Origin of the sequence: Robertmurraya korlensis (assembly GCF_023715225.1) — a bacterium.
Classification (GTDB): Bacteria; Bacillota; Bacilli; order Bacillales; family Cytobacillaceae; genus Robertmurraya_A.
On sequence record NZ_JAMBNS010000011.1, the window covers coordinates 1 to 57,671 of the forward strand.

Consider the following 57,671-nt stretch of genomic DNA (forward strand, 5'->3'; position numbering starts at 1 on the left):
CTAGTTGTAAATGTTATTTTACTCATGACGTCCCCTAATTCCCCATATGTTGAAATTCTAGTATATAAAAAAATACCTGTAGATAAAACACTCTTTTTCAAGTGTCCTTACTACAGGTACCATATTATTAAGGAGGTTAATTTGACTCTGTTTTTACTTTGTCTTTAAATTTGGACGGCACTTCACCATAATACTTTTTAAATAACTTACTAAAATACTTCGTATCTGCGTACCCGACTTTTTCGGCGATATCATAGATTTTAAGATCCGTTGTTAGTAGGAGCTCTTTCGCCTTTTCGATCCTTGTTTTGGTGACATAATCAAGAATGGTTTCTCCGGTCTGACTTTTAAAATACTCGCAAAAATACGTAGGATTCATCGGGATCTCACGAGCGATTTTTTCGATGGTGAGATTCACACCTACATTCAATTGAATCCACTTCTTTGCGATATGAATCGGATCAATCTCATTTTGCTGAATCCTATTTTTTCTTAGTTGAAAAATTTTTGTCAGCCATCTCGACAGTTCATCTCGTAAACTTGAAAAGCTTGTGGCCTTCCTAGTGAATTGGATCGCTTCCTGGATAAGGCTAACATCTCCCTTATTACTCGAATCCTTTAAGAGAACGTTGACCAATTGAACGGAAAGAGATTGTATATATTTCTCTATATCCTGAGGAGACGAGAGACTTTTTAGTTCAAGTAAGTACTGCTGTAAATAGTCAAAGGCCTCCTCTTCCCTTTCTCTTTCCAAGGAATGAACCATTTTACTGATAACGGAATCCAAGCCCTTGATTTCTTTGCCCTTCACAGCTGTTAATTGCTGAAGTTGAGAAAACGTAAAGACTTTATTTCCACCATATAATAACCGTAGTTGCATCAGCGTTTGTAAATCGTTTTTCATGGAAGCGATAAGGGATACATCCTGACATTCATCACTTACGGCCAAGGTGTGCGTGGAGGATACAGAGTGCTTCAACTGAATTTGTAGTTCTCTTGCGACATCCTGTTCACCTTCCGTAAGAACCCAATACGTTGACTCTTCTCCCTTCCAAAACCAATACCTGCACTTCTTTTTGAATACGCGGTGAATCGTATACTCAACTCTATTCTTCCATTCCTCTATGGATCGATTTTCAAGCGATTGGTCTAAGGCTAGATAATAGAGTTTGTATGCTCCGTACGTAAATGTCTTGGTCCACTCAAGCTCCGATAAATCGATCTCCCTTTCTTTGGTCAGCTCACTGAGTTGCTGGCTTTGCTTTAGAAAGAGTAGTTCAGCATCAATTTCTTCATTTTTCTCTTCATCAAGCCATTTTTGTTTAATTTTGGCTTTTACCTTCCCTAATTGCTCTTTGAAATCTTCCCTAACAATCGGTTTAACCAAATAGTCAATGGCTCCGGCGCGGATTGCCGTTTGTAAGTATTTAAAATCATTGAATCCACTGATCACAACCGCTTCAAAGGAAGCCCGTTTTCTTAACGTCTCAATTAAATCCAGTCCATCCATTCCTGGCATCTTAATGTCTGTAATTAATAAATCAAAGGCAAACGCGTCTTTTTCGTAGGCATTTAATACATCTAGCGCACTTGAAAAGCTTCCAATCACTTGAAACTCATCTTCATTATTTTGAACTAATCGTTCGATTCCCCTGCGAATTCGATTTTCATCATCCACAACAAGTGTACGTATCTTTCTAATTTGCCCTCTCCCCCTCATGAAGCAAATCTATTGGAAGCAGAGGAATCCGGATCGTTACCTCCGTCCCAATCCCTCCCTTACTCTCTATACGAAGTCCATATTGTTCTCCAAACATCATCGTGATTCGACCATGAACATTGATCAGTCCAAACTTTGAATCTCTTCGACCCATTGGATCCATTTGTAAATATTTATTTAGTTCAGACATGACGTCTTCATTGATTCCAGGACCATTATCTTTAACGGTAAAATGAACCTCTTGGTCTTGTATTTCAATTAAGATTTTCACTTTAAAATGATGAGAATGATCGAGTCCATGCTTCATACAATTTTCAACGATTGGCTGAAGAATGAATTTCGGAGTTAAAAACCTCTTTGTATCCATAGGATCTGAAATAGTAAACTCAATTCTATCCTCAAAACGAATTTTCTGTATCGTCAAATAATCCTTCATATGCTGCACTTCTTGATCAATGGAAACCATTTTCTCTTTATTGCTTATGGAAAAACGAAGCATACGACCAAGAATCGATACCATGTCGACAACCGTGTCATTTTCCCCATCCTCTACCGCCATACCAATTGTCTCTAATGTGTTGTACATAAAGTGTGGATTGATTTGCGATTGTAGCGCATATAGCTCCGCTTCTTTCTGTTGAAGCTTGATTTGGTAATTCAACCGGATCAGGTCTTTAATTTTTGCTACCATGGAATGAAAGCTTTTTGCTAGCATCCCTACTTCATCGGAACTATTACTCGTGACGTCTACCTCGAAGTTTCCTTTTTCGACTTCCTTCATTTGGTGAGTTAATCGATGAATGGGACGTGAGACGGTCCATGCTAAAATAACAGAAATGAGTGTCCCAAGAAGGATAATGACTAGAAAGACAATGATGGTCGCATTTCGGACCAGGTCTGTTCGTTCGGTTAAGTTTTTCAATTTAACACTATGTAGTAGCACCCAACCATCTGGCCCCGCTCGGCTAATGCTGATCAGACGGTTTTCTTCTTCTCCGGTCGTTCGAAAGCTTCCATTAATCTCAGGATATTTTTGAAACTGTTCATCCATTGAACCAATCTTTTCCGAATCGGTATGATAGATCATTTGACCTTCTTCACTTAAAAGAGACAAATCAGCATTATTGACCGTCTCCAGATTTTCAACCACATTGCTCATAAAGCTTAAATCGACGGCAATAAACATCGTTCCAAGATTCATCCGATTCTCTGTATCTGTTATTTGCCTCATTAATAGAATATAAGGGGGATTTCCTTTAAATGATAATGGCACCTGACTTGGTAACAGAAAAGATTGCTTCCCTTTTAACTCCAGATCCTGACCAAACGGAAGCATATCCTCTCCAAAGCCTGAATAAGGAATCTTCGAACTTTCAAACAGGCGATTTTTTGATAAGATAAACGCACCTAACACATCCGCTTCTCCATTAATATAGGTGCGAGTTAAATAACTATTTACGATAAAGCGATCTTGCAGCAGTGATGATTTATTTTGATAGGAATCTTTTCTTAGCACTTCGATAACTTGATTGGAGTTGTAAAGAAGATCTGGAAGTTGTTTGACGTCAGCTAAATAGTAATCGATGCTCTCATTTGCTTGATCAAGGACCTTTGGGATATATTCTCCCACCTGCTCCTCAATGGACTTCGTATATTGAGAATAGGCAACATACCCAATGAGGCTCATGGGAAGAACCGTTAGCAGCATGTAAGTAAAAATGAGTTTGGTCATTAAACGATAGTTCTTAAAGCTTCTCCACTTAAAAGTCATATTGATCCACATTTTCCTTTGTAAAATCCATTGGTTCACCCATAATGACCGTATCTTCGATGACATGGATCCTCCCTACCTGAGGGACATCTTGTTGATTAGAGGGGTGGACCCCATCGACTAGATTCGTAGCGAGGGCGACGGTTAGATACCCTAATTTTTTCGGACTCCAAAGAGTCACCACTTGGGCGGCACCCACCTTTAAGTATTCGTTCATTGGGTTTGGTGATGATAAGCCTACAACAGCCACTTCTCCCATCTTTCCTTCTTCCTTCACTGCCTGAGCGGCTGCCGGTGGGCCAACGGAAGAATTCCCGATTATGCCCTTAAGATTCGGATATTTTGCTAGCAGATCTTTGGCTAGCATATACGCTTTATGTGGATCATCATCAGAGGCAACCACTTCAACCAGCTTCATGTTTGGGTAATACTCTCTTTGTTGAACCTTGATCCAGTTGAGCCAAACATTTAAATTGGCAGCCGATTTTGAACCCGTAATAATGGCAAATTCCCCTGTTTCATCCACATTCCACGCGAGCGTGTCCATCAGATGTCTGCCCAACGTTTCCGGGTTCACCATATTGATAAAAAATTCCCTAGAGTCAGAATGTGTATCCGAGTCCCATGTGATCACCTTTATGTCCTTCCTTTGGGCTCTTTTTAATACGGGGACTAGTTTGTCTGGATCATTGGCAGAAACGGCGATCACATCCACTTTTTGATCGATAAGCTCTTCAATTACTTTAATTTGCTGGGTAGAATCAGCTACTGTCGGACCTTTATAAATAACTTTTACACCCAGTTCTTCCCCTGCCTCTAACGCCCCTTCTTCCACCGCATTAAAATAAGGAATATTCACGAGCTTAGGTACAATCGCAATCGTATACTGCCGCTCCTCTATTTTCTCAGTCTCACCTTTTACATTCCCTTTGGAATAAACCACTTCAAATTCACCTTTGTTGCTGGTGGTGGTGTTGCAACCGCTTACAAAGACAAGAATAAACAAACCAACTAGTGTCACCGTCCTTCTTGCCATACTCCCTTCCCCCTTAGAGATTTATGTATTCATAATTTTCTATCTAATTTACTTCATTTTAGCACAGCCTATCCGTGTTTACACTACTAAGAAAAAGGTGTTCGCTATGTTGAACACCTTTTTCTTTGGTTTTTAAATCAAGCTGAGCATTTGGACTCTGAATTGATTATTGAGGTGTTTGCTACGTGAATCGGACCTTGTTTAGGACTCAGAACTTTATTGCAATTACTTTCCTGTCCGAATCGAACCCTCTTTCGGACTCAGATATTTCTCGCATCTACTCCAAATAAAACACCTCTCGCAATGGTTGTATCGGTTCCGCTTCATTAAAATCGAAAGATCCTTTTACCATTTTTGAAGTGATGGCATTCCAACGATTACACGCTTCACTCTTTGCGATATAAGCAAAGGCAGTTTCTACATCATCACATTCGAAGCAATAGAAAAATTGTGCTCCGTTTTGAAAAATGGAGTAATTCCTAATTCCTGCTTTGCTATGCTCCTCGAGAACCTCCTGCCATGGTTCTAAGTGCATGTTTACATACTCTTCTAAGCATTCTTCTTTGATTTCCCAGGTCCATGCAAATTTTTTACTAGCTTCCATGTTTCATATCCTCCTTTATAGTACGACTGTATGACAAGCCATTAACTCTCCGACTTTTTTAAATAAGGATGCATTATTACCAATCGACATCGCACAATGGTGTGTTGGCGCTTCTTGAAACCATCTCTCCAGGTAGACGTCTGGATGCTCTTTAAATTTGACTGGTGTTTGTGTGTTCCCAATTCGCATGATGGGACCATTTGTAGACATCCCTTCGCTAACAATCAGTTTTAACTTTCCGTCGCCGGTTTGCGTGACATTTAGTGTGGTAATCGCTCCCGTTTTGACCTTTGCTTCCACACTTACTCCCGATCCCTGCTTTCCATGGTACAGTCCCATTCCGCGGAGGATCGGTTTTCCCTCTGAAATAGCTAAATGGAATGGACCATCATGTCCGAGTAGAATCGTTTCATCCACATAATCCACTACAACAATTTCAGAAAAACTCCCCCCTGTTCCAAGAATGTCACATATTTTCATCGCTATCGCCGTCTTAAAGTCACCCTCCCCCGAACAAGGGATTCCTTTTGCGGTTAATAAGGAGTGACCGACGATGAAACCTGATTGAAGTTTCTCGTATTCACTGTTCGGTGCTCCATGATAATAGTACGTGAGCGCATCTAGGTCGAATTCTTTCACTAGCTTTTCTTGCGCCACCGCTACCTTACATGACCATTCCAGCTGTTCTTGAGTTGGTTTTTTCGCAATGGGATCGGACGGTGAATCGCCACTGATTTCAAAGAAAGTAGTTACCTCATGAACCTTCTGTTTAATTTCCTTCGCTGTTACCTCTTGAAGAATACGGTTCAAATCGCACATTTCTAACACTTCTACATGAAGACCGGTTTGAGCTTGAATCATCGTGAAATCACTATACATATCGAGCATCCCGCTATAGGTGTTTCCTAAAAAACCGAAACGACTATGCTTTAGCGTGCGAGGGACCGCTGCCGCTCGAACCCATTCACTAATATGCTTCCAAGCAGCCACCGCTTCTTTCCGTTCACTCGTGTTCTCATTCGTCATAGAAATTGCTGGTGTGTAATCAAGTCCAAGTAAACCATTCACGACTCGAAAAGGAATCCCACTACGGTTGAACGCATTGGCGATTTCAGGAGTCGGGCAGGCACCACAATGAGCCAGCCATTCTCCTGTCGTGGTTGATTCATAATTGATCCGCTCGGTTGGTTGTAAATTCAAAATTACGGCTGGCGCTTTACAAATTTGATGAACGGGAAGTATTGCCGAGCTTGTTGAGTATGTGCCAGAATGACAGAATACAATATCTACATTTTTCTCGTTGAACCACTCTCCGGCACGTCTTGCTGCTCCCTCTGAATCTACCAATCCAAAATTAAAAACTTCGCCGTACTCACTCATCTTTTTCTCAATAAAGCGGCCGTATTCAATCAATCGTTCTTTCAATCCTTCAAACTGTCCCCAATATGCTTTTAGACCAATTGTATATAGCCCGACTCTTGCTTTTTTTGTCGCTTTAATAGGTGATAAAAACTCCATACGAACTCCTCCTCTAACCTCTAAAATACTACTTATTCAAATGTATTCGCTTACAAACAATAAAAAACAAAAATCATAGATAGAATTTTGTCTTTGTTTGGGAACGTTTGTCGATTCTATTTAAAAATAAGTAAAGTCTAGTATAATTAAATTACAGAATTACTAAATTTCTTGACTAGGGGTTTACTTACCATGGACAAAATATCTCTTGAATTATTACTATTAAATCAAATAGATAAAAAGAAAAAGAAAATGGTTGAAGTAGCTTCTAACACAGGTATTGATAGCTACCAAACGCTTAAATGTAGCCAGGAGTTAGACGAGCTATTAAACCTGCATATGAAACACTTTTCTCAAAAGCGAAGTAATGCGTTCATCAGTGCTTCTTGACTCCCAGAACTTGATCAGGAGTATTCCTGACTTTAATCTGATTAAAATCGACAAATTTTTAGTAAAATTCCTTAATTAAAAAGATAGTAAGGAGATTCATTCCTTACTATCTTTTTCATATCCTTCGATTATCTTGTAAATGCAGCTGGTACACCACCATCTACAGTAATCATACATCCTGTTGTCTTGTCTGATTTTGAAGAAGCGAAGAAGCAAATAGATTCAGCAATATCTTTTGGATAAATATTAACTAATAACGTCGTACGCTTGCGGTAGTGTTCCTCTAATTGATCTGGCTCAATACCGTATGCAGCTGCACGCTCTTCACGCCATCTTGATCCCCAAATAGCAGATCCTTGTAACACCGCATCTGGAAGAACAGAGTTCACACGAATACCGTACTCTCCACCTTCCGCAGCGATACAACGAGCAAGATGTGTCTCAAGCGCTTTTACTGAGCTATAAGCTGCTGCGTTTTTCCCTGCGTACACTGAGTTTTTCGAACCAACGAACACCATGCTTCCACCTATTGCTTGCTCTTTCATTTGCTTGAACGCTTCACGAGCCACAAGGAAATAACCCGTTCCAAGGACATTCATATTTAAATTCCACTCTTGTAGAGTTGTTTCATCGATTGGGCTAGAAGTAGCCAATCCTGCATTGTTCACAATAATATCCACGCCACCAAATGCTAACGCTGTTTGATTGAAAGCCGCTTGAACCGCCTCTTCATTAGTTACATCCATTTTCACAGCAAGTGCGCGGTTTGCCCCATATGTCTCATTGATTTCGGCCGCTACCTTTTCTGCTCCTTCTAGGTTTAAGTCAGCAACCACCACATGAGCTCCTTCAGAAACAAAACGACGGCATGTTTCACTTCCGATTCCACCTGCTCCACCTGTTACAAATGCTACCTTTCTAGAAAACTCGGCTTCTGCTGGTGCAAGAGAAAGTTTGTATAATTCTAATGGCCAGTACTCAACATTGTACGATTCGTTCTCGCTTAATGAAACGAACTGCCCAAGTGTAGTTGCCCCTTTCATAACAGAAATCGCACGGTGGTATAATGCTCCGCTGACACGAGAGTTCGCCACATCTTTCCCTGTATTCACCATACCTACCCCAGGAATTAGAATTACACGTGGAGCTGGCTCAAACATTTTGTCGCCTTCATGCTTGTTACGCTCAAAATACTCTTTGTATTCAGCCTTAAAGCTTTCTACCCCTTCTTTAATGGCTGAAATTAGTGCTTCCACATTCCCAAATTGTGGATTCCAATCAATATAAAGAGGAACACGCTTCGTATGAACAAGGTGGTCAGGACAAGCTGCCCCAACTTGAGAAAGCTCCTTCGCATCACGGCTATTAACAAACTGTAATACATCCTGGCCACGATCATACGTTAAAAGCATCTTCTTTTCTTCACTTACTGCTCCGCGAATCACAGGCATCACTTTTGCTAGTAAACTAGTAGCTTCTTCTTCGCTAAGAGATTCATATTGTTGCCCGCCAAAAATCGTTTCTTCATTTAAACGTTCATTGATAAATTGCTCGGCTTCGTTAATGATTTGAATGGTCTTTGCATAAGCTTCTTCAGACGTTTCACCCCAAGTAACAAGACCGTGCTTTTCCATTAACACTAGCTCTGCATTTGGATTATTTCTTACGCCTTCTGCGATCATTTTTGAAAGTGTGAATCCTGGGCGGATATAAGGCACCCAAACAAAACGATTCCCAAAAATCTCTTCCGCTAACTCTTTCCCATTGTCCGCACAGCAAAGGCTGATGATCGAATCTGGATGCGTATGATCGACGTGATTATATGGTAAAAATGCGTGCAATAATGTTTCAATTGAAGCTCTTGGATGCTTGCTATCAATCATGCAATGTGAAAGATACGCAACCATCTCTTCATCTGGCATTTCCTCACGTTCGAATAATGGACGAATATCCTCAAGATTAAGCCCTGTAAAGTTATGCGCTTTCATCGTTGCTAAGTCTGAACCGCTTCCTTTTACCCACATCACTTCGATGTCACGTCCACGGAAATCCTTCTCCACTGTCTTCATAGATGTGTTGCCGCCACCCCAGTTACATACGGCACGATCTGACCCGATTAAATTTGAACGATATACTAACTCTTCTACCCCTTTTTGTACCTGACTAGCTGCTTCAACATCCCAATTGCTCTTAACCATCCGATTACCTCCGATTACTTTTTGTTATTTTCTGATTTAATTATAATACATGTTTGTTTGTTTTTGAATATAAAAATAGTAAATTTGTTTATTTTTGTTTTTTGCGAGGTTTTTCAACATCAAACAAAGGGGTAGCCATGTCGGTTAGAACGCATTCTCTTCGCTGTTATTCCTAGCGTAATAAAGGCTTGTTCATGCATTCCAACCGACAATTTAGTTTTTCCACAGAAAAAACACGCACCATTTGGGTACGTGTGGGTCAGCCTAAGCCTTCGGTTACTAATTTTACTAATAGTGGTCCTAGTATGACGATGAATAGGGATGGGAAGATGAACATTACCATTGGAATAAGCATTTTCACTGGTGCCTTCATGGCTTGCTCGCGAGCTGCTTCTCGTCTTTGCTCTCTTATTCTAGTGGTTAAATTTTTGATGACTCTTGCCATACCAACCCCTAGGTGATCTGCCTGAATGATGGACATGATTACACTTTGAAAACTGTCTGATGGCACTCTCAGCTTTAGCTCATGGAATGCTTCTCTTCTTGATTTTCCGCGTTTCATGTCTTCAAGAGTGTACTTGAACTCTTCTGTTAAAGGGCCTTTTGTTTTTGTGCATACATTGGATATTGCTCCTTCTAAACCAACACCTGCTTCTAACAGCAAATTCACCATATCAAAAAAGTCGGCCATGTCTTTGTTGATTTGTTTGACTCTCAGCGTTTTCTTCTTTGCTAGTTGGAAGAGGAGGATGCGGTAGCCTAGATAAGCAACCGTTAAAGACATCATCCACGAAAATAAAGGTTTATCAGACATTGGTGCAAAAAGAATGAATGTAGCAAACCCTAATCCCGTACTTAACAGCAATTGAAATAAACGAAATTCAGCTGGGGTAATCTTTGAATATCCTGCATCTCTTAGCATCATAGCTAATTTTCTTTGACTTTTACTGTTCGCCTTTTTATTCACTTGATTGATACCTAGGTTCCAATATCTTTTCATTGTTGGCGACTCAAGTTTCCACTGTTTCTTTATCCTCTTTTCAGGAACAGCCTGTCCACCTAGATACATATCAACTCTTTGGTCGATTGCAATTTGCCGGTGGAAAACCGTATGAAAAACCGCGGCAAATATAAGCATAAAAAAAGTAAAGGAACTAATGAGAAAAACAAATGAGATCAATGTCTACACCTCGATTTTTACGATCTTTTGGATTAAAAACCACCCGATAAACAGGGAAATGGCTCCGATACTCAGCAGGACAATACCTAATGGCTGGTGAAGCATGGGTCCAAAGTATTCTGGATTAACCATATACAGGTATACCCCCATCAAAACAGGAAGCACCGTGATAATAATGGAGGATAGCTTTCCTTGTGCGGTTAATGTTTTTACTTCATCATAAATTCTTAGTCTTCCCCGAACGGTATCTTCCATCGTATCAAGTAGATCCGCTAAGTTCCCCCCGCTTTTTCTTTGTGCCAGAATGGCTTGGACCACTACCTCAAGTTCCTTATTCGGTAGACGGGAGAGTAAATCTTCAAAGGCATCCTCCATAGAAATTCCCATCCCGATCTCTTTTACCACGCGATCAAATTCAGGGCCAATCGGATCCGGCATTTCCTTCCCAATTAGCTGCATCGTTTGTAAAAAACTAAACCCAGCACGTAAAGAGTTAGACATCGTTCCTAGAGCTTCAACCAACTGATTGGTTAATGATTTCAAGCGCTTTTTCGCTTTGTTTTTCATGTACATCTTAGGAATCATAAACCCTGGGTAGCCTAATAAAACACAGTAGATAATTGGAATGTCTGACACCACAAGAGCGAGTCCCATTCCACTTCCTACTAGTAATCGAATAAAGAAAAATTCTTCTAATTTCAACTCACTACCAGCCTGCTGCAGGATGGTAGCTGTTTTTTTACTAAAACGTATCCCATTAAATACCTTTGAAAAAGTGGAGAGAAAGGTTTTCGCTTGGTTTTCCTTTTCTTTTTCTATGTTTACTTCTCTTTTAGGAACGAACCTGCTTAAACGATTGTTTCTTCTTTTTTTCTTAGCAATCGATAAAGCAATGACAAAAAAGCTAAGGGTAAATAACACAAACAAGCTAAGGAGAATGAGTTGGTCATTCATATGACCACACTCCATCAAACCAACTCTGAGGAATCGTAAAACCATTTAGCTCTAGTTGTTCCGAGATTTTCGGTCGAACACCTGTTGAAACAAAGTGACCTGCAAGTTCTCCAGTTTCTTTACGCCCTGTTTCTTTAAAGACGAATAGATCCTGCATGACAATGGTGTCTCCCTCCATGCCTAAGATCTCCGTAATCTTGATAATTTTCCTAGAACCGTCCTTTAATCTAGACTGCTGAACAATGATATCAATGGCATTCGCAATTTGTTCACGAATGGCTCGTAAAGGCAAATCAAATCCAGCCATTAGCACCATCGTTTCAAGTCGAGATAACATATCTCTTGGCGAGTTGGCATGGCCCGTACTTAAGCTTCCATCATGACCGGTATTCATTGCTTGAAGCATGTCGAGAGCCTCTGCTCCACGAACCTCCCCAACCACAATTCGATCGGGACGCATACGAAGGGCATTCCGCACTAAATCACGAATCGTAATCTCCCCTTTTCCTTCAATATTAGAGGGACGTGACTCTAAAGAAATAACATGCTCTTGCGAAAGCTTTAATTCCGCCGCATCTTCAATTGTTACAATCCGCTCATCATTCGGAATAAAGGAAGAAAGGACGTTCAACGAAGAGGTTTTCCCTGATCCTGTACCACCACTAATGAAAATATTCAAACGAGACTTCACACACATTTCAATAAAATCAGCCATTTCTGGACTTAATGTACCAAAGGAAATTAAGTCATGAATTTGAAATGGTGTTTCCGAAAATTTACGAATCGTTAAAGTAGGTCCCTTCAATGATAGAGGGGGGATGATCGCATTCACACGAGATCCATCTGGCAATCTAGCATCTACCATTGGAGAGCTTTCATCTATTCTACGTCCAAGTGGAGAAACAATTCTTTCGATAACTCTACTCACATGTGCATCATCGTGGAATGCAGAATCACTTTTTTGAATCTTACCGTTTTGTTCATAATAAATTTGGTAAGGACCATTTACCATGACCTCGGAGACCGTTGGATCCTCAAGTAAAGGAGTGATCGGTCCATACCCTTGCAGTTCGTGTTGTACTCTCTCAAGGAGTTCGTTTTTATCCTCGAAGGTTAATCGTTCTCCCTCTTTTTCAAGAAAGTCTTTTCCTAACTCTTTTATTTTATGGTCTTCTTCCTCCCTACTAGTAAATTGTTGTTTTTTCAACTCTTCTAACAAGTAAGTATGAAGTCTTCCTTCTAGTTTAGTTGTTTCAATATTACGAACAACCTTAAAAGGTTTTCTTTCCTCTTTTTTCACAGGGGCAGGTTTTCCATCCATGTATCTTTCGAATAGCGACAATGTTTTTCCCTCCCTATTTGCTAAAAGCTAACCAGCTTTTTTGCTTCTTATATCCTTCTAAACGGTTGCCCGTTTCAGAGAATAACTTTTGTGCCATTTGAAAAATGACTTTTGATAGAACCACTCTTGAATTTTTTAACAAGAAAGGAATTCCTTCATTAATCGAAGCAGCTACTTGTTGACCTTGATCTGGTAGAGAAGCATACAACGGAATTTGTAGGATCTCTTCCACTTTTTTATCACTTATGGCTTTCTTTCTAGAATCACGATTAAGGACAAGCTTTACCTTCCCACTCAACTGCAATGACTGTAAGGTATCAAGGAATAGCCGATTACTTCTTAATACTGGAATGTCATTCGTTGTAATCAATAGGATTTCATCTGAAAGAACGAGACTCTTTAAATGAATCTCCGAAAGCGTTGAGGTATGGTCAATAAGAATGACATCATAATATTTTTTCAATTCATTGACTGCCGTTTCAATATGCTGCTCGGTGATAGCCTCAAAAAACTCTGGGCGCTGAGGAGCGGCTAGGATGGAAACTCCTGTACTATGTTTACTCATGTATTTTTCAGTAGAAAATAGACCCCGGTCATATCCTTCCTTCACCCAATCGTAAATCGTTAGCTTTGGCTTAATATCAAACAATAAGGCGACCTCTCCGAACTGTAGGTTTGCATCAATGATAGCAACCTTTTTCCCCTGCTTTGCTAAAGCCGTAGCTAGGTTAACGGTTAACATCGTACGCCCAATTCCACCCTTGGAGCTACTAATCGAAATGACCTTAGTATTTTTTTTCGTTAACTGAAGAACAGGAGTATTCTCTTGCTTTGCTCGTAAGCTCATAAATTTCTGCGCTTGAATGATCACTTCTGTAATTTCCTCTTCATGAGATGAAAAGGTTAATAGATTTGAAGCTCCTACATGCATCGCCTTTTTTACATTTTCATTATTATCTGGAGCGATCAGAATAATATAAGCATGAGGGTACAGAGCTGAAACTTCTTGGCAAAGATCATACACATTGTAGACCGTATTCGCTTTTAGAAAAAGAATGGCATGTGGTGTCTGTTCAAGCTTTACATAAATATCATCTAGTTTTTGAATAGAGGTAAGCGATTGCGATCTTTTTTGTAAAATCAACTCAATCTCATCAACACGAGAGTTTGTATCTGAATAAAAATACCATTTTATACTCATTCTGCTTTACCCTCCTTTATGACTTCTCTTATTTCTTGAATTGGTTCAGGTAACACTTCATGATCCTCTGTATTTCTCAGAGTAAAATAGAGACCACCTTGATCCTGTGTTGCTAGGGCGAGCTTTACCGCTTCCTGTGGCGTAACCTCTAGTGTGATTGTCTCGTAGTGCATCGCTTCTTCTTCTGTGTCAGGGGCTTTACCAGACGTTAAAACTTTTTTGTTTTGAAACATGACAAACGCGGATCGATACTCTTTTTTTGTTGCATCATCCTTTGATGATCCAAACGCTATAACATCAACATATGAACCCGGTTCCACATAGCCTGAAACCCCTTCCTCTAATGAAACCTTTAACGAGATGGCACGATTTCCCTCACTAATCTCTAACATCGGATTATTTTTTTCTCTTGGTTTTATCGTTTCTTCCTTCTCTTCTTCTGTAGCCGTTTCTTTTGTTTCCTCTTTTGTTTCTTCCTTTTTCTCTACTTTCTCCGTTTCAGAAGTACTTGCCTTCGTAATATCTGAGAAGACACCCACATACACAATCAAGGTTGTAAAAATACCAAAAATAAAAGACCACATCCAAATACGCTTCGTCTTCATCCTTCTCTCCCCCTACTCTACAAGAGCTACTCCGTATAGGTTTCCTTCACCACTTCCACCGATTTCACCAAAGGTAACCATATCCAAAAACTGACCAACAATTTGTTTATTCGCATCAATATGACTGATCCAATAAGCTGCTAACCCTTCTACTGTTACCTTCCCTTTCCCATCAATGTCATCCCATGTGTCAATGACAACCACATAAATAACACGATCACAGGAATTATCAGCTGTGTCAGGGCTTTGGCATTGCGTTTTACTGGCATCATTAGTAATTAATGTCTCAAAGGCATCTTTCACTGGCCCCCACTTTTGTCCTGGCTCCGTTTCTGCGTATTGTGTTCCTTCTTGAATGTCGCTTCCATTTAATATTCCATTTACTAATCCATCTGCTCCATTTCCATTTATATCGAGGTAACCGCAGTTTCCATGGTTATTTCCTGTGTTTGAGCATTTTAATTGAGTACCGGTTGGAATAGAATCCTTCTCAACTGCAATCGGAGTGACCCCTTTTGCCGACTTAAGTAGAGAAATTTTCGCTTTAGCAGTAGCCGAGATGGTTGCTGTATTATTCCCTAGTGCTTTCGCAAAGAACATGGGAACCGTAATCTCCTTTGTGACCCTAATGGAGTCACTTGTAAACGTAATATCACTATCTTCTAGTGAAATGGAATTTTTACTAGCTATTTCCTTTGCTATACTCGTAGCTTGGGATTCACTTGTAATTAATCCTTGTGCCCCTCCGAGCGCTGCTGCATCAACAGCATTTTGAAGAGTGCTTTTTTCATGATAGGCATATCCTATATCAACAACGAGTGCCGTTGCCCCTATAAGGGCGGTAATTGCAAAGGCAAAAATAACTAGCACATTTCCTTTTTCATTATTTAAGAGAGATTTTAACTTTTTCATTATTCCACCCTCATTACCGTTGAATTAGTAAGCGTAATAGGCCCAGTAATATTAGAGATGACTGGGGTTAGAAATGAGATTGGATAAGTAATCGTAATGGTCACCTGGCTGCCAGATGATTTTACTCCTCCAGGTGAAATAGCCACCTGACTCTCAGCTAAACTTATACTTGAAGCTTTTGAAACAGCAGTAGAACGAATCGTAGAATCATCCTTCCCTATACTTGCTGCTCTAGCTGCTTCCCTACCCGCATGATCAATGGCAAGATACGCATGAAAAACCCGACCAAAGTCTAAAATAGCGAACAATAGGAGTATAAGTATAGGAATGACCAAAGCAAATTCGACCATCGACTGACCTTTTTGTGACTTCAACGCTCTCCCCTCCTATACGATAAACGCACAGAGTGTTCCAAGAACGATTGGAACTCCGTATGGAAATGTAATTGGTTCTCTATTTTTAGGAGATCCAGCCTTCCGCCAAATCCCTCTATTTTTCAAAATTAAAATTGCTGATATAATGCCTCCGATAATTGCTGTGTAAAAAAATGACTGGAGTGTGAATGCTGCTCCGGTTAATGCGCCGATTGCTGCCATAAGTTTTACATCTCCTGCTCCCATGCCTCCCAATAAATAAGGGATAAGCAACATAAGAAAGCCAACAACAAATCCTGTTAAACTATACAATAACCCTTGTAGACCTAAATCAAATGAATAGAAGATAAAACCAGCTATTGTTGCGGGTAATGTAACTTTGTTTAGAATTCGTCTTTCACGTATGTCAGTATAGAGTGATATTGCTAATGTAATTAGTAGGACAGTATAAATCATTTAAAATACCTCTATTTATATAGATTATTACCCCACTTCAAGAAGTGGGGTAATTATTTAGATCGATTGATATTAATAGATTAAACTGTTAGGTCCCCAATAATAGATTCTAGTAAATCTACAATTTCATCACCTAGAAGCACGAAAGTTCCCGCGGCAACAACCGCTACACCAACTAGAATCAGCCCATACTCAGCCATCCCTTGCCCCTTCTCATCCTTCTTCAATCCCATCATCTTTACTGCTACTTTCGCTGCTAATTTGTTCATCATTTTAAATTCCTCCAATTTGGTTTTAAGTATTTTTTCACTAGATTGCTTGTACAATTTAGTGAACTTGTAGTTCTTTATAAAGAACTATTTCGTACTTTTATAATAGTTCGTTATAACGAATTTGTAAATACTTATATTCCAATTTTTTTATTTTTTATTACATCATTTTTCGACAATGTTCGGTATTGAGAAATTTTATAATAAAATCAGCTACCAAATTAACGTCGGTTCTTAGGGGGTTATGTAGGTGTATGTAGTGAAAAAGAGTAATATATATAGAACGATTCCTTATTCTATAAGGAAAGCTCAGTCATTTGGTACTAGGTTAAAAGGCTTGATGTTTCGAAAGCAGCCTTTGCATGAGGAAGGTTTGTGGATTGCACCTTGTAACTCCATTCATATGTGCTTTATGCATTTTTCGATCGACGCCGTTTTCCTCGATCAACATCATCGAGTGGTTCACTTAATAGAACATTTGAAACCATGGAAATTCGTGCTTCCGATTAAACAAGCATATTCTGTTCTCGAGCTCCCTCCTGGGACGATCTCAAAGTTTCATATAGAAGTAGGCCAATATGTGAATTGGACGTAAATATAAAAGGCTCACTCCTCATTCATAGGGAGTAAGCCTTTCTTGTATATCGAACAATCTTCCGGTAGGTTTCATCATCACATATAATAAACAGCTTGGAGCCCTCAGGTATATTCTCCTTATGACGCCTCGCCACATCAAGCGAGCTGCCGTCCGATAATAGAGTGGCTCCCTTATCGAACAGCTCCATGGCCGCATCCTTATACGTTTTCCATTCAGGTTTTGCCGAGATTTCATAAATATTTTCCCCGTCTGTATTGCTTAGCATCTGCTTGAACAGTCGGCTCGAGCCGTGATTGATGGCCGCCTGGGCGATTAGTCTAGAAACCGAATCATTTGAAAGAATAAATTCATCGACCTTGGCATGCTCGAACAAGGCAATATGATTATCCTTTTTTACTTCCACAATTGTATATATATTTCTATCGTATTTCTTTGACAAATGCTCCACACGAGAAGCCGTTAACAAGGTTTTTCCATCGGAGTATTCGGCATGATCATTTCGGTCATCTGAAAAAATTGCCACTGATTTCGCCTCTAAAATATTGGCCTTCATCAAGACCTCTTCTTCTGCAGGATTTCCACTTACAAAATGAAGCCGATCATCTTCCAACGGGAGCTTGTCGGCATGATCCACGACAACGATATCTCTTGAGCGTTCACTTGTGTAAATCTCACCCATCACCTTCTCCAGCTTTTCCTTGGAAGGACTAATTAATATGTAATGACCTTTCCCTGTGTAAGACATTTTCCCTTCCTCCTTCAGTTTCCGGTATTTGCTGAGGCTTTCAAAAATCTTTCCAATAATAATCCCCATGGCTCCAATTCCAAAGGTATAAATTAAGAGCATGGTAAAGATTCGTCCTGCATCGGTTACCGGAAAGAAATCACCATAGCCAACCGTGACAAGCGTGGTCATTGTCCACCAAAGAGCGTCAATAAGTCGGGGGAAGGTCTCCGGCTCAAGAATTCTCATCGTAACGCTACTTACAATAACAAGGAGAATGGCCAGTATTCCAGCATGTGTTAAGCTTAACTTAGACATTTTCGAATAAATTTGATGTAAAATCCACAATGGCTAGTGTCCTCCTTTCACCCCAACTGGCAGATAATACGAAAGATTATTTGTAATTTCCCCTCCTACACGGCAACCTAGTGCAGCAGACTTTCCATTCAGAAGAAAACTGCCAATCAATAACTTTCCTTTTTGTATGCCTTTTTCACTGTGGAAGCGAACCGTTTGGGACTCCACGTACTTCTGATAAACAGCCACATAATTCGTATAATTTCGTTCATTGTTCGCGTGAGCTAATTCGCCGCCACTTCGAAAAATCTCCACCGTATCCCCTTCTCTTCCGAATGAAGGCTTTTTTACATACGATTGCTTTGTTTGTAAAAATGGGACTTCTTCTAAATAAGTAGGAAGGAAATAGGCTTCAATCCATGCGTGTTCTTCCATTGTAAAAAAGGGATGCTCTTCCTCATGCAGCCCCCAAATAACGGCCTGTACCGCTTTATTTTGAAGTAAAAAGGCAGAGGGAGGGTTAATGAACACGAGTTTTCCCTGCTCCACAAGCTCCAACAGCCAGACACCAATCGGATTGTTCTCCTCATCATGATCAAATAGTAAATTTTCAATTGGAAAGGTTTGACGATACAGCACATCGATTCGTCTGCCTTCTTCGTCGAAAAGACCTGTTCCCTTTTGAATTTGAAGTTGATGAAGGGGGGTGAACTTGGAGGGAAGTCCTGATAATTGCATAAGATATTTGACCGTTTCACGATCTTCAATATTATCCTCGTGTGCGGTAAAAACAATATGAGGCGTAATGAGTCCTTTTCCTTCTAGCCCTTCCATAATACTGCTTCTAACAGCTTGCCGTAATCGCTCTTCCATTCCTTCATTTGGATTATCTAGCGGAAATTTGCTACAAACCACCCCATTCACCGCAAAAAGCTCTTTAATAAAAGTGGGAGTATCTGCATTGATTTCAATACATTTGTATCCATCACCCGTTGGAATGAGGTCAAGCCGAGCGATTACACTCTCGGCTTGATGAGTTTTTAATCGAAGAAAGGAAAGAGTTTCAATCGGAAAGCCCATTTCAATTAGGGTTTCATCAGGAACTTCACGCAACAGTTGGCACACCTTAAAGAACACATGCCCTACCCGGTTACTCACCTGTCGAATGGTACGAACTTCTTCCTCTTCTAGCATATGAACATCAAAAAGGGCATACTCTTCCCCATATAAATCCGCCCAAAAGTCGGCAATTCCTTCATAAAACTCTCTTCTTTTTTCACGATAACTCTTCATCACTCTAAATCCTCTCCAACCTCTTTCACGTACAACACATAAACCCCACGATCCTCATCAATCTCCGACGAGGTCACTTGCTTAAATCCTAGACCTGGTACATCAACAATGTCTTTCAACAAATAACGAATCACATCAAAATGGCTCTCACATGGAAGCGAGGTAAGGAGCTTGTAGTTTTCTTCCTCTCGAAATCTACGAATCTCTATATGTAGACCTTTTCCCTGGTAGCCTTTTTCATCAGCGACATGCGGATTTCTCCCCTTATCTCTGATGATTAACTGTTCTTCGTCCCCATCCATTTCCGTTGAGAAGAGCTCATACTGTCTTCCACGCATAATAAAGTACGTACAAAGCTGCCTAGCATATAACTCATCCACACCAACGGATGCCGTCGTATATTCATATAGCGGGGTATACTCATCGTTTCCTTTATCTAAGTAATATGTTAATCGCCTCATAGGAATCTCCTTTTAGTAGGATAGACACTTCGCAACTATAATCCCAATCGCCAACGATAGTGACAACAGCATCACACCGACTGCGCGATTATCATCTTCAATCGCTTTTGAAATGCTAAAACGAATAGTAATGACCTCGGCTAAAATAAACACCACAATTTGAGCAATGATTCCGATCGCACCCCAAATCACCATATCCACTAAAGAAATCGAATATTCAGCAGCCGCACCAAGTACAATTGCTAATCCGATTACTTTTCCTCCAAGCAAAAGGGCAGCTGATACGTTCTTTTCAGCGATTAGCTTGAACTCCCTAAGCTTTGGTGTACTAAACATAAATAAAATGATCCCCGCGATCATCAGAAGGACTGCCACTCCTAAGTAAGAGGCAAAATTTAAATATAAGTTCATGTATAATCTCCCTTTCTATATCGGGCTTGGCATTACCCTCCTGAGCTTGTTGTTCCTTTTCCAAATCCATTGCTATTTTTCACCGTTCCACTTGACGTACTTCCTTTAAAGGAAGAGCTGTTTTTGTATGAGAGGTAATCCTTACTTGCGTGAAGAGCACTTTTTCCTTTGTAATAGCGACCACCATAAAAATAATGCCCATAATAATTCGAATCATAATCATCACATTCCCATACACCATCTTCTGCATCCCATTCCCAATCTGAACAACTTGTGTCCTCTGGCGGATCAGGAATATCCTCTGTATACGTGTATTCCTCCGTAGCCGAGCTACAACCTGCCATTCCTAGAACAAGAGCTGTTGACGTAATACCTGTCATCATTCGTCTTGTTTTTGACATACACTCACCCCGCTTTCCTAATGATAGTATTACGTGAAAAACTGGAAAAAGATTCGATAAATTAAAAAAAGTCCACCCCTTAAAGAGTGGACACATTTTCAAATTTTATATTAAGCAAAAACCGGAATCTTTTCCTCTGCTTCCTCTGTTGGAAGGGCCCCCAATTTTTCAAGGGTGGTTAAGATATTTCTTCCTTCTCTTACTCCATCCATGATTTTTCGAACTCCCCAGCTATCGCCAATATTGAGAACTTCAATATGCGGGAAATACGATTGAAGGTCAGCAAAGATTGGATTTTCTGACTTCATTCCTAAACATACAAATCCGTAATCAAATTCAATATTCGACTCAACACCCTCGTATGAAACCTTGAAATGATCTTCTGTTACTTCCATCAGTGAAGTCTCTACTCTTACATCTACGTTTCTTTCTTTTAGCATCGTCATCATGGAAATGCGTGTGATATGGTCTAAATCTTTCCCAACGAGAGGCATTCTCTCAACCATTGTGACTTCTGCTCCTCTTTCAGCAAAGTATTCAACCACATCCAAACCAACAGCGCCTCCACCGATAACAGCTACTTTTTTACCAATGAACTCAAAGGAATCTACTTGTTTTAATAACCCGAAAATCGAAAACAGCTTTCCATTTGGCTTGTCGATATGTTCGTGCAGCCCTTTGATCGGAGGTAGAAGAGGCGTTGATCCCGTAGCGTTCACGATCACATCTGGCTTATAGCTTGCAATTAGCTGTATATCTGCCTTTGTGTTTGTAAAAGGAATCAAGTTCGGCAATCTTTCACTTCGCTTAACCAAGTAATTAGGGAAATCTTCAATTCTCTTCTTCTCTGGAAGTCTCGAAATTTCTCTCGCTAATCCACCTAAATAGGGCTTTTGTTCAAAAAGAATGGTCGTGCAGCCAACCTCTGCTGCGGTACAAGCTGCTTCAAGTCCCGCTGTTCCGCCACCAATAACAACGACATTCACTGGTCGAGTGATTTCTCTTTCCTTGTACTCATCACCATGGAATAAGTCCGGGTTGATGGTACAGCGAATCGGACGATTCAATGCAATACGATGTCCTGCACAGCCAATATTACAAGAAATACATTTTCTTAAAAATTCTTCTTCACCCGCTTGAACCTTCTTGACCCAGTTCGGCTCTGCAATCAAGCCACGTCCCATTCCAATTAAATCTGCCTCTTCATTTTGTAAAATCGCTTCAGCTATTTGTGGATTACGAACATTTCCTGTAGCGATTGTTGGCTTATGGAATTTCTCTCTTACTGCTTTTGCCATGTAAGAACGCCAGCCATCAAGAAGGTTCATCTGGTCAATTTGAAATTGAAGCGTATCGTTCAGTGCAGCAGACACATTAAAAATATCTACTCCTTCACTTAGGTACTCAAGGATATGAAGTGTATCTTCTAACGTGTTACCACCCTTTACAAATTCCTCCGCACTAAATCGTAAGCTGATTGGGAAAAATGGACCCACTTCTTCACGAATACGGTCAATCACCATTCGAACGATTCTTGCACGGTTTTCATAACTTCCACCAAATTCATCTGTGCGCTTGTTGTACACAGGAGATAAGAATTGGCAAAGTAGATACGAGTGTCCTGCATGAATTTCTACCGCATCAAAACCAGCTGCCACTACTCTCTTGGCTGCCTTTCCATACTGATTGACGATTTCTAAAATCTCATCTTTTTCAAGAGATCTCGGAATCGCTCCACCCGTCTTCGATGGAATATTAGAAGAGGACACCGGCTGACCACCAATTCGATCAGGAACAGCAGAAGCTCCAGCATGATTGATCTGAACCGCCACACATGCTCCATGCTTATGCAATCTTTCAGTTAATCGATATAAGCCTGGAATAAATCGGTCTTCATCAATTCGTAGCTGTGTCGTTCCGTTTGATCCGAGTGGAAACGCCAAGCAGGCATTTTCAAGAATTATTAATCCTGTGCCACCTTTTGCTCGTTGCTCGTAATACGATATATGTTCATCTGTGATTTCTCCGTTCGGTCCTGCAAAATTCGTTCCCATTGGAGGCATAACAACACGGTTTTTCAACGTCATTCTTTGAATCGTTATTGGTGAAAAAAGCTTTTCGTAATTTGACATTTTTTAGCCCTCCTATAATGTTTGCTCAATTATTCACATATTTTGACTCATGTTGCTCAATACTTCACATTTTCTATAAAGTAATTATAATCCCGTCAAAAGCATAAGACTAATTGATATTTAAGGAGGTATTGATAGGCTCTACCTATTAAAAAAGCCACTATGAATAGCGGCCTTCTAACCTACAATAAAACTCTACAAACATTTTCCACAGTTCTACAAAGGTTGGTTTCTCCAGAGGATAATGCTTCATCTAAGGAAGCGACTCCATTTACAATTCCAAAGATTGCAGTAAACCCGTTTTCGTACAATACTTCTACTCCATCCCCGACCCGTCCGGCAAAGGCAATGACTGGAATATCATAACGTTTGGCGACGGAAGCCACTCCAAAGGGTGTTTTTCCATAAAGGGTTTGATGATCAAGGCTTCCCTCACCAGTAAAAACAAAGTCTGCTCCCTCGACTTTTTTGTCGAGTCCCGTAAACTCGATCACCAAATCGATCCCTTTTAATAACCTTGCATCTAAAAAGGCAATGAGTCCGGTTCCAAGACCACCAGCTGCCCCCGCCCCAGACACCGTGGCTACATCCTTTCCAAGCTCTTTTTGAATAAGCGTGGCATAATGAGCGAGGTTTTCATCCAGTTGTCGAACCATATCGGGTGTGGCTCCTTTTTGCGGTCCAAAAATTGCAGAAGCTCCATTTTCTCCCGTTAAAGGATTGGTCACATCACAAGCTACATCTATTTGGACATCTTTGAGTCTTGGATCTAATCCACTAACATCAATCGAATGTAGCATACTTAAAGCACCACCGCCAAAGGGTAGCTCCGCACCGGTTTCGTCTTTAAATGAAACCCCAAGTGCCTGAAGCATGCCGACACCACCATCATTGGTAGCACTTCCACCGATTCCGATCAAAATCCGATCTGCTCCTTGATCTAAAGCATGTTTGATGAGTTGTCCCGTTCCGTAGCTAGTGGTCACTAAGGGATTTCGATCGGCAGGCTTAATCATTTGTAAGCCACTTGCACTTGCCATTTCGATAATAGCTGTCTTTTCTACCATTCCGTATTCCGCCAGAACTTTATCTCCTAATGGTCCGGCTACTTCTGTCTTGAGCAACCGACCTTTTTCCAAGCTAACCAGTGATTCCACGGTTCCCTCTCCACCATCAGCCATTGGGACAATGACACATTCGGCGTCAGGAAACACTTTTTTTATTCCTCTTTCCATTGTTAAGGCGGCTTGTTTTGCTGTCATACTTTCTTTAAAGGAATCCGGGGCTAAAACAAATTTCATCCTTGTTATCCTCTTTCTTTTTTTATCAACAATTAATACGTTTTTACCGGAGGTGATTCATAATTCTTAAATTTATCAAGTAGTCCTGCTGGTTCTTCGTCAATAAGTGCCATCGATCGGTATTGATCCTGTAGGAACTGTTCCTTATTCATATGATTTAGTAGAGCTATGAGCGGATCATAATATCTATTGGTATTTAGGAGACCAATAGGCTTTTTGTGTAGGCCTACCTGTGCCCAAGTATAAACCTCAAAGAATTCTTCCATCGTTCCCGCACCACCTGGCAAAGCAATAAATGCATCGGCTAACTCGACCATCTTTGCCTTTCTTTCGTGCATCGTCTCGACAACAAGAAGTTCTGACAAGCTTTTATGAGAGATTTCTCGATTATCTAAAAATCTGGGCATCACCCCTATTGCTTTTCCTCCCATTGCTAATACAGAGTCAGCCACCGCACCCATTAGTCCTATACTTGAACCACCATATATAAGTGTAATGTTTCTTCTAGCCAATTCCTTACCTAGCTTTTTTGCCTCTTCGATATACATACTTGAAGAACCTTTACTCGATCCGCAATATACAGCTACTGATTTCACCATTTTGCCCCCCTGTCTGTTCACCGATAACGGCAAAAAAAGAATCCTACTATACAATTTATTCTGTACTACTTAATTTTTTCCTCCTAGCAATCAAAAAGTAAAAAGACCCTCTAATGTAAGAGAGTCTTTAGATCGTACTATTAATGCATCCCATTCCATTCACCTTGATTTTTGGATGCTTTTTCTTTTTTTGCTTTCTCTTTGTGCGCTCGATTTGCAGCTGCACTTCCATGCTCTTTGCCAAACTCTGTATCGGTTTTACTTGATTCAAATCCTTGCTTGTTCTTTTGCTGAGCGTCTGTTTTTCCACTTCGTTTTGCCATAAGTATCACTCCTTCTTTTTTATTATGAAAAGTAAAAGAAGAAATATACCTAGGATTTTTTGCTCCCTTTTTTGTGAAGAAGCCGTGTTATTTTTGTAATAGTGCCCGACTATAGAACCTTTGTATATGCATACTAATATACATAAGTTCTGCCTCTGGATATTCTATACGGTATTTGATTTCGAGAAACTCGCCAACTTCTTGAGCACAGGAAAAGGCTTCTTTAAAATTCTCCTTGATGACGACAGCCATTTGTTGATCATACTCATGTTTGGATTCATGAGATAACAGGCTTTTAAGCGAAAAGCGCAAATGGGTGATTAATCGTTCATAAGACATCGAATCTTCGACAATATTTACATGTAAACGGTTCTCGATGATACGGGTAATTTCTTGAATGGTGGTCGTTATATCAATCGTTTCTTCCATGTTACCGATATTCATTCTTGCGGTATGCATGTGCATAGCAATATTGCCTACTTCATCTTCGGGAATTTCTATTCCGAGTTTCTTCATTATTAGTTTTCTTGCCCAGAGTCCTATTTCGTACTCTTTCACATAAAGAATTTTTATCTGGTCAAGCAGTGAATTTTTTATCGCTATTCCATTGGTTAATCGTTCAATGGCAAATGATAAATGATCTGAAAAAGCAACATGTACATGCTCGTTGATCGTGACGCCGAATTCCTTTTCCGCATAGCTAATGATTTCCTCAGCCAACTGAATATGTTCTTCCGGCAGCAACTGCAATATTTCCTCAAATTTTTGATGTTCATTTGGGTCTTCCATGACAAAAACTTTATCAATTTTCGACTCATTTACCCTATCATTCTTCCTCTTCTGAAACCCTATGCCCTCTCCCATGACAATCTTTTCACCGTCTCTGTCTTTCACGACAACCGCACTGTTATTCAAGACTTTTTTAATTTTCATCTTACTTTCACCTTCCTGTTTATCGAGCAATCGAGGTCATTTCTGTTCTTCTGGACTTTCTTTCACCCACAAAATCCAGGTAGCAATAAAAGCGGTAATAGCAGATAGGCCAAGGCCAATCAGATAATTCACTAGATTATAACTTCCCAATGGCGCTACAATCGCAATCATCGGGATTCCTGTAAGTCCATACGAATTAGCAACCACATGAGTAAATACAGCATACGCTCCCCCAATGGCACCACCGACGGCAGCACCAATGAATGGTCTCATAAGCCTGATATTCACACCGAACATCACAGGTTCAATAATGCCTAAGAATGCTGAAAAAGCAGAAGGAATTGCGATTTTCTTTATTCTCTTATTTTTCGTCCTGAAAAATACAGCAAGTCCTGCTGCTCCTTGAGCAATATTAGCCATTGACCAAATCGGCAACAGAAAATTAACGCCAATGTCCGGATTTGCAAGAAGTTCCATCTCAACCGCGTGCAACGTATGATGCAGACCCGTTACCACAATAAGTGAATAAAGACCGCCAAATAAAAATCCAGCAACGGTGCCTCCTGATTTATAGACGAGTTCCAGAGCCATAGTGATCCAATCACCAATCAATAATGAGACGGGCCCAATGACTAACAGCGAGACACTCCCAATACAGATCATTACAAGAAACGGGATAAAAAATAAATCCAACGATCCAGGTACCATTTTTCTCAGAGCCTGTTCCATCTTACTCATGAAGAATACGGAAATTAGGATCGGGATCACCGTTCCCTGATACCCTATAAGAGGGATATCAAGTCCTAAAACCTCCATATATTGCGGTACTTTATAACCAAGTAAAGAAGGATTCAGTAGCGAAGGGTGAGTCAAGATCCCTCCGATTACGGCACCTAATACTTGGCTTCCTCCAAACTCCTTGGCGGCACTGAACCCTATTAGAATGGGCAAGATGATGAAGGCTGCGCTCGAAAAAATATCTAGCATGATCATAATCGGGCTTTCTGGTTGTACCCACTCAAACACCTTGATCATACCTATAAGCCCCATTAACAGGCCGCTTGCAACGATGGCCGGGATGATTGGTACAAAGATATTGGACAAAGTCTTCGCTAGTTGCACAAGCGGGTTCATTCTTCTATTTCTATTATTAATATCCTTTATGCCAGGTTCAAAAGCAGGAGTGAGATCAATGATAGACCTGTAGACATGATTGATCGCTACGGATCCGATGATAACCTGGAAAAGTCCTAGCCGAGAAAAAGTGCCGTGTACATAAGGCAATGCCTCTAATTTCGATAGATCCACACGATGATTATCGTGAAGTTCGAACCGTAATCGAGTCGTACAATGAGTCACCTTTGCAATATTTTCTTTTCCACCTAGTAATAAGACCAGCTCCTGTGCAATCTCTATAGGTTGTTTCTGTCTATCTTGCATGTCCATCTTTTCTCACCCTACGAACTTTTTATTTAAAAACTCCTTGCTTCTTCTCATGAACGATCTTCGTCTGATCACGAGTAATGGCTAACTTTATGGATGGTGCAAGCATACCGCCAAAATGCTCGATTTGATACTCTGGGGATTGCTCACCAATTTCATGAATGTCCAGTCCATCTACATTCGTATAATTTACAAAACTAGCCACCGTGCCATTCGGCATGACGATCCAAGAATAAGCTTGATATGGCTGATTGATCGGATTGGCAATAACCAGTCCACTTTCATTAAGCGGCTCATAGTCTCCACGAAGTGAACTGGAAACAAATCCATATAAACCTTCAGGCGCGTTAAGACCCGGAGCGAATTTCTCACTGTGTGTCTTGGCAAAAAGATAATAGTCGTTGCCCTTTACTATTACACTTGGACGTTCAAGCTCTTCATTTACATAGTTAGCCTCGAGCAATGGAGGCAACAATTCAAAATTATTAAAATCTCCATCCACTGCTTTGGCGATACCAATGCTTCCATTGAAGGCTTTTGAGTCCTCTGAGATTTCATGGCTGCTGCCAAAGCCCGCTGAACCAATATATTCATCCTTTAAAAAACGGTCCTCTAATCTGCCAGCTGAGTTCGCTTCAAATAGTAGATATTCTTCCCCAGTCTTTGGATCCTCGAAAAAATACGGATCCCGGAATGCATAAGATTCCTCTCCTTGGCCCGTCTGCTCTATTGTCTGATAAAATTCTCCTTTAGGCTCAAGGATGATGTCATGTTCAGACCAGTCCTGAAAAATAACGCCACCTTTTGTGGTACTGATTTCTGCTGAAGCAGTAGCAATTCGTTGTTCGTAGCTTAATCGCTCTTCACCTTTTCTACCTGTGGCTGTGTAGAATATATGCAGTCTACCATCTTTATCGACAATCGACGAGCCTGCCCATTGTCTAGAACCCAAAGCGACGCCATCTTTGAACACCTTGCCACCTGGCTCCCAGCTCTTGCCATCCTTTGAATAGAAGTAAACAATTTCAGCCGTATCATGCCGCTTGCCCGGAAGTACATCATTAGGAACCGATAAAGCAAAAATGATTTTATATCCATTGACGACAGCAGGGTGTCCATTCTTATCCTGAAGTGGCCACGTATCCCAAATATATGAATCTGATGAGATTTCCACAAGATCTTGAGTATCGATTTCCGGCGCTGTATTGGTGTCATTCATTTCTAAATAGCTTACACTTTCACGAGTCCAGTTGAAAACTTCTCTATCTTCATCGGCAAAAACACTTGTGCTAATCATAGGTGCAAATAGAGAGGAAAGTCCAATGAAAGTCGCTATTAAAATTTTGCCAGTTTTCTCTTTTTTTCTCTTCATTTATGTAGTCCCCCATAGTCTAACCTGCTTTTTTATAACGCGAGAACGAACTTGCTTCTGCACAAGTTCGTCCACTTCCCATATATACAGATAGTCAGCCGATATCCTAGGAATCGGCTGACCAAAGAATTATTGTTTGATCCATCCCTGGCTGAATTCTTTTTCAATCTTGGTTGTCGATCCAGTAATGGATAGTTTAACTGTCGGAGCTAATGTACCGCCAAAATGGCTAAACTGGAATTCCGGATCCTGATTTCCCACATCGCCAATAGATAAGTTACCCAATTCTCCAAAATGTGCAAACCCAACGACATTTAAATTCGGAAGTACAAGCCAAGAATAAGCCTGGTAAGGATTTTCCGGAGGATTGGCCATCACTAGTCCACTGCCATTAAGTGGCTCATATCCGCCCGTCAAGGTGTCAGACACAAATCCATACAGCCCTTCTGGTCCTTGCAGTCCTTCCGCATATTTATTGATATGACTGTCGGTGAACAGATAATATTTTTTATCCTTCACAATGATATGTGGTCGCTCTAGCTCTTCATTTACATAATTCGCTTCCAAAAGCGGTGGAAGCATCTTCAGGTTTGAAGGATTTCCATCCACCACTTCTGCCATTCCAATATTGGCATTTGCGTGGACAGCACCTGCAGGTACCGGGTTCTCATCGGTGTAGTCCGTGCTTCCCGCGTATTCCTGTTTGAATGCACGTTCCCCTACTGCACCACCTGAGTTCCCTTCAAACAGAATGTATTCTTTTTCTGTCTTTGGATCCTTGAACCACATCGGATCACGGAAAGCATAGCCGCCTCCTTCACCTTGCTGTGCCTGCTCTTTTGTTTGATAGTACTCACCATCTGGCTCTAGGATGATCTTGTGATCGCCCCAGTTTTCAAATCGGACACCCTCACTGTCAGCTACGATATCACCTGTAGCCATCGCCAGACGCTGTTCAAATGTAAGAGGAGCTTCCCCTCTATGACCTGTTGCTGTATAGAAGGCATGAATTTTCCCCTCATCCATCATGGCAGATCCTGCCCATTCACGTGAACCTAGTGACGCTCCTTCTGGGAAAAGCGTTCCGCCTAGCGTCCAATCCTTTCCATTTTTGGAGTAAAAGTAACGAATGGTCGCAATATCATGCACTTTACCAGGCAGTACATCATCTGGAGCTGATAGAGCAAATAATACCTTCCAGCCTTTAACGGAAGCTATATTCCCATCGCGGTCGGTTAAAGGCCATGAATCCCATACATGATAACCAGGTGCGAATTTTTCCAATTTAGAGATATCCGTATATGGCAAGGTATTATCTTGATTCAGTTCAATTTTAGAAGCCTGTTCCCTTGTCCAATTGGTTGTCGTTACGGTCTCATCTGCCTTTGCTGATAAGCCGTTAAAACCAGATATAACGACACTTGCTGCCAATACTACTGCTGATAGTGCTTTTTTATTTTTTAGCATGTCAATCTCCTTTCAGTTTTAAATACATTAGCGATTTGCGCCAAATGGCTTAATTTCGCCAGTCTTTCCTTCTTTCATAATTTTTGAAGTATCTCCATCAAGCTTTAATTTCAAGGTAGCAGCGAATGTACCACCAAAATTCACTTGTCCATTCTCATCAAGCGGTTCATTAATGAAGCTAATGACCTGCTGGTTAGGAAGGACCATCCATGAATAAGCCTGGTATGGATTCTCTGCTGGGTTTGCTATAACGAGACCACTTTCATTCATTGGCTTTTTCTCACCGAACAGTCCATTGCTGACAAATCCATATACACCGTCAGGTCCTGTTAAACCAGGTGCGTATGTAAAGGTATGGCTGATGGTGAATAAATAATATTCATCACCGTTGATCACCACGTGCGGGCGTTCTAACTGATGATTGGTGCCAACTGATTCAAGCAATGGAGGAAGAAGCTTCAATTCACTTACCTCTTTATCTAGCACTTCGGCAATACCAATATTTCCATTGTATTTTTCTGCGCCTTCAGGAACAGAATGGGTGCTGCGGTACTCTTCGTCCCCAATATTCTCCGGCTTAATATAATCTCGGTCGCTTCCAGCTTGTCCTTCAAAAATGATATATTCTTTTCCAGTATTCGGATCCTGGAAGAAGAATGGGTCGCGGAATGCTGTGATGATTGGGCTATCTGCCTGTTCGATCGTTTCATAATGTTTGCCATCTGCTTCAAGAATGATTTCATGCTCGCCCTCATTTGTCAGCTTGACACCATCTTTATTGGTCTCAATATTAAAAGTCGTTTTAGCAAGACGCTGAACGGCTCTCTTATCCCATCCGTTATAATCCCATTTTTCTCTGTCACCAGTTGCGGTATAGAATAAATGCACTTTTTCATCTTCATCTAGCATCGCTGTACCCGCCCATTGCATATATCCTTTTGCATTTTCATATTCATAAGGGATTCCTGCATATGTCCAATCCTTGCCGTTCTTAGAATAAAACATGCCAATTCTTGCTTCCGTATGACGCTCACCCCACCCTAGGTTGCGAGGTGCGACTAGAGCAAAAGCCACTCGATAACCGTTCACGATTGCTAGAGAACCATCCCTGTTCTGAAGCGGCCATGTATCCCAAACCCATTGGTCGGGTGCGACAAGGTCAAACTCCATATCCACCTCTGGCGCTGTTGTTTCTTCTGTAAGCTTCACTTTTTCCGCTTGCTGACGTGACCAGACGGACGTTTGATTCTCTGCGGCCATTGTTGGTGCTACAAACAAGCTGTTTGCGGCAATCACTGTCGCCAAAATAAGGCCTTTTACTTTGCTGGACTTCTTCTTCATTCCTATTAACCTCCATTTTTTACAGCAGGATTACAGCTTTCAGACTTGTCACTTCTAAATTTTGACAACAAAAAAAGACCTAAAATGTGCAGGGAGAAGTCTACCAGAAAGGTACACTTTGCCCTTACACAATTTAGGTCTTGCCTGCTTAACCAGTCACAATCCTGCATAATTCTGTTTACAGTGAACATTCTATTCTGTTCAAATTCCTAAATCAATAGGATAATATTCCTTTCATCCATTTGTTTACAGTTAATATGGCATCGGTCTATTCTCATACGAATATGAATCTATTCATACATGAAAACGCATTCGTAATACTAAAAAAATTTTAATCACCCTAATATAAGGCTCTTTTTTTTCTCCTGTCCTCTTCTTCAATTTCTATTACTGTTGGTGTTTCATATGAAAAGCAAAAGAAGAAATATACCTAGCATTTGATTAAAAACCCGCAAGTGCAGCAGCATATTCAAATGGCGTGGTATGCAGTTTTATTTTTAAATCCTCATCTTTTGTTATCTTTAAACTCTTTTTTCCATATAGAGTGTTTACTTCTAATACCCATGGCTTATAGTGATGGTCGATGATTAAATCTAACGCAATGTCACCGAAATGGCCTAGCTCTTGGTCAATCATCTCACATACTTTCTTACACACTTCTATGGTTTCAATCATAATCCTTTTTGCCTTACTTTCATTAACCTTATAAATGATTTGTATTGTCTTTTCTCCGTTAGCTATATGTGCCACTTGTTTTAAATTTGTAATAATACTTCCCTCTTGTGCGACTCTTCCTACTGATCCTTGGCAAATCCATTTCTTCGTATAGTCTTTTTGAAAATACAATCGAAAGTCATACTTCTTATTTTTATAGATAGTCGGAACTCCTTGCTGAAGGATATACACTTGCTTGGGGAGCATCTTCTCCAAAGCATGTATAAGTTCATTCAGTGAGGTAAATTTCTTCTTATCTCTCATATTATTTATTAGATAGATTCCATCAGGTTCTTTTTGAATAACAAAAATTCCATTCCCTTGCATTCCTTTAGCAGGTTTTAAGTAGACCGTTTGATATCTAGTAAGCATGTTGTCTAAATCATGTACCGTTTGAAATCTTTTCGTCTCCGGTAAGTATTTCTTCACCTCAGCATCTTTTGAACAAGCATTCCAAAAGTCTAATTTACTTATAAAGCTGGTATTAAATAATTTTTCACCAGTCGCTTTCCTCAGTTCTAATTCTTTTTCAAAGGGCATTCTAGTTTTCTTAAAGATAGAGTCAGGATAGGGAAAAATCCCCTTTACCCACTTTCCTTGTGTAAAGTAAAAACCTGTTATCGTTTGGTTCACCGTATCAACCTTGTCACTAGAACAAATGAGAACGAAGCGTGGATTCTTTTCATATAAATAATAGAGTTTGCGATAATGCTCCAATGTATTTTGCGATAATTGAGCGAATGACTTTTTGACGATAAAAGCAATAAATGGACCGAGATGGATCACATTGTTCTTAACGATTATGTCGAAGCTAATATTTTCAGGAATGAGAAAGGATTCATTATTTCTCATGAATCCTATTTCGTTATCTGATAACATATTATTTTGTACAACACTAAATTCTTGTAACCAATTTCCAAACTTTATCATAGTGACGTTTGAATGAATTTGATGTTGTTGCAAAAATCCTTTTGATAAGTGTATGGGTGGGAGTTCACCTTCACTTAAGTTTGAATTCCGTTTTCCATCTACTTCGGAAAATGTGTATCTGACTTTTATCATTAAGTAAACACTCCAAGTCTAAGATTCTATAACCCCCTTTATATTATGAAGGAACAAGCAGTTATGCTCATACAAATGAGACTAGCTAAAAAAACATTACTGAGACAAAATACAGTAATGTTTTTTCATTTCCTTTTATTGAGTTAGTAGCATGATATCCGTTAGTATCTTTTCTTTTTCGACTGATTTTTTGGGACTTGCCATATCATATAAGGCACGGAGTTGATTGTCTTTGTCTATTAAATAAAGGGTGACAGAATGAGTAAGTAAATCTCCTTCGATTTTTTTATATTGCATCTGGAATTCATCGGCAATCCTTTTTGTCTGATCGGTTGGTCCCCTTAACCATTTCCATCCAACTGGATCGGTTTCAAATGCCTGCGCATATTCCCTGATCACCTGCTTCGTATCGTATTCAGGATCTAAGGTGATGGAAACTAACTCCACGGATGTTCCAAAAAGCCCCTCTTTTTTTAAATTTTCCTGTAAATCTTGAAAGTCCATCATGGTTAAAGGACAAACATCCGGACAATTCGTATAAAAAAACGAGACTATTTTTATCTTCTCATTAGAAGTGGTATACACCTCATTATAGACATCTTCCATTTGAAACGTTTCGATTGTATCTAAGACAGGAAGTTTTTCTGCTTTTGGCCAAAACCAATAGACGCTTAGAAATCCTACTATGCTAATTGTTAGAAAAATCAAAAGCACCTGTAGCTTCATCCCCGCTTCACACCCTATAGTTAGAAAATACTCACCTTACTTATTTGATTTCTTTTCGATTTTTTAAGGCCGGAAGATGTTTTTTCTTATTCTTATGCACACGAATAATTCCCCACATTCCTTGCTCAAGATCCCAGCGCATATTTCCTGAGCGATACATATAGTCACCTGGGAAGTTAAAAAAGCTCCCTGCGCCGTAATGTATATCTAAATCTCTGGCATGCCCTAACACAATATGGTCTTCGTGAGATTTAACCTGTGAAAAAATATCCTTATCATCTGTGTTCCAATAATGACCATGTAAATGAAAGCTGTGTGCACGTCTACGTTCGGAAGGATTAAGAAGCCTGATGGTAATCGGATCACCAGGATACGCCTCAAATACAGGTGTGGATGGATCTCCGTGCACTCTAGAGCTAAATAGATCCTTTAAGACAGGATGCTTTCTCAGTCGATTAATTAATCTTTCCGTCCGATAATTAAAGCCTCTAGATCCGTTATCGTAAGTATCTACTAAATCATCAAGCTCATCAGGATCGACTCCCGTTAATATCCCATCAACTGGATCAATGATGACACAGCCCTCTTTATCTTCTAATCTGGCTCCGTCAAACATGATAAGAACAAATTCCCTTCTCTCTGGTAAAAATGGATGTTGCAAAATAATATTCTCACTTGTATTCACAGCTGGTTTCCGTGTTTTTGGATCCAGAAACTTTGTTCCACGCCCCTCGGCAATGAATGTACCATATGTTCCTAAAGACCGATGATTTCGGATATCGGCCATATCCCATATTCCACAAGCTCCAACTTGCACATCGACATACCAACGATAGATGACGGTTTCACCTGGCCCTGCGGTTTGATCCGGATTAAAGCCAACTGTTTCCCCAGCAGACGACTTTACATCATACTGAATGAGCTGAGGATGCAAGGAAATTCTAACAGATGGTGGATAAAAGGCTTGTTCTTTGACAGGCGGATAAGGCCATATGCCATCCGGGAAAGGAAATTTATCAAACTCTAGGAAACTCGTTAAATGAACTTCAACCATTTCCCCTTGTGTAGCACGTAAAATTAAAGGTTGCGGACTTTTCCTTCCGCATAGAATGTCATCCATATCTTCTTTTAGAGCAAAGATGATTCCAAATGGATCATTCTCCCCCCACTTGCTATAAAGAATGGGGATTTGAAAGGCCACAATATGAAAGACTCTTACCGGTGCATCAAGTGGAGCATCCACCTCTACGCATTCTGCAGGAGCTGGCGGTTCACCTGTGCAAACAGGTAATGGATTCGTCCGCTGAGGTGGGCTAGGCTGGTCTGGCAAAGGAATCAGAAAATCGACTTCCTCATCAAAGGCACGTATTAACCCCCAACAGCCATTCCAAAGATCTTCTTCGGTTTCAAACGTCCAGAGATAGTCTCCTGATCGTGGAACCTCCATTTCAAAAGTAAACGATTCAGAAATACCAATATGTTCTTGTGCTTGAAACTCTGTCTCCACATCCGGGCGTTCCTTCTTCCATCTCAGTCCGTGAACATTAAAGCTATGCGACTCTTCTTGCGCTCCCTGTAATATTCGGATTCGAATCGGATCCCCTTCATAACAATACAAAATGGGAGTGAATGGATCACCATTAACAAAAGAACTAAAAGAATAAGCGGGATCGCAATCTTCTCCTAAGCGAAACTGCAAGGGTTCATTTCGATAATTGACAGCAAATAGTCCTGGGTCATCCTGCGACCCTGGAAATTCCGGTGGATTTAAGGGACATCCATTTTCATCAAACAATAAAGCAAAATCTTGCACCATTAGCACAAAATCTCGATAGTCCGGAATCAATGGATGGGTAACCGTTACTTGGGAACCGACTTCTACTTCTTCTCCAGTCCTAGGGTCAAGAACGGTGGAAAACCTACTATGCACAACTGTGGAGCCAAACACACCATGCTGCTGATGGTAGCTAGCAAATAAATGATCGTGGAAAAACCATGCCTTTAATTCCACATCTGCAAAGTACTCATAACGGATCGCTTCACCCGGAAGTACACTCGAATCATAATTCCACCCAACATTCGCTCCATCACTAACCAATACATCGAATTTGACAAAGTGAACATGAAAGGAGGTTTCATAAGCTCTTGTAACAAGCTGGAAGGCATCACCACCAGCAACTTCAGGAAGTCGATTTGTGAAATTCACAGCGAGACAAGTTCCCGCGTTCATATGAAGGATTAGGGGCTCTGGTTGTTTTCTCCCTGCTAAGACGTCTTCTAGATCTTCATCACGAACGTATATCCTACCTTTTGGGTCATTCCAGCCATGACTGTTATAAACGATTGGAATTTCTATCAGGGACACGTTTATTTCTTGAACCTCAGGATTATCTTCTATGATGCATGGATCGGTAAATACAGCTCCTGGTCTTGCGGTTGGTACAGCTGCATTTCTCTCTAGCTCAGTAAGTCCTCTGCCTCCAACAATCCCTAGCGGTGGACGAGGTGCTTTACAGCCGACTTTCCCTGGTATGAAATTAGGAAAACCAGGTTTCTCTTTTGTCGGTTTTGGAGGACACGGTCGATCCGGTAAAGGCCGTAACGCTTTAATCGGTACCCCATTTGGATAGCATTGACTCCCATCCTGAAGAGTATCAAACACACGATTGATCGCCCACATTCCTACTCCAAAGTGCGGATACAAATGACAATGAATAATAAAATCACCAAATGCGCCTACCAGTGATCCCAATCCATATAACGTATCAATTGTATACCAATTCTGAGGGCTAACAGATATCGCATCAAATACATCTGAATCCGTATTAAGAGGATCTCTAAAAAAACTATGAGCATGATAATGAAACACATGCGTTTCCTTGACACCTGCATGAACTAATCTAAATTTGGCCGGGTCCCCCTTATACCCTCTAAAGATAGGGGTGGCTGGATCACCAAATACCCATGAATCGTGATGAACTTCTTCCCCTTCACAATCTGCACAAACGACCCCTTCTTCAATTAACTTCTGACGATTCTGTACAGGTTCATAACGATAGTTAATGGCATGAGTAGATTCCCGTTCTTGATTGGTTACGGGATCAAGCGGTCTATTTCCTGTTATATCTTTCGTTGACATCTCATCGTGGAAGATAAAAGCGTATTCACGAAAGGACGGTGCAAAGGGATGGTGAACGTCTGCAAACATCCCGCTATTTAATGGGCCTCCAGTCTCGGGATCTGTCCACGACGATCCTCGTTTTTCAATAAACAAGGCTCCAAACAAACCATTAATGCTCGTGCCTTCATCACTGCTATCAGGATTTCCCAGATCTGAAAATATCGCAACCCCTTCATGATGAAATTGCAATCTGTAAAGAATCTTTTTCCCTGGATCTGCTAGTGAACTGGGATTAAACCCGACGTTAGCCCCATCTGAATCTAACACATCATAATCAGCTTCGTGAAAATGCATGCCAGTGGCGTATTGGATCTTGTTTTCGAATAGGATTTCAACCGTATCCCCTTGATTCGCACGAATACACAGTGGCTGCACTAAATCGACAGGGGAAAAGGGATTCCTTTTTACTGCTTCTTTAACCTTTTCCTCATTTTCTTTCAATACGTACATCATGCCTGTTTCATTGTAGTCACCAAAATTATTTAATACAATTCGAATAGGGATAGCAACCACATGATAAAATCGTTTCATACGCACTCTCCCCCTTCCCTAAATATCAACTTTAAGTTCCGGGATTTTAGGCATACCTTTTTCTTCAATATAAAAAACTTCAATTTGATGAATATGAATGGACCAATTTCGATTTTCTAGTTCTCCAATGGTCGTTACTTTTACATCTACCACCACATGGTCCCCTACCACGTCAATAATTCTTCCAATAAAAACAAATGGATAAGATGGTGTGAGGATGAATACGTTCTTCCCAACCCCATTTACAAATTCGTTAATAAGAGCTTCATCATGAATATCATTATTGGATGGAATATTAATCTCAGTTAACAGATTGTTTTCTTTCATTTATTAGGACCCTCCCTTTGATTCTCGATACTACGTTAGTGGAATCCTTTCATTACAATCAAAATTAGGTGTGAAATGGGCAATTTTCTCTAATGGGATACTTAATGGTGTAGGAAATTGAAAAAAAGGAGCATTAATCATTTTTATATTTACTGGAAATAAGGTAACATCCCCTTGTGTAACTCTGATGATGGTTCCACAAAAAATAGGTCGAAACGTTTGGCCAAATAAATTTAACTGATCGGATTGGGTGACAAATAATACACTATCTCCCTCTAGCCCTTGTAATTCTTCAAATAATTCATCTTCAATGTTTGCGATGTTGATTCTCAACATACCCTCAAATTCTCTATCTTCATCCTCTTTTCTTTTTTCAGGAAGATCCTGTTGTTGTTTAATATCCTTTTCTTTTTCATAAGACATGAAACAACCTCCTTTTCTTTTTAAAACACGTTTATCTCTTCATTCTTTTAAAAACATGAGTAAAAATAGTGAGCAACCTGATCGTTTCAATATATTTCAAATCAGCTAAATTTATATGTAAAAATTCTCCAAAGAATGAGAGAACTAATTTTCCATCCTTGCAACTCGAAATTTTACCCAGTTTTTTTTCTTCCTTATCTAAATAAACAACTACCCATGTATCCTTCCAAGCTTCTAGGTTGGTCTGGATCGATTCCTCAAAAAACTGTTGTTTTAAAAGGTCACGCTTTGCGACGGTTTCGCCAAATTGATGGACTAATTTGTTACGCAAATCATTATCATAAAGAAAATGTTGATGGGTATTGGAATAGTTAGGAATGCCATACGGAATATTAGCTGATTCGATAACCGAATAAGGAATCCACATTCTCTCCTTTAGGGTCGTAAGCATGACAAAGTCTCTGCCAATCGTACTTACCTTACCAACTTTGTAGATGGACTCAGTTCCACATTTTGCGTAAACCTCTACTTGCTGATTACGTTTCATTTTGAAGAATTTTCGTAGCTTTAAGACTTTCCCTCTCTTTTCATCGCGTTCAGAAAGATTAAACATATTGGCTCGATCAATATATTCCATTAATAATCGTGTTTCTTCTGTTGTAGAAGGGGTGGTTGGTGAGGTTATCCCTTGACCCTTTCGAACATTAAATTCATTAATGATATCTTCTTTTTGCTTCTCCTTATCCAGCCTTTCAAGCAGTTCCTTTCGATAATCATTTAAATAGAGCCTTTTCTTCTTCTCTGTCACACACGATCACTCCATTCTTGGCATCCATTAGACTCTTAGAGAGTAGTAGACTATGGAAATAGTAATCATAACGAGCAGAGTGCCAAATGCACTGAAAATAAGTATATTTTGATCAATCATTGAGAAATATTGAGCGGGCAGACTACAGATACTTGGATCTTTAACAACAATCCCAAGCATATTTCCCGTTAAGCTTCCTACAATGCCGTGTAGAAAACCAGCTAATAATGATTGGTATTTAACAAGTGCACCAAAAACAATTCCAACCGAGCCACCAAGAACAACGGTTCCGATCATGATGAAGAAAAGATAATCACTTATGATAAATTGAGAAAGCATGGAAATATTTAGGCTTAAAATTCCGCTACAACTCATGGCCAGAATCATCCCAAAACGATCATTGTATAATTGCCTCTTTTTATAAAAAACCTTATAAATGAGAAACCCTATAAGACTAGTCAAAAAAAATAAACACAACAGATACATGGTCATGGAAATTTCATCCCTTCTAGTCTATGTACGCTTTGCTGATAGGACTAGTAAGAAAAGAGAGACAATAAATATCCCCTCCAAGAAAGTTAAAAAAACATAACTATTTTTGGCTGCAGCACCGATCATCGGAGACATGATTCCCATCATTAACCCATTTCCATAACCAGTTAACAAGGTTTGATAATCAAATAAAGAGCCAAATACCCCCCCCACGATCATTCCAATCAAAGTGGTCACAATCGTAACAATCACAAATTTTAACGGAAATTGATAAATCAAAATGACTCCCGTGATGATCGCAGTAAATCCACCGGCCAAAGTGGAGATATTCATTCCCAACTGAAACCCGATTAGTTTCCGAATGCGAAACACGTACATAAACGTTAAGCTAAGAATTAATAGATTCCCATAGAAGAGATATCCGAGATAACTCGCAATCACCACCAACCACCTCTTTAATGTCCTATAGTTCATTCTTATTAGGACGTTGCTTGTCACTATTCTAGATATTATTTTTTGTGCTCCTTCTCGCCCATACAAAACACACGATCACCCATATATTAGCTATATATACAAGGAAGGAGGGTACCTACGATTACACATTATAGAGAGGAAAAGATATTCAAAGAAGGAAATGAATTTCGTTGTCCAGAATGTGTTTCTGGGGAACATGACCATGATTTCTTCTGCTCATTTCTAAAATGTCCTGAACAAATTCCTCAACCGAGGTTTCCATCTGCCAATAGTTCCTTTCCACCAGAAGAGTTGGCTGAAGTAGTGGAATGCATAGAACAAGCCAATGATATGTTACTCACGCTTGGACTTGAAAGAGATTCTCACAACCTAAGAGGCTTGCAGCAAGTTTTTAGAAGATTAAGGAATCACCATTTTACGGTTACCATCCATTGTGGGGACGACCAAGAAGAACAAACACTAAAAGGACATTTGGTCGATTCTGGTTTAGATTTTATTATCCTTCAAACCGATGTCGGAAATATTGTGATGATTCCCTTTGAACGAATCACGGTACTAAAACGCCGAATTAGAGAGGATGTACCACCTCTACCGGATCAAGAGTTATTAAAGATTGATCCATGCCTGAGAAGAGCCCTTACTTTCCACTTTGGTCAAGTAGTGTCTAAAAGCCCTTTTTTAGTGAACCTTTTTTTTGGACTGGAATTAAAACATTTTCTAGAAAGTTATGTGGGAAGTTTTATTTATGTGAAGTCGGAAAGAGACAAGAAGGAACACGATGGAAAATTAACGGATGTTAAAAAAAGCAGGATCGTAATTGAAGTGGATCATGAAAGGCAAGGAATTGACTTTGATGAATTATGCTATATTGAAATCGAAAAATTCCTTTTAGCCAGAGAATTTATAGAGTTCAATGAGACTCCTATCGTGTTATAAAAATCTTCGGAAAGAGCTAGTCCCTTATCTAGGATCAAAAGGGTCCGTACTTTTTTGTTGGGAGATCAGGTTAAGCACCCGAGCTGCTAAGTAGACGGAAAAATTCCGCCTATTTAGTAAATATGATAAAAAATAGCTTAAATAAACGGAGAAATTCCGCCTATAGACTCGAAAACGTGAAAATGGGGGGATTTTTCATTGCATAACCGGAAAATCTCCCCTTATTTACCTCGAAACAAGGCTCCGATCTGCATCTAACCGGAAAAACTCCCCTTATTTTACTTTTGCCGGTTACTAGATTACGGACATATTTAACTCAAAAATCAAATTCCTAATAAAGAAACTCGCCAGTGGCGAGTTTACTTTTTTATATACCAATACAACTGTCATTTAGACATGGTTCTTAAGAAAAGCACTTCAAAACAGTATTCTTTACTCTACAATCATCTCAACATGACGACCCCTATTTTGTAAAAATCTAGAGTTTAAATCATCAGTTAACCCTGCTAGTCGTAATGCGAAGCGATCATTGCAAAACGGTATGGCAAAGTCACTAAAGCACACGAAATTTCTATGACAACAGTCATGATGTTGCATATGTCCTTTATGATGCTCGTCCTGACAACAAGTACAATGATGGTGGTGGCCATGGTGGTTGTGACATCGGCATGAGCTGTGATCGTGGTGGCTGTGATGCTCGTGACATCGGCATGGCTTGTGTTCATGGTGGCTGTGACATCGGCATGAGCTGTGATCGTGGTGGCTGTGATGCTCGTGACATCTGTATGGACTGTAGGCGTGGTGGTCGTGATGCTCTTGACATCGGCATGGACTGTAGGCGTGGTGGTCGTGATGCTTGTTGCAACCGCACGGCCTATGATCATGGTGTCTGTGATTCTGTTTGCAACCGCATGGTCTGCCGTGGTTTGGACGCTTCTTTTTACAACGGCATGGATTCAATCTAGAATGGTAGTTTCCACAATGGGCGCAGTGATGTGGGTCTCCCTTTTTCCCCTTTTTACTGTGCTTCAAGTTTTTATTCATTTTGTCACCCCTTTTTTCCTCTTCAATAAAACGGTGCAATGTAACGCATCTACAGTTTCCATCGTGTTTACAGTGTGATACAGCTTCTCTTACTTCTTTGTCTGGCCATTTAACATGTGTAATTCTATCTGTTAATACAGTGACAATCTTATGATCCTTTTGAAGTACTTCAACAAAATCTAATCCAACAGCAAATATGATCCCTTCAACATATAACGGTGAATGTTTAACCATTTCATCATCTACATATTTAAACCTGATCGCGTCTGGACCTATCTTTATCCCCTTTTCGTTACTCGAGGAATTTGCCACGACTTCCTTATTTACATACATGTTCTCCCCTCCTATAGGTTGGACTATTATAGCTTATGAAAGAGAAAGAGGGTTTGTTCAAAAATACGGTGAAAGCCTATCGTTTAGAGGCTTTCACCACTTTCCGATAACAGAAAGCATAAAATTTACAAATTTATTCTATTTCTCTTACTAGTCGTTTTTCCCTGATAAAAATGATTCCCATTAAGCCAATGATAGAAAAAACAACGGGCGTGACGAATCCGTAATAATATCCATCCCCAACATTACCTAATCCAGACTGAAAATGATCCAACACGAATCCAAAAATGCATGGCAGCAGGACGGCGCTTAGAAAGCCTCCCGTATTGGCAACGCCAGAAACGATTCCTGCTTCGTTGATCGGAAACGTTTGCCGAACAAGTGCGAACGTTAAGGCACTTGCTCCAAAGCCAAAGCCAATGATAAAGAACAGGAGGTAAAGCATAAAAACTGGCGGAATTCCATGAAAGAAGAGAAAGCTAATCCACCCCAATAACGTAAGGATATGAACCAACACATAAGGCCGTTTAATCGTTCCTAACCGGCTTGAAATCCAGCTAGCTAGAGGCGCTCCAATCAACGCTCCCATCAAGCCAACCATGATAAACTGACTCGCATCGGATCTCGTCATATCGTACACCATCATTCCATACGGTACAGCCCAGGAACCAATAAATCCTACATACGCTCCGACTACCCCAAAATGGCAACAAAATAACGCCCATACCTGACGATTTGAAAAAATTCTCCGTACTAAGGTTAGTGTGTTTTCTCGTGAAATCTCGTTTTTTGCAGATACCGTATCAGTTAGAGAAAGTTGTTTGGTTTTTTTTAAAAGAACAAGATAAAGGAGCAGACCGCATAGACATAATAGCAGCCCTGCTGAAAAAAAGGCCGCCCGCCAGCCAAGAAAGCTAATCCAAGCAGAAAATGGGACCGTCGCCAAAAGGAAACCCAAGCTTCCGGTCATTCCCGCAAGACCAATTAAACGGACAAATTCCTTTCGATTAAACCATTGACCTAGTATTAACACCATATTGACCCAGATGGTTGCATCTCCCGTCCCCGTCAATATTCTCGCAAAAAACAGGACAAACTCATGCGTACCAAGACTATAAAGAATCGTTCCAATACCTGTAAGAATCGCACCGACAATCAGGAAAAAATTAGGTCCATACCGATCAGCTAACATCCCCATTGGAATTTGCAAACCCGTATAGACCAAAAATTGGATACTTGTCAGTAACCCAATGGTTGCAGCGTTTACTTGAAAGTCTCTCATCACTTGATCGGTAATCAATCCTGGGGCGGTTCGCTGGCTCGCCATTAATAAATAAGTAAACAGCACAGTAGCAAAGACAACCCATCTAAATCGGCTATTTTGTTTATCCAATGTTTTTTCTCCTGTTACCTTTTTATTCTTATATATATGGGTTTCCTGAATCAGTCGAACCCCTTTTGAAAAGTTTTTATAGGGCACGCTAAGGACAGGCAGAAGCACTTGTTTTTTACCCCTTGCGAAATTCATTTATGCTATACTGTAGAAAGTTTGCTTATGGAGGATCAGTAGATGGAATTACTTAAAACGAAGTCATATATACATTCAAATTATATTTATTTGTTGATCGCTGGTATTGTCCTTATTGCATTTAATCTACGCCCAGCTATTACATCATTAGGCCCTTTAGTTGGGATGATTCAAGAAGATGTTGGCCTGGCACATTGGAGTGCGGGTTTATTGATGAGTCTGCCGCTACTCGTATTTGCCGTCATGTCCCCTCTTGTTCCTAAGATAGCGGCTCGGCTGACAAATGAGCGGACCTTACTGATTGGGTTAACTACTCTTTTGATCGGCATTTCCATTCGCTCGATTCCCATCCCTTTTTTACTTTTTACTGGGACTCTTTTGGTCGGATTAGGCATCGCAATCGGAAATGTTCTTTTGCCCGCAGTCGTTAAGGAGCGTTTTCCTAAGAAATTTGGGTTGATGACGAGTGTGTACTCCACCTCCATGGGGTTGATTGCCTCTTTAGCATCCGGAATTAGCGTGCCTTTAGCCGTTGATTGGGATCTTGGTTGGCAGGGAGCCCAAATCGTCTGGGGATTACCAGTGATTATTGCTCTTATCTTGTGGGGATTCCTTTATAAATATAGGGAAGAAGGAAAGAGTGAAAGCCAACAGATGCAAAGAACATCTTCTAAGCAGATATGGCGTTCATCCCTCGCCTGGCAAATCGCAATATTTATGGGATTTCAGTCGTTCTCCTTTTATGTCACCATTTCGTGGTTAACGGAAATCTTACATAGCCATGGGATACAGTTGGAAACAGCAGGATGGCTGCTATCCTTTACACAGCTCGTTGGATTGCCTGCAAGCTTTGTTATACCGGTTCTTGCCGCTCGTTTTCAGTCACAGGTATGGCTCTCTTTTTTCCTCGGGGTATTTGCTGTCATAGGGTATAGTGGATTATTGTTCGGTTCAACCTATCCGGTTCTAATCGTAAGTATTATCTTTATTGGGATCGCATTAGGTGGAAGCTTTCCGTTAGCTCTTACTTATATTGGCCTTCGTACTCAAACTGGCCAACAGACGGCAGCTTTATCGGGGATGGCACAATCTACTGGATATGTTCTTGCAGCAGTCGGTCCTTTGATTATCGGTTATTTATATGATCTTACACACTCATGGACGGTTCCTCTAATTATGCTGATTGTCGTATCGGTGATTTTAACGATATTTGGGATGTTATCTGGACGGGATCGTTATGTGTAGGTGGTCGTGTTTAGAGATTTAGGTTACGGTCAAGACTTAGTGACCGTAATCGACTAAATTTTGGTATCCACAAGCACTAAATTGAAACTTAGTGCCCGCATTCTACTAACTTCTGGTATTCACGGGCACTAAATGGAGTTTTAGTTCCTTCATTCTACTAATTTATGGTATCTACAGGCACTAAATGGGGGTTTAGTTCCCGTATTCTACTAACTTCTGGTATTCACGGGCACTAAATGGAGATTTAGTTCCCGCATTCTACTAACTTCTGGTATTTACGGGCACTAAATGGGGGTTTAGTTCCCGCATTCTACTAACTTCTGGTATTCACGGGCACTAAATGGGGGTTTAGTTCCCGCATTCTACTAACTTCTGGTATTCACGGGCACTAAATGGGGGTTTAGTTCCCGCATTCTACTAACTTCTGGTATTCACGGGCACCATTTTATGACTTAGCGTCAACACTCTACCAAGTTTTCGTATCTACTAACACTAAATTACCTCAGTTCATCTTAACCTTACCTGACTTTTCTATTTTATCAATTTCATGATGCAATAGGTCGCTCACCTTGTTAACTAACTCTCTAGGGCTCATGATCCCATTGTAATAAAGTAACCCGTGGGTAAGTTAAGTTGGGCCCACTCCGAATTTCTGTCAATAATTTTTTGAAAATCCTGACTCTCTAACGCATGAAATTGTTTTATAATTTCAATAGGGACAGCTAATCCCTTTCCCTCTTCTAATATGGATGGGAAAGATTACTGCACAAGTCATCAAAGCCTCCACTTTTTTCACAGATACATTCCTAGGCAACGGGAGCTTCCCTGATTGTTTTACTATATTTTTTAATAGAACATACCTTTCTTTGTCAAATCTAGAAAGAATTCTCGGTAATTGGTTTGGAATGGCGATCACCAGTTCCTTTATTAGATCACCTTTATTCAATCCACTGATTCCTTTTAATTCTAGATTCTTACGTATAGTATCCAATTCCGTTTTTGATAGAGAGTTAAGCATACTTTCTAATTGAAAAGGCTCACTAACATGTTTCCACAACTTCTGCTCCCTTTTTCTTGTAACTCTCTCTCTTATTTAAATCCTTGAGCCATTCCTTTTCTGATCTTATTCAATGTTTTAGAATCCAATACAGCCACCTCTTATTTATCTTGCTAATCATTTTATTGTAACAAAAATAACTCTTTAGAAATGTCACATTTTCAGCTGTTAACATCAAACATTCATTCTCATCTAAAAATCCCTATATACTCTTATTCTCAATTATTATTTCTAATTTTCTTTAAGATTGGACTTCTTTTACTTCAATAAAAACATATATATTAACTAGATAATCCTACTAATTATGCTAGAAATTCATTTTTTTAAATTCTTCACAAGATATTTCTTTCAATTTAATGAGTATTATTTTATAATAACTATAAAGTAATAATTATATTTTCATAGATGTAATTATTCTAATACTAATTTTATAAAAGGAGAGATTGAGATAATGGAAGGTTTTAGCACTACAAACGGCGGCAAATGCCCGTTTAACCACGGCAGCACGACTACTCCTAAATCTAGTGGTACAACAAATAAAGACTTTTGGCCAAATCAGTTAAACTTAAATATACTACGTCAGCATGACAAAAAATCTAATCCTCTAGGAGAAGATTTTAATTATGCAGAAGAATTTCAAAAATTAGATTACGAGGCTCTAAAGCAAGATCTTCGCAACTTAATGACAGACAGCCAAGATTGGTGGCCTGCTGACTATGGTCATTATGGTCCAATGTTTATTCGTATGTCTTGGCACGCCGCTGGTACATACCGTAGTGGTGACGGCCGTGGTGGCGGTGGAACAGGTAATCAGCGTTTTGCTCCACTAAACAGCTGGGCGGATAACGTAAACGTGGATAAAGCACGTAGACTATTATGGCCAATTAAGCAGAAGTATGGGAACAAGATCTCTTGGGCTGACTTATTGCTTCTAACAGGCAATGTTGCACTTGAATCAATGGGCTTAAAAACATTTGGTTTTGGTGGCGGACGCGCAGACATTTGGCATCCAGAAGAAGACATCTACTGGGGTTCTGAAACGGAAATGTTAGGTGATAACCGTTATACAGGCGAGCGCGAGCTTGAAAATCCACTTGCTGCTGTTCAAATGGGACTTATCTATGTTAACCCAGAAGGTCCAAATGGCAAGCCAGATCCATTAAAAAGCGCTCTTGACATCCGCGAAACATTCGGTCGTATGGGAATGAATGACGAAGAAACCGTAGCATTAATTGCTGGTGGTCATACTTTTGGTAAGGCACACGGTGCAGCAGATGCAGCTCATGTGGGTCCAGATCCAGAAGCAGCTCCAATTGAAGCACAAGGTCTTGGTTGGCTAAGTTCACACGGTACCGGCAATGGCCGCGACACGATTTCTAGTGGACTTGAAGGTTCTTGGACGGCAAATCCAACACAGTGGGATAATGGTTTCTTCGATTTATTGTTTGGATATGAATGGTGGTTAACGAAGAGTCCTGCAGGCGCATATCAATGGATGGCTGTAGATCCAGCTGAAAAGGATCTTGCACCAGATGCAGCAGATTCATCGAAAAAAGTTCCGACTGTTATGTTCACATCAGATTTAGCCTTGCGTTTTGACCCTATCTATGAGAAGATTTCACGTCGTTTCCATGCAAATCCGGATGAGTTTGCTGATGCATTTGCTCGCGCATGGTTCAAACTTTTACACCGTGACATGGGTCCTAAATCAAGATACCTTGGCCCAGAAGTTCCAGAAGAAGATCTGATCTGGCAAGATCCAGTACCAGCGGTTGACTATGAACTAACGGAAGAAGAAGTAGCAAAAATCAAGGTAATGATTCTTGACTCTGGACTCACAATTGGAGAGCTAGTGACAACGGCTTGGGCTTCAGCAAGTACGTTCCGTGGCTCAGACAATCGTGGTGGCGCGAATGGAGCTCGTATTCGCCTTACTCCACAAAAGAATTGGGATGTAAACCAACCAGAACAACTAGAAAGAGTTCTTTCTGTGCTTGAAGAAGTGCAAAGCAATCTTGAGAAGAAAGTTAGCCTTGCAGACTTAATCGTACTAGGTGGTTCTGCAGCAGTAGAAAAAGCTGCACAAGAAGCCGGTTTTGATGTAACGGTTCCGTTCGCTCCAGGTCGTGGAGATGCTACACAAGAACAAACAGATGCAGAAAGCTTTGACGTACTTGAGCCTGTTGCTGATGGTTTCCGCAACTACCAGAAGAAAGAGTACAGCGTTACTTCTGAAGAGCTTCTTGTAGACAAGGCACAACTTCTAGGCCTTACAGCACCAGAAATGACAGTTCTTATTGGTGGTATGCGTGTATTAGGTACGAACCATGGTGGAACTGATCACGGTGTATTCACTGATCGTGTAGGAACACTTACGAACGACTTCTTCGTGAACTTACTCGACATGGGTGTAGAATGGAAAGCTGTAGACGGAAGCGTATATGAAGGACGTGACCGTAAGACAGGTGAAGTAGTAAGAACAGCAACTAGAGTGGATCTAGTATTCGGTTCAAACTCCATTTTACGTGCCATCGCCGAAGTGTACGCGCAAGAAGATAACAAAGAGAAATTTGTTAAAGACTTTATCGCTGCTTGGGTGAAGGTAATGAACGCTGATCGTTTTGATCTAAAGGTAACTAAAGCTAATGCTTTCGCTGAGCATAGCGCTTAATATATAAATAGAAGCACGCGAAACTCCTCTTCCATGGGGTTTTGCGTGCTTTTTTTATTCCAGTAAAGAAATGGCTCTTTACAGCGTTGCGCTAATGCCCCCATGGTATAATTTAATCACAAACTATGTATTTCTTCAGATAAAAAAGGTTGCACCAGCAACCCTCAAAACAGAATTTAGCTTTTCGATCCCTATCTTCATCTTCCTATCCCCCTCTACTTTAATTAAATAATTATTATATTTCAATAGAGATCTAAACCAAAACATTACATTATAACTACTCAGTAATTTTTTTGTAGTCCGTGCAAGTCCACTGAGTATGACGACGTTTTCAAAATAAGTTTCACTAAGGATAATAGTTGAATATCGTAGTAGAGAAAGGAATAAAAAATTTCGAACGTTTAAATCCCCTACGATAGTGATAAATAGATATAAATCTCTTATTTTACTAGTCAATGAATGGTAAAATGACTTGTTGGCTTATAAAAATGCAGCAGACACCGATATTAATATAAACTGGTGGTGGTGATTACTTGAAGAAAAAGAAGGTTTGGATCAGTACTTCTTTTGTTATTTTAGGATGTTTCCTTTTATATATATATCTTCCGTCTTTTAGTGAACTAAAGGAAGAATCTGTGAGTGTTGCATCTAATGTGAACGAACAAGATAGTCAGCCTGTTGAACCTACAATTGAGGAAGTGGAACAACAAGAAACAGCAACTGACATAGAAGATAAACCAGTAGCAAAGACGGTAAAAGAGAAAGTTAGAGAGATGATCGAAGGTGCCATTACTTTTTTTAGTCATGATAAAAAAATGGTTTCTATTGGGGATTCACTCACTGAGGGTGTTGGAGATGAAACAGAGAGTGGCGGTTATGTAGGAATTCTAAACCACACATTCGAAGATCATTCTATGAATATTTCGATTGAAAACTTCGGAAAAAGAGGAAATCGAACAGATCAATTGTTAAAAAGATTGGAAAATGAAGAGATTTCATCAGCCATTAAGGAGGCTGATATTGTTTTAATTACAATCGGTGCAAATGATATTATGAAAGTGGTTAGAAGTCATTATACCAACCTTAATATAGAGCCCTTTCAAGAAGAAAAAATTAGATATATTGAGAGATTAACGGCTATTTTTCATAAAATAATTGATTTAAATCCAGATACTCAAATCTTTTTGATTGGATTTTATAACCCTTTTGAGCGATACTTTGGTGATATTGAGCAGCTTGACATGATTCTTGATGATTGGAATCAAGCAAGCGAATTAGTTACAGAAGAGTTTGAGAATGTATACTATATACCAACTGAAGACTTATTCTCTACTTCTACCGTCAATCTATTAGCTGACGATAATTTCCACCCAAATACGAGTGGATATAAATTAATGGCAGAGCGCGTTCTTGAGTATTTAAGTAAATATGATGAAGAAACAGAGTTACCAGAGGACTTCGAATAGAAGGTGAAAGCGATGAACATACAATTAAAAACAAAACCATCATGGAAACAATTATTTATAGGTATAGTCGGATTGAATGTATGCTTTGTTTTGCTTTTCTTTACTTTTTTACTATGGCCCCTATCAGATACAGAAATACCTAGTAAAAAATTAAATGAAGGTGAACCCGGAGCTGAATTTACGATTACTTCAAGTAAGCAAAATTTGAATGAACTAGTCAATCAATATGTAGATCAATTCATGAAGGATAAAAATGATAAATTCACAGTCTTATTTGATGAAAACGTTCAATTGTTCGGTACCGTTAAAGCCTTTGAAACCGAAATTCCAATAACCATCACATTAGAACCCAAGGTACAAGAGAATGGAGATCTTGTATTGTATGCATCGGATATGTCCCTTGGATTATTGGCTTTGCCAGAAAAGAAGATTCTTGAATACGTAAAGAAAGAATTAAACACACCTGAATGGGTTCAAATTGATCCAAAAAATCAACTGATTTATATCGGTGTAACACAAATGGAAGTGAAAAGTAACTTTAAAGTCAAAGTACAAAGTTTTGATTTAACAAATGATCATATTACGTTTGAAATTAAGGTGCCGAATAAAACATTGGGTTTGTAGAAAGTTCATCTTGCCCCCCATTTCATCTGAAGGTTGCTATTGCAACCTTTTTTCGTGCAAAAAAAGCAAAAAGCACCATTTCTAATTAAAGGATTGACAGTAATGAATAACTCAATTATTATATGTTTAAACGTTTAAACATTTGAAAACTAAAACAGAAGGAGAAAAAAAATGACTAAAACAGTTTTAATAACAGGAGCATCTAGTGGAATAGGTTTAGAATTTGTAAAATTATTTGCTAATGATGGGTATAATCTAGTAGTAATTGCACGAAATGAAGAAAAGCTTTTAGAAATAAAGAAGAGTTATCCCCATAACAACATAACAGTTATTTCAAAAGACTTAAGCAGATCTAATGCTATTAAGGAAATAGTTGATGAAATGAAAGCACATGATATCGTTGTGGATGTTCTTATAAATAACGCTGGTTTTGGATTATTAGGTTCCTTTGAAGATCTAAGTATAGAAAAACAATTAGAAATGATCCAACTTAATATTTCTTCATTAACGGAATTAACCTATCAATTGCTACCCGATTTGAAGAAAAGTAAGTCCGGAAAAATACTAAATGTTGCAAGTACGGCCGCATTCCAACCAGGACCCAACATGGCCGTATATTATGCCACAAAAGCATTTGTTCTCTCCTTTTCCGAAGCTTTAGCAGAAGAATTAAGACCATATTCCATCACGGTAACCACTCTTTGTCCTGGAGCAACGAAGACAAACTTCAGCTCTGTCGCTAAAGTAGAAAACACCAAAATGTTTAGCAATGCTATGTCTTCGGAAGTAGTAGCAAAACAAGGGTTTGATTCATTGATGCAGGGAAAAAGAGTGGTTATAACTGGGGGACTAAATAAGATTGGAGCATTGGCAGCTAAATTTTTACCTAGACGAACGGCAGCTAAAGTTGCTAAACTCGTGATGAAAGAGAACTAGATTAATGTATAAATGAGGTCTGATAATGACACAACAAGCAATAGAGATTTTTCGTTCTTGTATTCCATTGTTTACAACACTAAGTGATCCAGCTAGACAAGATATTATCCTTCTATTGGCCAAAAATGAAAGTCTAAGTGTTAATGAAATTGCAGATGCATCCACACTTTCCCGACCAGCGATTTCTCACCATCTGAAAATATTAAGAGATAACCAACTGGTGAAGATTGAACAAAAAGGAACCATGCGCTACTACTCATTATCATTAGAAAACAGTGTGCTTCAATTAAAAGAATTAATAGACATTGTAGAGAAGGACTGTATCCTATAACAACATAATAAAGAGGCTGCCTCAAAAGGTTATAAAAAATGACCTTATCGAGGCAGCCTTCTTCTTTTAGGTTGCAAGCCCCTTATTTTTTTCTAAACCCACCCTATTTTTTATAAAAACCTGGCTTTTTTCATGTTTAACCCAAGTTCTTTCATATTGTATAAAATGTTGAACAAACTATAAACAATTATTGTGGCTTTTTTAGGTACTAGAAAGGAGGTTCATTCAATAAAAAAAGTTAGGAGTGCGGTTATGATAATTCTCATCTTTTATCTATTGTACGTTACCATATTCGCCGTTGTTATTTTTAAAGTTAATTATCCACAGGTTAGTAACACCTATAAACAAGAGCATAAAGTCGAAAGATTCTATGGAAATGAGATATCCCAGGATCGTGTCATTCTACTGGAAGAAAAAACGTATTCAGGGGTAGCCCGTGTAAATTTAATGGAAAATGCACAGGAGTCTATTGATATTGCCTACTATGCGATTCATAAAGGATATATTACCGATTTGATCTTCGGAATGATTTTGGATGCGGCTGATCGTGGCGTAAAGGTAAGGATTCTGTTAGATGGAATTTTCCATGGTCTTAGATTTGGTCTAAAAGATCTCCAATATGCCTTAGTCAATCATCCAAATATCGAAGTTAAATTTTACGAACCCTTTAATCCACTCTTGCCTTGGACGTGGAATAATCGACTTCATGATAAAATCCTTGTTATTGACAATAAATATGCATTGACTGGCGGCAGAAATATCGGGAATCGTTATTTTATTGAAGAAGGGGAAAAAAACCCAACGAATGACCGAGATGTTTTGATTATTAATACAAAACCTGAGACAAAGGAAGATAGTGTTCTGAATCAAATGGAAGGCTACTTTAATGAAGTATGGAATCATTCCATCGTAAAGTCCCCTATTCATAAGCTATCACCAAACCAACAGAAGAAAGCAAAAGAAGCCACTCATCAACTAAAACAGAAACTGGAGAATTTGAGGAAAACGGATAAAAAATTATTCAATACTTATTATGATTGGGTGAATATATCTCTTCCTACTAAAAAAGTCACCTTTATTCACAACCCTATACAAAGATTTAATAAAGAACCTTGGGCATGGTATGATTTAACGAATCTCATGAAGAATTCGAAACAGTCCTTAGTCATCCAAAGTCCGTATATTATTCCAACAAAACCTATGCTCCCTTATATGGATTCGTTACAAGTACCACCGGAAAAGACAACATATTTAACGAATTCAAAAGCATCCACAGCCAACGTGATGGCCTATTCAGGACATATTAAACATGTCAACGGAATGGTAAAAAAGGGTGTGAATGTATTGGAATATCAAGGACCTGACTCCATACATGCCAAAACATTTATCTTTGATGATCGATTGAGTGCCATTGGAGCATTCAATGTGGATGCCAGATCGGCGTATTTAAATACCGAGTCCATGGTCGTCATTGATAGCATCGAATTCACTGAACATCTCGAAAAAGAAATGGACCAATACTTTAAAAAGAGCTTAAAAGTAGCAAAGGATGAATCGTATATAGAAGACCCCAACTTAAAACCAGGTAAAGTAAGTTGGGTTAAATCATTCACGATAAAAGGACTATCCTATATCACGGGTTTATTTCAGCATTTACTATAAGACTCCGCTACAACCCTAACAATGACAAGTTCCCAACAAAAAAAGCTGACTTTCTACTTAAGAATGTCAGCTTTAAGTTTCAACATGAAACAAACTTTCTTTTGCTGAAGAACAAAAAACAGGCTAAAAAGTAACGGGTTCTGTTACCTGTCACCAAAATCCAACATAACCATCCATTTGTAAGTGAAATTGGATGGTCATTATTATTGATTCTTTTGACTTAGGCTCTGCAATGATTCATTGATGATTTTGTATAGGTAAGAGAATGAATAGGCGGAGAATTTCCGGCTAATGTATATAGAGGACGCTTAAGAAGCAGAAATAAGGGGAGGAATTCCGGTTAACTGCTCTAAATAAGCCAAAATTCAAAGATTTGGATCACATAAGCGGAAAAACTCCGCTTATTCTTAAGGAAATAGGGGTATTTCCCAATTTAAACGGAATTTTTCCGGTTATTTTTCAAACAATGACAATATTTAATGATAAATACTTAATAAAATTACCATAAGTTAATTTAAATACCCAAATAGTGTAATGAAAAACAAGCCCAACAAATAAGAAAAGAGACTGCCTCTGAGCAGCCAGATTAATTGCATTTATGAATAGTTGCCTCCACTTGGATCACTCAAACTCTTACTTGAATGAAACCCTCACGCAACACATTTCGTAAAAACGGGCTCGGTTCGCCTATGCTGTAAAGCTGCAAATAATGCATCGCTCTTGTGCATGCTGTGTAGAAAACTCGTCGAAGGCTCTCATCATCGTATACATGCTCTGATGCATCATAAATGATAACGGCCTCAAATTCGATTCCCTTGGACAAATACGACGGTACGACAACAACTCCTTGCTCATATTCAAGCGAGCTGCTCTTTAAGAGTTTAATATCATTGATGCTGGACAGGGATTCATAGGCGCTTTTACTTTCCTCAGCAGATTTGCATATGATTGCAATACTATTAAACCCTAGTTTTTGCAACTCTGTAACTTTGGAAGCAATACAGCTGTGAAGTTCTGCGTGATCGGCCAATTGTTTCAGAACTGGTCGTTCCCCGTCTCGTTCAAACGGAATTATTCTTTCACCATTAGGGACGAGTCTTCGTGTAAATTCGATGATGGGTTTAGTGGATCGGTAGCTTCTGGCTATATTAATTATTTCCGTTTCTTCCGGTCCGTACAGGCTAGTAAGAGTGTTGAAATTAACCATTTCACTAGCATGGGCGAAAATCGCCTGGTTAAAGTCGCCAAGCACGGTCATCCTTGCCGCAGGAAACAAGCGTCTCAAAAACTCAAATTGAAATGGGGAATAATCCTGCGCTTCATCGATAACGAGATGTTTAATTGAACTGTTGATGTGAAAGCCTTGAATCAGCTCTTTCAAAAGTAAAAATGGCGTAGCATCCTCATAATAAAGTTTATTTTCCTCTAGCATTTCTAGCGTTGATTGACAGATAGCCGCCCACCCCGCTGGTTCCCCTTCAATCCAATCATGGATCTGCAGCGGATCAGCAAAAAGCTGTTTGTACATCCCCATGAAGTCTAGGAATCGAAACGCTCGAACTCGTTTTCGTAACGGCTTCAATTTCTGGTGAACCATCAATCGAGCAAGTGCTTCCTGCTCCATCTCATAATCGGCAATCTCTTCTCTTTTAAAGCCTCGTTTTTCCGCTAAGTAGCGATGTGCCTTATGGTACTCTTCATTGCTTAGCAGCTCCATTTCCTCCTGAACCCATGGCTTTGTACACTCTTCCTTTTGGAGCTCACTTATTTTCTTCATGAGCCAATCCCTCAACCTTTCGAGTCTGTTATGGAAGCGAAGGGAGGTGTCATGACTGTAAAACCTTTCTGCTATTTGTTGGGCAGTAACGATTGGTTTCCCTCTGAAGGTAATGTCCTTAAATAGCATTCCTGAAACTTCAAGTGACTGTCTATATAATTGGATCACCTCAAAAAATTGGGTTGATGCCTTGAACTGGATACTCGCAACCCTGGACCTGTACGAAGGAGTATTCACCGCTGTTAAAACATATTCCAATTGCTCAAATGGATTTTCAACATAAAACTCTTTACTCAGACGATGATCTAAATATTCTTGGAAGGTGACCTGCTGCATATTCTCTTCACCAAGCTCCGGCAGCACATTCGACACATAACTATTAAACATGGAATTAGGCGAAAAAAGAATGATTTGATCCGCATTTAGACGATCTCGATATTTGTAGAGCAAATAAGCAATTCGTTGCATGGCCGCTGATGTCTTCCCACTCCCTGCTGCACCGTGAACAATAAGCAGCCTCCCTTTGTCATGACGGATGATCCGGTTTTGCTCCTGTTGTATGGTCGCTACGATATTGTGCATCTGCTTGTCGGTACCTTTACCGAGAACCTGCTGTAGAATCTCGTCTCCAATGGTGAGACTTGTATCAAACATAGATTGAAGAGCGCCACCGCGGATAAGATATTGCCACTTTTTCTCCAATATGCCTTGAATGGTGCCTCCAGGTGTTACATACTGAGCCGAACCGGGCTGATAATCGTAGTACACACTCGAAACAGGAGCCCTCCAGTCATAGATCAGGAAATCTTCTCCGCTAGCATCACTAAGCGAGGAAATCCCAATATAAATTTGATCCTGAGTGGAATTCCCTTCTTCGATAAAATCAATCCGACCAAAATAGGGAACCTCCTGCATTCGACGCAGCGTGGATAAACGCTTGGATGCATGTCTATGCGTACTTTGGCTAACGGATAGAGCTTGAGCCTCTTGCCGCAAACCGATAATGGTCTCAAGATAATCATCAAAGGTATCTGTACTCACCTTGACTTCATCCCAAAAGTGCCGGCGGATCTGAACCACTTCATTCTTACTCCTCGCGGCCTCTTCTTCCACTCTGTTAATTTCCTCTGTAATTCTCTCCATCACACGATCTACTCGTACTTGCTCCTGCTGAAGTTCCCAATTCATACCACCACTCCTTAAAAAATTTAATAAAAGAGTTGACTACGCATCGATTTCATCGTATAATTAAGATAGGGATAATATACTAAATTTTAATTTAACGATGTGTATCTATATAAATTTATCACAGAATTACATTTTTTTCAACGCTTTTTGAATACTATATTCAATAATAAAAAGAGTCGTATTTAACGTTTTCTACGTAAATACGACTCTTTTTATTTTTTATCCAACATCAAGAATATTAGTTTCTAGGATCTACATAATCCGGATAATCCGTAATGATGGCATCAACCTTCATTTTGAATAGAAAATCTGCTGCTTCTTGACTACGTACTGTCCATGATCCAATTTTCATACCAAGGGAGTGAACTTGATTTACTAATTCCTCTGTCACAATGCCATAACTTGGGTTAAACCAATCCGCATAGGTTGAAAACTCTTGTAGCGCTTCCGGTGTTGTATGGGCACGGCTAGAAGTCAATACACCAATTGGCACTTGCGGAAGAAGCTCG

52 protein-coding genes (1 of these 52 running past the window's edge) are annotated in these 57,671 nt (G+C 39.8%); 10 read left to right on the forward strand and 42 right to left on the reverse strand.

Annotated elements, in window-relative coordinates; all coding sequences use genetic code 11:
• Nucleotides 1-136: 136 nt before the first annotated feature.
• The 5 genes from M3175_RS18280 to M3175_RS18300 form a co-directional block, all read right to left on the reverse strand.
• Entirely contained in the window at nt 137-1,678 is a 1,542-nt protein-coding gene (locus M3175_RS18280; RefSeq protein WP_251522223.1) for a response regulator transcription factor, read from the reverse strand.
• Between the two features lie 19 nt (nt 1,679-1,697).
• Nucleotides 1,698-3,557, reverse strand: coding sequence for a cache domain-containing sensor histidine kinase (locus M3175_RS18285; protein WP_251522225.1), 1,860 nt, complete (start codon nt 3,555-3,557; stop codon nt 1,698-1,700).
• A complete protein-coding gene (locus M3175_RS18290; protein ID WP_251522227.1) occupies nt 3,481-4,527 on the reverse strand; it encodes an autoinducer 2 ABC transporter substrate-binding protein in 1,047 nt (348 codons plus the stop codon). The genes M3175_RS18285 and M3175_RS18290 overlap by 77 nt, the downstream gene beginning before the upstream one ends.
• 277 nt (nt 4,528-4,804) lie before the next feature.
• Nucleotides 4,805-5,131, reverse strand: a complete 327-nt coding sequence (locus tag M3175_RS18295) for an L-rhamnose mutarotase (protein WP_251522229.1) — start codon at nt 5,129-5,131, stop codon at nt 4,805-4,807.
• A 15-nt stretch (nt 5,132-5,146) separates the two neighbouring features.
• On the reverse strand, nt 5,147-6,649 hold the full coding sequence (locus M3175_RS18300) for an L-fucose/L-arabinose isomerase family protein (protein WP_251522231.1): 1,503 nt from the start codon (nt 6,647-6,649) through the stop codon (nt 5,147-5,149).
• Between the two features lie 192 nt (nt 6,650-6,841).
• Here M3175_RS18300 and M3175_RS18305 point away from each other — a divergent pair, with 192 nt between their 5' ends.
• Entirely contained in the window at nt 6,842-7,039 is a 198-nt protein-coding gene (locus tag M3175_RS18305) for an aspartyl-phosphate phosphatase Spo0E family protein (RefSeq protein ID WP_251522233.1), read from the forward strand.
• A gap of 128 nt (nt 7,040-7,167) precedes the next feature.
• Here the strand turns inward: M3175_RS18305 and M3175_RS18310 are convergent, their stop codons facing one another.
• The 10 genes from M3175_RS18310 to M3175_RS18355 all read right to left on the reverse strand — a co-directional run bounded on the left by M3175_RS18310 (nt 7,168) and on the right by M3175_RS18355 (nt 16,533).
• Nucleotides 7,168-9,237: a bifunctional aldolase/short-chain dehydrogenase gene (locus M3175_RS18310; RefSeq protein ID WP_251522235.1), complete on the reverse strand. Its 2,070-nt coding sequence runs from the start codon at nt 9,235-9,237 to the stop codon at nt 7,168-7,170.
• Nucleotides 9,238-9,496: 259 nt separating this feature from the next.
• Nucleotides 9,497-10,375 (reverse strand): type II secretion system F family protein, encoded by an 879-nt coding sequence (locus M3175_RS18315; RefSeq protein WP_251522236.1) that lies wholly within the window; start codon nt 10,373-10,375, stop codon nt 9,497-9,499.
• 45 nt (nt 10,376-10,420) lie between these two features.
• Entirely contained in the window at nt 10,421-11,371 is a 951-nt protein-coding gene (locus tag M3175_RS18320) for a type II secretion system F family protein (protein WP_251522238.1), read from the reverse strand.
• Nucleotides 11,364-12,713, reverse strand: a complete 1,350-nt coding sequence (locus tag M3175_RS18325; RefSeq protein ID WP_251522240.1) for a TadA family conjugal transfer-associated ATPase — start codon at nt 12,711-12,713, stop codon at nt 11,364-11,366. Before M3175_RS18325 ends, M3175_RS18320 begins: the two co-directional genes overlap by 8 nt.
• A 13-nt stretch (nt 12,714-12,726) precedes the next feature.
• Nucleotides 12,727-13,914, reverse strand: coding sequence for a CpaE/TadZ family protein (locus tag M3175_RS18330; RefSeq protein WP_251522242.1), 1,188 nt, complete (start codon nt 13,912-13,914; stop codon nt 12,727-12,729).
• Nucleotides 13,911-14,519 carry a Flp pilus assembly protein CpaB gene (gene cpaB / locus M3175_RS18335; protein ID WP_251522244.1) on the reverse strand — a complete coding sequence of 203 codons (609 nt, stop codon included), beginning with the start codon at nt 14,517-14,519 and terminating at the stop codon, nt 13,911-13,913. The genes M3175_RS18330 and cpaB overlap by 4 nt, the downstream gene beginning before the upstream one ends.
• A gap of 12 nt (nt 14,520-14,531) precedes the next feature.
• On the reverse strand, nt 14,532-15,431 hold the full coding sequence (locus tag M3175_RS18340) for a pilus assembly protein TadG-related protein (protein ID WP_251522246.1): 900 nt from the start codon (nt 15,429-15,431) through the stop codon (nt 14,532-14,534).
• Nucleotides 15,431-15,805, reverse strand: coding sequence for a TadE/TadG family type IV pilus assembly protein (locus tag M3175_RS18345; RefSeq protein ID WP_251522248.1), 375 nt, complete (start codon nt 15,803-15,805; stop codon nt 15,431-15,433). Before M3175_RS18345 ends, M3175_RS18340 begins: the two co-directional genes overlap by 1 nt.
• A gap of 12 nt (nt 15,806-15,817) precedes the next feature.
• Complete coding sequence (locus M3175_RS18350) at nt 15,818-16,261, reverse strand: A24 family peptidase (RefSeq protein ID WP_251522250.1); 444 nt, start codon at nt 16,259-16,261, stop codon at nt 15,818-15,820.
• Between the two features lie 80 nt (nt 16,262-16,341).
• Nucleotides 16,342-16,533, reverse strand: coding sequence for a Flp family type IVb pilin (locus tag M3175_RS18355; protein WP_251522252.1), 192 nt, complete (start codon nt 16,531-16,533; stop codon nt 16,342-16,344).
• Between the two features lie 247 nt (nt 16,534-16,780).
• Between M3175_RS18355 and M3175_RS18360 the strand changes: the two genes are divergently transcribed.
• Nucleotides 16,781-17,125 (forward strand): DUF192 domain-containing protein, encoded by a 345-nt coding sequence (locus tag M3175_RS18360; RefSeq protein ID WP_251522254.1) that lies wholly within the window; start codon nt 16,781-16,783, stop codon nt 17,123-17,125.
• Between the two features lie 22 nt (nt 17,126-17,147).
• Here the strand turns inward: M3175_RS18360 and M3175_RS18365 are convergent, their stop codons facing one another.
• From M3175_RS18365 to M3175_RS18470, 22 genes are all read right to left on the reverse strand, one after another.
• Complete coding sequence (locus tag M3175_RS18365; protein ID WP_251522256.1) at nt 17,148-18,200, reverse strand: ion channel; 1,053 nt, start codon at nt 18,198-18,200, stop codon at nt 17,148-17,150.
• A gap of 3 nt (nt 18,201-18,203) precedes the next feature.
• A complete protein-coding gene (locus tag M3175_RS18370) occupies nt 18,204-19,442 on the reverse strand; it encodes a glutathionylspermidine synthase family protein (RefSeq protein WP_251522506.1) in 1,239 nt (412 codons plus the stop codon).
• On the reverse strand, nt 19,442-19,903 hold the full coding sequence (locus M3175_RS18375) for an RNA helicase (RefSeq protein WP_251522258.1): 462 nt from the start codon (nt 19,901-19,903) through the stop codon (nt 19,442-19,444). Before M3175_RS18375 ends, M3175_RS18370 begins: the two co-directional genes overlap by 1 nt.
• A gap of 12 nt (nt 19,904-19,915) precedes the next feature.
• The gene (locus M3175_RS18380; RefSeq protein ID WP_251522260.1) at nt 19,916-20,314 is read right to left on the reverse strand and encodes a DUF350 domain-containing protein; all 399 of its coding nucleotides are present in this window, start codon (nt 20,312-20,314) and stop codon (nt 19,916-19,918) included.
• A gap of 32 nt (nt 20,315-20,346) precedes the next feature.
• Nucleotides 20,347-20,715 carry an aminotransferase yhxA gene (locus tag M3175_RS18385; protein ID WP_251522262.1) on the reverse strand — a complete coding sequence of 123 codons (369 nt, stop codon included), beginning with the start codon at nt 20,713-20,715 and terminating at the stop codon, nt 20,347-20,349.
• A 110-nt stretch (nt 20,716-20,825) separates the two neighbouring features.
• A complete protein-coding gene (locus M3175_RS18390; protein WP_251522264.1) occupies nt 20,826-22,847 on the reverse strand; it encodes an NAD(P)/FAD-dependent oxidoreductase in 2,022 nt (673 codons plus the stop codon).
• Nucleotides 22,848-23,029: 182 nt separating this feature from the next.
• Nucleotides 23,030-24,148 (reverse strand): glycerate kinase family protein, encoded by a 1,119-nt coding sequence (locus M3175_RS18395; RefSeq protein ID WP_251522266.1) that lies wholly within the window; start codon nt 24,146-24,148, stop codon nt 23,030-23,032.
• Between the two features lie 32 nt (nt 24,149-24,180).
• Nucleotides 24,181-24,744: an LOG family protein gene (locus M3175_RS18400; RefSeq protein WP_251522507.1), complete on the reverse strand. Its 564-nt coding sequence runs from the start codon at nt 24,742-24,744 to the stop codon at nt 24,181-24,183.
• A gap of 143 nt (nt 24,745-24,887) precedes the next feature.
• On the reverse strand, nt 24,888-25,070 hold the full coding sequence (locus tag M3175_RS18405; RefSeq protein WP_251522268.1) for a hypothetical protein: 183 nt from the start codon (nt 25,068-25,070) through the stop codon (nt 24,888-24,890).
• 87 nt (nt 25,071-25,157) lie between these two features.
• On the reverse strand, nt 25,158-26,003 hold the full coding sequence (locus M3175_RS18410; RefSeq protein ID WP_251522270.1) for a PRD domain-containing protein: 846 nt from the start codon (nt 26,001-26,003) through the stop codon (nt 25,158-25,160).
• A 36-nt stretch (nt 26,004-26,039) separates the two neighbouring features.
• On the reverse strand, nt 26,040-27,449 hold the full coding sequence (locus tag M3175_RS18415; RefSeq protein ID WP_285852345.1) for a PTS transporter subunit EIIC: 1,410 nt from the start codon (nt 27,447-27,449) through the stop codon (nt 26,040-26,042).
• 22 nt (nt 27,450-27,471) lie between these two features.
• Nucleotides 27,472-28,818, reverse strand: a complete 1,347-nt coding sequence (locus M3175_RS18420) for a glycoside hydrolase family 68 protein (protein ID WP_251522272.1) — start codon at nt 28,816-28,818, stop codon at nt 27,472-27,474.
• A gap of 129 nt (nt 28,819-28,947) precedes the next feature.
• Nucleotides 28,948-30,285: a glycoside hydrolase family 68 protein gene (locus tag M3175_RS18425; protein WP_251522274.1), complete on the reverse strand. Its 1,338-nt coding sequence runs from the start codon at nt 30,283-30,285 to the stop codon at nt 28,948-28,950.
• 27 nt (nt 30,286-30,312) lie between these two features.
• Nucleotides 30,313-31,626, reverse strand: a complete 1,314-nt coding sequence (locus tag M3175_RS18430; protein ID WP_251522276.1) for a glycoside hydrolase family 68 protein — start codon at nt 31,624-31,626, stop codon at nt 30,313-30,315.
• 441 nt (nt 31,627-32,067) lie between these two features.
• Nucleotides 32,068-33,402: a YheC/YheD family endospore coat-associated protein gene (locus M3175_RS18435; RefSeq protein WP_251522278.1), complete on the reverse strand. Its 1,335-nt coding sequence runs from the start codon at nt 33,400-33,402 to the stop codon at nt 32,068-32,070.
• A gap of 135 nt (nt 33,403-33,537) precedes the next feature.
• Nucleotides 33,538-34,128, reverse strand: a complete 591-nt coding sequence (locus M3175_RS18440; protein ID WP_251522280.1) for an SCO family protein — start codon at nt 34,126-34,128, stop codon at nt 33,538-33,540.
• 40 nt (nt 34,129-34,168) lie between these two features.
• Nucleotides 34,169-37,840 carry a multicopper oxidase domain-containing protein gene (locus M3175_RS18445; protein ID WP_251522282.1) on the reverse strand — a complete coding sequence of 1,224 codons (3,672 nt, stop codon included), beginning with the start codon at nt 37,838-37,840 and terminating at the stop codon, nt 34,169-34,171.
• Nucleotides 37,841-37,858: 18 nt separating this feature from the next.
• Nucleotides 37,859-38,167, reverse strand: a complete 309-nt coding sequence (locus M3175_RS18450) for a hypothetical protein (RefSeq protein ID WP_251522284.1) — start codon at nt 38,165-38,167, stop codon at nt 37,859-37,861.
• Between the two features lie 30 nt (nt 38,168-38,197).
• Nucleotides 38,198-38,590 carry a hypothetical protein gene (locus tag M3175_RS18455; protein WP_251522285.1) on the reverse strand — a complete coding sequence of 131 codons (393 nt, stop codon included), beginning with the start codon at nt 38,588-38,590 and terminating at the stop codon, nt 38,198-38,200.
• Nucleotides 38,591-38,621: 31 nt separating this feature from the next.
• Nucleotides 38,622-39,398 carry a hypothetical protein gene (locus M3175_RS18460; protein WP_251522288.1) on the reverse strand — a complete coding sequence of 259 codons (777 nt, stop codon included), beginning with the start codon at nt 39,396-39,398 and terminating at the stop codon, nt 38,622-38,624.
• A gap of 27 nt (nt 39,399-39,425) precedes the next feature.
• Nucleotides 39,426-39,785 (reverse strand): hypothetical protein, encoded by a 360-nt coding sequence (locus M3175_RS18465; protein ID WP_251522290.1) that lies wholly within the window; start codon nt 39,783-39,785, stop codon nt 39,426-39,428.
• Nucleotides 39,786-39,911: 126 nt separating this feature from the next.
• Complete coding sequence (locus M3175_RS18470) at nt 39,912-40,331, reverse strand: hypothetical protein (RefSeq protein ID WP_251522292.1); 420 nt, start codon at nt 40,329-40,331, stop codon at nt 39,912-39,914.
• 336 nt (nt 40,332-40,667) lie between these two features.
• Between M3175_RS18470 and M3175_RS18475 the strand changes: the two genes are divergently transcribed.
• Entirely contained in the window at nt 40,668-41,300 is a 633-nt protein-coding gene (locus tag M3175_RS18475; protein WP_251522294.1) for a hypothetical protein, read from the forward strand.
• A gap of 432 nt (nt 41,301-41,732) precedes the next feature.
• On the opposite strand, the gene M3175_RS18480 is transcribed toward M3175_RS18475, so the two are convergent.
• Together M3175_RS18480 and M3175_RS18485 are read right to left on the reverse strand one after the other, a co-directional pair.
• On the reverse strand, nt 41,733-42,677 hold the full coding sequence (locus tag M3175_RS18480; protein ID WP_251522296.1) for a hypothetical protein: 945 nt from the start codon (nt 42,675-42,677) through the stop codon (nt 41,733-41,735).
• A 133-nt stretch (nt 42,678-42,810) separates the two neighbouring features.
• Nucleotides 42,811-44,070: an MFS transporter gene (locus tag M3175_RS18485; RefSeq protein WP_251522298.1), complete on the reverse strand. Its 1,260-nt coding sequence runs from the start codon at nt 44,068-44,070 to the stop codon at nt 42,811-42,813.
• A gap of 177 nt (nt 44,071-44,247) precedes the next feature.
• Between M3175_RS18485 and M3175_RS18490 the strand changes: the two genes are divergently transcribed.
• Nucleotides 44,248-45,450: a CynX/NimT family MFS transporter gene (locus M3175_RS18490; RefSeq protein WP_251522300.1), complete on the forward strand. Its 1,203-nt coding sequence runs from the start codon at nt 44,248-44,250 to the stop codon at nt 45,448-45,450.
• Between the two features lie 709 nt (nt 45,451-46,159).
• Here M3175_RS18490 and M3175_RS18495 read toward each other — a convergent pair.
• Nucleotides 46,160-46,507, reverse strand: coding sequence for a hypothetical protein (locus M3175_RS18495; protein WP_251522301.1), 348 nt, complete (start codon nt 46,505-46,507; stop codon nt 46,160-46,162).
• Nucleotides 46,508-46,958: 451 nt separating this feature from the next.
• Here M3175_RS18495 and katG point away from each other — a divergent pair, with 451 nt between their 5' ends.
• From katG to M3175_RS18525, 6 genes are all read left to right on the forward strand, one after another.
• A complete protein-coding gene (gene katG, locus M3175_RS18500; RefSeq protein WP_251522303.1) occupies nt 46,959-49,178 on the forward strand; it encodes a catalase/peroxidase HPI in 2,220 nt (739 codons plus the stop codon).
• Between the two features lie 533 nt (nt 49,179-49,711).
• Nucleotides 49,712-50,644, forward strand: a complete 933-nt coding sequence (locus M3175_RS18505; RefSeq protein WP_251522305.1) for an SGNH/GDSL hydrolase family protein — start codon at nt 49,712-49,714, stop codon at nt 50,642-50,644.
• A gap of 12 nt (nt 50,645-50,656) precedes the next feature.
• The gene (locus tag M3175_RS18510; protein WP_251522307.1) at nt 50,657-51,268 is read left to right on the forward strand and encodes a YpmS family protein; all 612 of its coding nucleotides are present in this window, start codon (nt 50,657-50,659) and stop codon (nt 51,266-51,268) included.
• Nucleotides 51,269-51,439: 171 nt separating this feature from the next.
• Nucleotides 51,440-52,204 (forward strand): SDR family NAD(P)-dependent oxidoreductase, encoded by a 765-nt coding sequence (locus M3175_RS18515; protein ID WP_251522309.1) that lies wholly within the window; start codon nt 51,440-51,442, stop codon nt 52,202-52,204.
• Nucleotides 52,205-52,229: 25 nt separating this feature from the next.
• Nucleotides 52,230-52,535, forward strand: coding sequence for an ArsR/SmtB family transcription factor (locus tag M3175_RS18520; RefSeq protein WP_251522311.1), 306 nt, complete (start codon nt 52,230-52,232; stop codon nt 52,533-52,535).
• Nucleotides 52,536-52,787: 252 nt separating this feature from the next.
• A complete protein-coding gene (locus M3175_RS18525) occupies nt 52,788-54,197 on the forward strand; it encodes a phospholipase D-like domain-containing protein (protein ID WP_251522313.1) in 1,410 nt (469 codons plus the stop codon).
• A 625-nt stretch (nt 54,198-54,822) separates the two neighbouring features.
• Here M3175_RS18525 and helD read toward each other — a convergent pair.
• Together helD and M3175_RS18535 are read right to left on the reverse strand one after the other, a co-directional pair.
• On the reverse strand, nt 54,823-57,162 hold the full coding sequence (helD, locus tag M3175_RS18530; protein ID WP_251522315.1) for an RNA polymerase recycling motor HelD: 2,340 nt from the start codon (nt 57,160-57,162) through the stop codon (nt 54,823-54,825).
• A 238-nt stretch (nt 57,163-57,400) separates the two neighbouring features.
• Nucleotides 57,401-57,671 carry the 3' end of a glycerophosphodiester phosphodiesterase gene (locus M3175_RS18535; protein WP_251522317.1) on the reverse strand. It continues 560 nt past the right edge of the window, so only the last 271 of its 831 coding nucleotides appear in the window; the start codon falls outside the window, past its right edge — the gene reads right to left on this strand; its stop codon occupies nt 57,401-57,403.

Bases quoted from the DNA above. Each gene is read 5' to 3' on its own strand.
- M3175_RS18285 (WP_251522225.1), bottom strand. From the start codon at position 3,557: ATGTCATCGAAGATACGGTCATTATGGGTGAACCAATGGATTTTACAA.
- M3175_RS18290 (WP_251522227.1), bottom strand. From the start codon at position 4,527: ATGGCAAGAAGGACGGTGACACTAGTTGGTTTGTTTATTCTTGTCTTT.
- M3175_RS18295 (WP_251522229.1), bottom strand. From the start codon at position 5,131: ATGGAAGCTAGTAAAAAATTTGCATGGACCTGGGAAATCAAAGAAGAA.
- M3175_RS18300 (WP_251522231.1), bottom strand. From the start codon at position 6,649: ATGGAGTTTTTATCACCTATTAAAGCGACAAAAAAAGCAAGAGTCGGG.
- M3175_RS18305 (WP_251522233.1), top strand. From the start codon at position 6,842: ATGGACAAAATATCTCTTGAATTATTACTATTAAATCAAATAGATAAA.
- M3175_RS18310 (WP_251522235.1), bottom strand. From the start codon at position 9,237: ATGGTTAAGAGCAATTGGGATGTTGAAGCAGCTAGTCAGGTACAAAAA.
- M3175_RS18315 (WP_251522236.1), bottom strand. From the start codon at position 10,375: ATGCTTATATTTGCCGCGGTTTTTCATACGGTTTTCCACCGGCAAATT.
- M3175_RS18320 (WP_251522238.1), bottom strand. From the start codon at position 11,371: ATGAATGACCAACTCATTCTCCTTAGCTTGTTTGTGTTATTTACCCTT.
- M3175_RS18330 (WP_251522242.1), bottom strand. From the start codon at position 13,914: ATGAGTATAAAATGGTATTTTTATTCAGATACAAACTCTCGTGTTGAT.
- cpaB (WP_251522244.1), bottom strand. From the start codon at position 14,519: ATGAAGACGAAGCGTATTTGGATGTGGTCTTTTATTTTTGGTATTTTT.
- M3175_RS18340 (WP_251522246.1), bottom strand. From the start codon at position 15,431: ATGAAAAAGTTAAAATCTCTCTTAAATAATGAAAAAGGAAATGTGCTA.
- M3175_RS18350 (WP_251522250.1), bottom strand. From the start codon at position 16,261: ATGATTTATACTGTCCTACTAATTACATTAGCAATATCACTCTATACT.
- M3175_RS18355 (WP_251522252.1), bottom strand. From the start codon at position 16,533: ATGATGAACAAATTAGCAGCGAAAGTAGCAGTAAAGATGATGGGATTG.
- M3175_RS18370 (WP_251522506.1), bottom strand. From the start codon at position 19,442: ATGAAGAGTTATCGTGAAAAAAGAAGAGAGTTTTATGAAGGAATTGCC.
- M3175_RS18375 (WP_251522258.1), bottom strand. From the start codon at position 19,903: ATGAGGCGATTAACATATTACTTAGATAAAGGAAACGATGAGTATACC.
- M3175_RS18380 (WP_251522260.1), bottom strand. From the start codon at position 20,314: ATGAACTTATATTTAAATTTTGCCTCTTACTTAGGAGTGGCAGTCCTT.
- M3175_RS18385 (WP_251522262.1), bottom strand. From the start codon at position 20,715: ATGTCAAAAACAAGACGAATGATGACAGGTATTACGTCAACAGCTCTT.
- M3175_RS18390 (WP_251522264.1), bottom strand. From the start codon at position 22,847: ATGTCAAATTACGAAAAGCTTTTTTCACCAATAACGATTCAAAGAATG.
- M3175_RS18395 (WP_251522266.1), bottom strand. From the start codon at position 24,148: ATGAAATTTGTTTTAGCCCCGGATTCCTTTAAAGAAAGTATGACAGCA.
- M3175_RS18405 (WP_251522268.1), bottom strand. From the start codon at position 25,070: ATGGCAAAACGAAGTGGAAAAACAGACGCTCAGCAAAAGAACAAGCAA.
- M3175_RS18410 (WP_251522270.1), bottom strand. From the start codon at position 26,003: ATGAAAATTAAAAAAGTCTTGAATAACAGTGCGGTTGTCGTGAAAGAC.
- M3175_RS18415 (WP_285852345.1), bottom strand. From the start codon at position 27,449: ATGGACATGCAAGATAGACAGAAACAACCTATAGAGATTGCACAGGAG.
- M3175_RS18420 (WP_251522272.1), bottom strand. From the start codon at position 28,818: ATGAAGAGAAAAAAAGAGAAAACTGGCAAAATTTTAATAGCGACTTTC.
- M3175_RS18425 (WP_251522274.1), bottom strand. From the start codon at position 30,285: ATGCTAAAAAATAAAAAAGCACTATCAGCAGTAGTATTGGCAGCAAGT.
- M3175_RS18430 (WP_251522276.1), bottom strand. From the start codon at position 31,626: ATGAAGAAGAAGTCCAGCAAAGTAAAAGGCCTTATTTTGGCGACAGTG.
- M3175_RS18435 (WP_251522278.1), bottom strand. From the start codon at position 33,402: ATGATAAAAGTCAGATACACATTTTCCGAAGTAGATGGAAAACGGAAT.
- M3175_RS18440 (WP_251522280.1), bottom strand. From the start codon at position 34,128: ATGAAGCTACAGGTGCTTTTGATTTTTCTAACAATTAGCATAGTAGGA.
- M3175_RS18445 (WP_251522282.1), bottom strand. From the start codon at position 37,840: ATGAAACGATTTTATCATGTGGTTGCTATCCCTATTCGAATTGTATTA.
- M3175_RS18450 (WP_251522284.1), bottom strand. From the start codon at position 38,167: ATGAAAGAAAACAATCTGTTAACTGAGATTAATATTCCATCCAATAAT.
- M3175_RS18455 (WP_251522285.1), bottom strand. From the start codon at position 38,590: ATGTCTTATGAAAAAGAAAAGGATATTAAACAACAACAGGATCTTCCT.
- M3175_RS18465 (WP_251522290.1), bottom strand. From the start codon at position 39,785: ATGATTCTGGCCATGAGTTGTAGCGGAATTTTAAGCCTAAATATTTCC.
- M3175_RS18480 (WP_251522296.1), bottom strand. From the start codon at position 42,677: ATGTATGTAAATAAGGAAGTCGTGGCAAATTCCTCGAGTAACGAAAAG.
- M3175_RS18490 (WP_251522300.1), top strand. From the start codon at position 44,248: ATGGAATTACTTAAAACGAAGTCATATATACATTCAAATTATATTTAT.
- katG (WP_251522303.1), top strand. From the start codon at position 46,959: ATGGAAGGTTTTAGCACTACAAACGGCGGCAAATGCCCGTTTAACCAC.
- M3175_RS18510 (WP_251522307.1), top strand. From the start codon at position 50,657: ATGAACATACAATTAAAAACAAAACCATCATGGAAACAATTATTTATA.
- M3175_RS18515 (WP_251522309.1), top strand. From the start codon at position 51,440: ATGACTAAAACAGTTTTAATAACAGGAGCATCTAGTGGAATAGGTTTA.
- M3175_RS18520 (WP_251522311.1), top strand. From the start codon at position 52,230: ATGACACAACAAGCAATAGAGATTTTTCGTTCTTGTATTCCATTGTTT.
- M3175_RS18525 (WP_251522313.1), top strand. From the start codon at position 52,788: ATGATAATTCTCATCTTTTATCTATTGTACGTTACCATATTCGCCGTT.
- helD (WP_251522315.1), bottom strand. From the start codon at position 57,162: ATGAATTGGGAACTTCAGCAGGAGCAAGTACGAGTAGATCGTGTGATG.